47 protein-coding genes (2 of these 47 running past the window's edge) are annotated in these 57671 nt (G+C 39.3%); 11 read left to right on the top strand and 36 right to left on the bottom strand.

The genetic code is table 11. The features are described 5' to 3' along the window. The 4 genes from C1A09_RS04995 to uvrA all read right to left on the bottom strand — a co-directional run. Window positions 1–654 carry the beginning of a RagB/SusD family nutrient uptake outer membrane protein gene (locus tag C1A09_RS04995; RefSeq protein WP_101542636.1) on the bottom strand. 837 nt of this gene lie to the left of the window's left edge, so the window shows 654 of its 1491 coding nt (coding positions 1–654); it begins with the start codon at window positions 652–654; its stop codon lies off the left edge, out of view. Between the two features lie 46 nt (window positions 655–700). Further along, window positions 701–3829, bottom strand: a complete 3129-nt coding sequence (locus C1A09_RS04990; RefSeq protein ID WP_101542635.1) for a SusC/RagA family TonB-linked outer membrane protein — start codon at window positions 3827–3829, stop codon at window positions 701–703. Between the two features lie 207 nt (window positions 3830–4036). Next, window positions 4037–4516 carry a Cys-tRNA(Pro) deacylase gene (ybaK, locus tag C1A09_RS04985; protein WP_101542634.1) on the bottom strand — a complete coding sequence of 160 codons (480 nt, stop codon included), beginning with the start codon at window positions 4514–4516 and terminating at the stop codon, window positions 4037–4039. Window positions 4517–4573: 57 nt separating this feature from the next. Further along, window positions 4574–7405 carry an excinuclease ABC subunit UvrA gene (gene uvrA / locus C1A09_RS04980; RefSeq protein ID WP_101542633.1) on the bottom strand — a complete coding sequence of 944 codons (2832 nt, stop codon included), beginning with the start codon at window positions 7403–7405 and terminating at the stop codon, window positions 4574–4576. Between the two features lie 293 nt (window positions 7406–7698). Here uvrA and C1A09_RS04970 point away from each other — a divergent pair, with 293 nt between their 5' ends. Then, the gene (locus tag C1A09_RS04970; RefSeq protein ID WP_101542632.1) at window positions 7699–9492 is read left to right on the top strand and encodes a PBP1 and LysM peptidoglycan-binding domain-containing protein; all 1794 of its coding nucleotides are present in this window, start codon (window positions 7699–7701) and stop codon (window positions 9490–9492) included. Window positions 9493–9514: 22 nt separating this feature from the next. Next, on the top strand, window positions 9515–10201 hold the full coding sequence (locus C1A09_RS04965) for a porin family protein (protein ID WP_101542631.1): 687 nt from the start codon (window positions 9515–9517) through the stop codon (window positions 10199–10201). A gap of 78 nt (window positions 10202–10279) precedes the next feature. On the opposite strand, the gene C1A09_RS04960 is transcribed toward C1A09_RS04965, so the two are convergent. The 5 genes from C1A09_RS04960 to C1A09_RS04940 all read right to left on the bottom strand — a co-directional run bounded on the left by C1A09_RS04960 (window position 10280) and on the right by C1A09_RS04940 (window position 13779). Continuing rightward, window positions 10280–10738 (bottom strand): DUF4293 domain-containing protein, encoded by a 459-nt coding sequence (locus C1A09_RS04960; RefSeq protein WP_101542630.1) that lies wholly within the window; start codon window positions 10736–10738, stop codon window positions 10280–10282. Continuing rightward, window positions 10738–11073, bottom strand: a complete 336-nt coding sequence (locus C1A09_RS04955; protein WP_101542629.1) for a DNA-directed RNA polymerase subunit omega — start codon at window positions 11071–11073, stop codon at window positions 10738–10740. The genes C1A09_RS04960 and C1A09_RS04955 overlap by 1 nt, the downstream gene beginning before the upstream one ends. 47 nt (window positions 11074–11120) lie before the next feature. Further along, a complete protein-coding gene (locus C1A09_RS04950) occupies window positions 11121–11924 on the bottom strand; it encodes an outer membrane protein assembly factor BamD (protein WP_101542628.1) in 804 nt (267 codons plus the stop codon). A 114-nt stretch (window positions 11925–12038) separates the two neighbouring features. Continuing rightward, window positions 12039–12464, bottom strand: coding sequence for an ACT domain-containing protein (locus C1A09_RS04945; RefSeq protein ID WP_101542627.1), 426 nt, complete (start codon window positions 12462–12464; stop codon window positions 12039–12041). Window positions 12465–12480: 16 nt separating this feature from the next. After that, window positions 12481–13779: a phenylacetate--CoA ligase family protein gene (locus tag C1A09_RS04940; protein WP_101542626.1), complete on the bottom strand. Its 1299-nt coding sequence runs from the start codon at window positions 13777–13779 to the stop codon at window positions 12481–12483. Between the two features lie 126 nt (window positions 13780–13905). On the opposite strand from C1A09_RS04940, the gene uvrB reads away from it, so the two are divergent. Together uvrB and C1A09_RS04925 are read left to right on the top strand one after the other, a co-directional pair. Then, entirely contained in the window at window positions 13906–15966 is a 2061-nt protein-coding gene (gene uvrB / locus C1A09_RS04930) for an excinuclease ABC subunit UvrB (protein ID WP_101542625.1), read from the top strand. Window positions 15967–16057: 91 nt separating this feature from the next. After that, a complete protein-coding gene (locus C1A09_RS04925) occupies window positions 16058–17116 on the top strand; it encodes a linear amide C-N hydrolase (protein ID WP_101542624.1) in 1059 nt (352 codons plus the stop codon). Window positions 17117–17359: 243 nt separating this feature from the next. Here the strand turns inward: C1A09_RS04925 and C1A09_RS04920 are convergent, their stop codons facing one another. From C1A09_RS04920 to C1A09_RS04835, 18 genes are all read right to left on the bottom strand, one after another. After that, window positions 17360–17596: a hypothetical protein gene (locus C1A09_RS04920; RefSeq protein WP_101542623.1), complete on the bottom strand. Its 237-nt coding sequence runs from the start codon at window positions 17594–17596 to the stop codon at window positions 17360–17362. 1 nt (window position 17597) lies between these two features. Beyond that, window positions 17598–18680 (bottom strand): GDP-mannose 4,6-dehydratase, encoded by a 1083-nt coding sequence (gene gmd, locus C1A09_RS04915; RefSeq protein ID WP_101542622.1) that lies wholly within the window; start codon window positions 18678–18680, stop codon window positions 17598–17600. Between the two features lie 5 nt (window positions 18681–18685). Beyond that, complete coding sequence (locus C1A09_RS04910) at window positions 18686–19441, bottom strand: glycosyltransferase family 2 protein (protein WP_101542974.1); 756 nt, start codon at window positions 19439–19441, stop codon at window positions 18686–18688. 3 nt (window positions 19442–19444) lie between these two features. Further along, window positions 19445–20404 carry an NAD-dependent epimerase/dehydratase family protein gene (locus C1A09_RS04905; protein ID WP_101542621.1) on the bottom strand — a complete coding sequence of 320 codons (960 nt, stop codon included), beginning with the start codon at window positions 20402–20404 and terminating at the stop codon, window positions 19445–19447. Window positions 20405–20526: 122 nt separating this feature from the next. After that, window positions 20527–21561: a glycosyltransferase family 4 protein gene (locus C1A09_RS04900; protein ID WP_101542620.1), complete on the bottom strand. Its 1035-nt coding sequence runs from the start codon at window positions 21559–21561 to the stop codon at window positions 20527–20529. A gap of 19 nt (window positions 21562–21580) precedes the next feature. Then, complete coding sequence (locus C1A09_RS04895; RefSeq protein ID WP_145998971.1) at window positions 21581–22105, bottom strand: hypothetical protein; 525 nt, start codon at window positions 22103–22105, stop codon at window positions 21581–21583. A 535-nt stretch (window positions 22106–22640) separates the two neighbouring features. Further along, entirely contained in the window at window positions 22641–23684 is a 1044-nt protein-coding gene (locus C1A09_RS04890; protein ID WP_180949178.1) for a glycosyltransferase, read from the bottom strand. Next, window positions 23681–24661, bottom strand: coding sequence for a glycosyltransferase family 2 protein (locus tag C1A09_RS04885; RefSeq protein WP_101542617.1), 981 nt, complete (start codon window positions 24659–24661; stop codon window positions 23681–23683). Before C1A09_RS04885 ends, C1A09_RS04890 begins: the two co-directional genes overlap by 4 nt. Window positions 24662–24681: 20 nt before the next feature. Continuing rightward, the gene (locus tag C1A09_RS04880) at window positions 24682–25980 is read right to left on the bottom strand and encodes an O-antigen translocase (protein ID WP_101542616.1); all 1299 of its coding nucleotides are present in this window, start codon (window positions 25978–25980) and stop codon (window positions 24682–24684) included. Further along, entirely contained in the window at window positions 25968–27071 is a 1104-nt protein-coding gene (locus tag C1A09_RS04875) for a DegT/DnrJ/EryC1/StrS family aminotransferase (RefSeq protein ID WP_101542615.1), read from the bottom strand. The genes C1A09_RS04880 and C1A09_RS04875 overlap by 13 nt, the downstream gene beginning before the upstream one ends. Window positions 27072–27073: 2 nt before the next feature. Beyond that, the gene (locus tag C1A09_RS04870) at window positions 27074–28201 is read right to left on the bottom strand and encodes a biotin/lipoyl-containing protein (RefSeq protein ID WP_101542614.1); all 1128 of its coding nucleotides are present in this window, start codon (window positions 28199–28201) and stop codon (window positions 27074–27076) included. Beyond that, window positions 28198–30144: a dehydrogenase E1 component subunit alpha/beta gene (locus C1A09_RS04865; protein WP_101542613.1), complete on the bottom strand. Its 1947-nt coding sequence runs from the start codon at window positions 30142–30144 to the stop codon at window positions 28198–28200. The genes C1A09_RS04870 and C1A09_RS04865 overlap by 4 nt, the downstream gene beginning before the upstream one ends. After that, the gene (locus C1A09_RS04860) at window positions 30134–30559 is read right to left on the bottom strand and encodes a sugar 3,4-ketoisomerase (RefSeq protein WP_101542612.1); all 426 of its coding nucleotides are present in this window, start codon (window positions 30557–30559) and stop codon (window positions 30134–30136) included. The genes C1A09_RS04865 and C1A09_RS04860 overlap by 11 nt, the downstream gene beginning before the upstream one ends. Beyond that, complete coding sequence (locus C1A09_RS04855; protein ID WP_101542611.1) at window positions 30556–31023, bottom strand: sugar 3,4-ketoisomerase; 468 nt, start codon at window positions 31021–31023, stop codon at window positions 30556–30558. Before C1A09_RS04855 ends, C1A09_RS04860 begins: the two co-directional genes overlap by 4 nt. Continuing rightward, on the bottom strand, window positions 31016–31423 hold the full coding sequence (locus tag C1A09_RS04850) for a sugar 3,4-ketoisomerase (RefSeq protein ID WP_101542610.1): 408 nt from the start codon (window positions 31421–31423) through the stop codon (window positions 31016–31018). The genes C1A09_RS04855 and C1A09_RS04850 overlap by 8 nt, the downstream gene beginning before the upstream one ends. Window positions 31424–32157: 734 nt before the next feature. Then, entirely contained in the window at window positions 32158–33261 is a 1104-nt protein-coding gene (locus C1A09_RS04845) for an MraY family glycosyltransferase (RefSeq protein ID WP_101542609.1), read from the bottom strand. Window positions 33262–33289: 28 nt separating this feature from the next. After that, a complete protein-coding gene (locus tag C1A09_RS04840; RefSeq protein ID WP_101542608.1) occupies window positions 33290–33775 on the bottom strand; it encodes a UpxZ family transcription anti-terminator antagonist in 486 nt (161 codons plus the stop codon). Between the two features lie 28 nt (window positions 33776–33803). Beyond that, the gene (locus C1A09_RS04835; protein ID WP_101542973.1) at window positions 33804–34337 is read right to left on the bottom strand and encodes a UpxY family transcription antiterminator; all 534 of its coding nucleotides are present in this window, start codon (window positions 34335–34337) and stop codon (window positions 33804–33806) included. A 535-nt stretch (window positions 34338–34872) separates the two neighbouring features. Between C1A09_RS04835 and C1A09_RS04825 the strand changes: the two genes are divergently transcribed. Together C1A09_RS04825 and C1A09_RS04820 are read left to right on the top strand one after the other, a co-directional pair. Continuing rightward, window positions 34873–38229, top strand: coding sequence for a UvrD-helicase domain-containing protein (locus C1A09_RS04825; RefSeq protein ID WP_101542606.1), 3357 nt, complete (start codon window positions 34873–34875; stop codon window positions 38227–38229). 40 nt (window positions 38230–38269) lie between these two features. Then, window positions 38270–41188, top strand: a complete 2919-nt coding sequence (locus tag C1A09_RS04820) for a PD-(D/E)XK nuclease family protein (protein WP_101542605.1) — start codon at window positions 38270–38272, stop codon at window positions 41186–41188. Between the two features lie 110 nt (window positions 41189–41298). Here C1A09_RS04820 and C1A09_RS04815 read toward each other — a convergent pair whose 3' ends face one another. The 5 genes from C1A09_RS04815 to C1A09_RS04795 form a co-directional block, all read right to left on the bottom strand. Then, a complete protein-coding gene (locus tag C1A09_RS04815; RefSeq protein ID WP_101542604.1) occupies window positions 41299–42429 on the bottom strand; it encodes a hybrid sensor histidine kinase/response regulator in 1131 nt (376 codons plus the stop codon). A gap of 36 nt (window positions 42430–42465) precedes the next feature. Continuing rightward, a complete protein-coding gene (locus C1A09_RS04810; RefSeq protein WP_101542603.1) occupies window positions 42466–43401 on the bottom strand; it encodes a UDP-glucuronic acid decarboxylase family protein in 936 nt (311 codons plus the stop codon). Window positions 43402–43515: 114 nt separating this feature from the next. Then, window positions 43516–44043 carry an IbrB-like domain-containing protein gene (locus tag C1A09_RS04805; protein WP_101542602.1) on the bottom strand — a complete coding sequence of 176 codons (528 nt, stop codon included), beginning with the start codon at window positions 44041–44043 and terminating at the stop codon, window positions 43516–43518. Beyond that, the gene (locus tag C1A09_RS04800) at window positions 44040–45329 is read right to left on the bottom strand and encodes a DUF3440 domain-containing protein (RefSeq protein WP_101542972.1); all 1290 of its coding nucleotides are present in this window, start codon (window positions 45327–45329) and stop codon (window positions 44040–44042) included. Before C1A09_RS04800 ends, C1A09_RS04805 begins: the two co-directional genes overlap by 4 nt. A 2-nt stretch (window positions 45330–45331) precedes the next feature. After that, entirely contained in the window at window positions 45332–45727 is a 396-nt protein-coding gene (locus C1A09_RS04795) for a hypothetical protein (RefSeq protein ID WP_101542601.1), read from the bottom strand. 347 nt (window positions 45728–46074) lie between these two features. Between C1A09_RS04795 and C1A09_RS04790 the strand changes: the two genes are divergently transcribed. From C1A09_RS04790 to C1A09_RS04770, 5 genes are all read left to right on the top strand, one after another. After that, a complete protein-coding gene (locus C1A09_RS04790) occupies window positions 46075–49014 on the top strand; it encodes a hypothetical protein (RefSeq protein ID WP_145998968.1) in 2940 nt (979 codons plus the stop codon). A gap of 20 nt (window positions 49015–49034) precedes the next feature. Continuing rightward, complete coding sequence (locus C1A09_RS04785; protein ID WP_245874959.1) at window positions 49035–50543, top strand: DUF5723 family protein; 1509 nt, start codon at window positions 49035–49037, stop codon at window positions 50541–50543. A 29-nt stretch (window positions 50544–50572) separates the two neighbouring features. Next, window positions 50573–52006: a DUF3868 domain-containing protein gene (locus C1A09_RS04780; RefSeq protein WP_101542599.1), complete on the top strand. Its 1434-nt coding sequence runs from the start codon at window positions 50573–50575 to the stop codon at window positions 52004–52006. An 85-nt stretch (window positions 52007–52091) separates the two neighbouring features. Further along, a complete protein-coding gene (locus tag C1A09_RS04775) occupies window positions 52092–52646 on the top strand; it encodes a chromate transporter (protein WP_101542598.1) in 555 nt (184 codons plus the stop codon). Continuing rightward, window positions 52643–53167 (top strand): chromate transporter, encoded by a 525-nt coding sequence (locus C1A09_RS04770; protein ID WP_101542597.1) that lies wholly within the window; start codon window positions 52643–52645, stop codon window positions 53165–53167. The genes C1A09_RS04775 and C1A09_RS04770 overlap by 4 nt, the downstream gene beginning before the upstream one ends. A gap of 8 nt (window positions 53168–53175) precedes the next feature. On the opposite strand, the gene C1A09_RS04765 is transcribed toward C1A09_RS04770, so the two are convergent. From C1A09_RS04765 to C1A09_RS04750, 4 genes are all read right to left on the bottom strand, one after another. Beyond that, complete coding sequence (locus tag C1A09_RS04765) at window positions 53176–54213, bottom strand: TQO small subunit DoxD (protein WP_101542596.1); 1038 nt, start codon at window positions 54211–54213, stop codon at window positions 53176–53178. An 85-nt stretch (window positions 54214–54298) separates the two neighbouring features. After that, entirely contained in the window at window positions 54299–55501 is a 1203-nt protein-coding gene (locus C1A09_RS04760; protein WP_101542595.1) for a sugar MFS transporter, read from the bottom strand. Window positions 55502–55748: 247 nt separating this feature from the next. Further along, window positions 55749–57008, bottom strand: a complete 1260-nt coding sequence (locus C1A09_RS04755; protein ID WP_101542594.1) for a hypothetical protein — start codon at window positions 57006–57008, stop codon at window positions 55749–55751. Window positions 57009–57098: 90 nt separating this feature from the next. After that, window positions 57099–57671, bottom strand: partial view of a DUF2971 domain-containing protein gene (locus C1A09_RS04750; protein ID WP_101542593.1) — the 3' portion only. Its footprint extends 528 nt past the window's final position; 573 of the gene's 1101 nt are visible here — the last part of the coding sequence; its start codon lies off the right edge, out of view; its stop codon occupies window positions 57099–57101.

Raw genomic sequence — 57671 nt, 5'->3', positions numbered from 1 at the left:
GTCATCAGAGCGCACATAACCATCGAGCAAGGTCTGTGCCTGTTTCAGATCTTTGAATATCTGAGTATAAAGTTCTTCAAGAGTGGCTTTTCCCTTGGGTTGCGTACCCGGACCGGTCGGTTCGGTATAGAGAGGTACGGCAGGCGCCGTCTTGTCCTTCAAATAAGTAAATTGGTAATGCTGCGCTAAATGTAAATAGCAGAATGCACGCAAAGCATACGCCTGTCCTTGAGCATGACGAAAATCAGAGGTATCATCATCACCAGTGGCCTGAATGGAAATAACCGTGTTGCAGTTGTCGATGGTTTTATACATCAGATACCAGGCAAAAGCGGTTCGATTGTTGGAAGGTATTGCCACATCATCGAACTGATAAGAAGAATTGAAACCGTACATGGGACGAGAAACAACATCGTTCGCCATCATATCGTCTTGTAACATCAAGGCACGATAGCCGATATTGGCATACGTACTGCTATATTCAAATAAATTATACCAAGCACCGTTGAAGATACGCCCGGCATTGGAGGGTATGGGGACGAGTCCGGCATCTACCGCATCGGTAGGCTTATGGTCGAGAAAATCGCCACTACAAGAAGAAATGACGAACAGTCCGGTAACCCAAATTACTATATTTTTAATTGAAGTTTTCATAATGAGTAGAAATTTAAAATAAGTTTGATATATGGGATGGAGATTATCAGAATGAGACATTAACCCCTCCCGAAATAGATCGCATGGCAGGATAACGGTAATAAGTCAATCCTGTAATTCCCTGTTCTGGATCAAGTCCTTGATTACCGGAAATCGTGAGCAGGTTGTCTGCCTTGACAAACAGTTGCAAGCTACTCAAACTGATTTTCTTTATCATAGGTTGCGGGAAATTATAGGATAAGGTGATATTCTTCATCCTCAAGTACGAATTATTGAACAGGTTACGGGTGGAATTTGCATTCCAGTTATTAGAAACGGTCTTCAGTGCCGGGACATCCGTATAACGATTTTCCGGCGTCCAACGTTTCAGCATTTCCGTAGACCAAGCACGTCCCGTACTGCTTCCATTGCTCCACAGCATCGTGACGTCACGGTCTACAATGTATCCACCGATACTATAAGCAAAGATTGCGGACAACTCAAATCCTTTGTAAGTGAAAGCGGTATTGAAACCTCCATACACTTTCGGTAAGGAAGATTTATTGACATAATAGTAATCGGCTTTGGCATAGTCATTGGTAGTGGTACGGCCGATAACATTGTTCTGCGTATCCTTTACATCTTTATACCACAACGGGTCACCATTTTCCGGATTTACCCCGGCCCACTCACGCAGATAGAAATCATAGACCGAACGGCCTACCTTCAAACGGGTGACTCCCGTAATCGGCATATCTTTCAACGGAAGATCGGTTACTACGTTCTTATAATGAGTCAGGTTCACGCCCAGACGCCATGCGAAGTCACGCGTATGGATGAGTGTACCTTTCAAGTCTATTTCAAATCCGGTATTCTTCAATGCACCGATATTCTCGTCTACCGAAGTATAGCCCAACGAAGTGGCAAGCGGACGGGAATAGAGCAGGTCTTTGGAACGACGCTGGAAGAAATCGAATGAACCGGAGAAACGGTTATTGAACAATGAGAAATCAATTCCGACATTAAAGTTCAGGTTAGTTTCCCATTTCAATCCCGGTGTAGCCAGACGATCGGATACCAAAGCGTTCTCACCGGCTTGGGAAACGATGGAATAGAGTCCGCTACTGGCATAATATGTACCCAGATTGTCGTTACCCTGTGCGCCATAACTCGCCTTCAACGTCAAGGCCGAAAGCCAATCGGCGGTGGAAAGCATAAACTCTTCACGGTCGATACGCCAAGACGCACCTACCGACCAAAAGTTACCCCAGCGGGTGGAAGGAGCAAAACGGGAAGAACCGTCACGACGATAAGAGGCCGAAAAGAAGTACCTTCCCTGATAATCGTACTGTGTACTCAGGAGATATCCCAACAAGGAATAATCGATACGGTATCCGGAACCGGCGGTCACCAGTGAACCGACAGCCAACTCAGGCATATCGGGCACAGCCATATTTGAACGTGCGGCCTGAAGTACATCATAACGATATGAATAGGCTTCTTCTCCGGCAAGGATATTGAAGTGATGCTTACCAATGGTTTTATCATACGTCACAATATTGTTCCATGTCCACGAGAAAGTACGCGTATATTCACGGCTCGCACCGCCTCCGGTATTTACTGCAGGACCGATTTTGGGATTGGTATAATCAAGTGCGTTATAATTGACTAAATCGAAGTTGAAGCTGGTTTTGAATTTCAATCCTTCGATAATAGTTGCTTCGAGGTATGTCCGTCCCGAAAACTCATCCTTCATACGTTCCGCTTTGTCATTCGGCAACGTGGCGGGTAAGTTCCAGTTCGCCATAGAACCGGACGGACGATAAGATCCGAAATCGTAAATACGGTTTCCTTCGGAATCATATTTGTACGTACCGTCGGAGTTCATTTCATAGATAGGATAAAAGTCAGCCATCAGTCGTCCGGCGTTGATGACATTGCTCGTTTTCGTATCCGAGGATACAGGATAATTTTGCATAGAATGAGCAAAACTCATATTGACACTGCCACGCAGCCATTTATTTATCTGACTGGTGATATTGGAACGCAGGTTGAAACGTTGGTAACCGGACTCAAGGGCAATACCTTTATCATTCAAATAGCCTGCCGAGAAGAAATACTGATTTGTTTTTCCTCCTCCCGATACGTTCAGCCCTAACTCCGTACGCAAAGCCTGTTGCTCCATGGCATCCTGCCAATCTACATTCCAGAGGGGAACAGCTCCTGCAACCAATTTCCCGTCCGTGCCTACCGGTTGGGAATAGTTGGGGCCATAGGGGTTAGGACCTCCTCCCATCAATTTGCCTACAAGGTCTTTGGAAGCCTGAATGGCGGCGGTTTGGGGAGTATACTTATCCGTATTCAAGGCATATTGGTTCCGTAAAGCTTCCCAATAGAGTTCAAAATATTGATTGGTACCGATTCGGTCATAATCGCGTACGGCACGGTTGGATCCCCCGAAACTGGCTTTTACACTGACTGTAGTTTTAGAGTCAGTCTGCCCCTGTTTAGTAGTGATGATGATCACGCCATTGGCACCACGAGAGCCGTAAAGTGCGGCTGATGCAGCATCTTTCAGTACCGTAATAGAAGCAATATCTTCCGGATTGATAGAGTTGATGCTGCCATCAAAAGGTAAACCATCCACCACATAAAGCGGTGCGCTGGATGCATTGATAGAACCGATACCACGAATACGAATTTCGGCATCGGTACCCGGTTGCCCGCTGGCGGCACTTGCTTGAAGTCCGGGAACAGTGCCCTCAAGGGCACGCGACACATTTGAAGTCTGCATGCGGGCTATCTCATCCCCTTTCACAGTAGAAGCCGCTCCGGTAAAGCTGTATTTCTTGGCGGTGGCATAAGCTACTACCATTACTTCATCCAGTACTTCACTATCAGTCTGCAAATCCACGTTAATTACCGTACGGCCATTGATTTTCTGTTCCTGGCTTTTAAGGCCTATAAAGCTAAATACCAATATGCCGTCTGAAGGGGCTTTAATGGAATAATGACCATCAATATCGGTCACCGTACCATTATGCGTTCCTTTTATCAATACCGATACTCCCGGTAAGGGGTCTCCTTCTGACACAACGGTACCTGTGACCTGTATATCGTTCGCCGTTGCCGCATGGAGAACGGCTGTACAAAGCAGGACGAACGATGCTAAAAATAGACGTAGTTTCATATTCATCTCTTAAAAATTAGTTAGGTTAGTTAACTATTAAGAGACGACTTTGGTTCATTGAAAAAGAACAATTTTCACCACAAAAGAAAAGTTCAATTACTTTAGAACTTACATTTACATCCGCTAAAGGTCATATTTACAATCCTAAACATCATGTTTATAGCCATAAAGTTGATGTTTAACTTCGTAAGGATCATGTTTACATCTCCCGCTTCATTCATTGAAAAGAGTACATACTTCAGCGCGAACCTCCTTTATAAGATCTTTTGGATCAAGTTTAAGTTGAAGTCCCCGTTGCCCGGCACTGATATATATATAAGGAAATTGCAGACAGGTGTCATGGATATAGGTAGGAAAAGCTTTCTTCATACCTATGGGAGAACAACCGCCACGAATATAACCGGTAAGCGGAAGAAGTTCTTTCATTGGGATAAGGTCGCATTTTTTGTTACCGGAAACTTTGGCAGCCAGTTTCAAATCAACCTCATGTTCACCGGGAATAACACAAACAAAATAACCATTCTTATCTCCGTGAAGTATCAGAGTCTTAAATACTTGCTCGATATTTTCACCCAGACTGGCGGCAACATGTATGGCACTCAAATCGTTTTCGTCGACCTCATAAGGGATAAGGTCGTAAGAAATCCTGGCTTTATCAAGCAGACGAGCTGCATTGGTTTTATTAATTTTCATGAAGTTACGAATTATCAATTTATTTCACCACAGAAGATACAGAGGGCACAGAGATTATTATTTTAGATTTAATTCTTCTCTCAGGAATTTCGGCGTATACCCCTTCGTGCTTTTTGCCACTTCCTCGGGTGTTCCGAATGAAAGGAGTTCTCCCCCACCCTTACCACCTTCCGGCCCCATATCAATGATATAATCGGCCATTTTAATGACATCGAGATTATGTTCGATAATGATAACTGTATTTCCTTTATCAACTAACTTATTCAATACATTCATCAAAACACGAATGTCTTCAAAATGGAGTCCTGTCGTCGGTTCGTCAAGGATATATAGAGTTTTACCTGTATCTCGCTTAGAAAGTTCGGTAGCCAGTTTCACGCGCTGGCTCTCGCCGCCGGAAAGAGTTGTGGAAGATTGTCCCAACTTGATGTATCCTAAACCAACTTCCTGAATAACTTTGATTTTATTCAAAATCTGAGGAATATTCTCGAAGAACTCTACCGCACGATTGATCGTCATGTCCAGCACATCGGCAATGGATTTTCCTTTGAAACGAACTTCCAAGGTTTCACGATTATAACGCTTACCATGACAGACTTCACACGGGACATATACATCCGGCAAGAAATTCATTTCAATAGTCTTGTAACCATTACCCTGACAAGCTTCACAACGTCCACCGGTAACGTTGAAAGAGAAACGACCGGGTTTGTAACCACGTATCTTGGCCTCGGGCAAACCGACAAACAGATTACGGATATCGGAAAACACTCCCGTATAAGTGGCAGGATTGGAACGTGGTGTACGTCCTAAAGGAGATTGGTCTACATTTACCACTTTATCTATATATTCTATTCCTTCAATACAGTCGTATTCCAACGGATCTTGGAGCGAACGGTAGAACTTTTGGGACAAAATAGGTTGAAGTGTTTCATTTATTAACGTAGATTTACCACTACCCGATACTCCTGTAACACAAATCAACTTACCAAGCGGAAATTCAACGTCTACATTCTTCAGGTTATTCCCTTTTGCACCACGCAGCCAAAGACTATGCCCGTTACCCTCACGACGCCTGGCAGGTACTTCAATCTTACACTCTCCGTTCAGATACTGAGAAGTCAATGTATGAGTCTGCAACATTTGTTGGGGAGTACCCGCAAAGACTACTTCACCTCCCAGACGTCCGGCCTTCGGCCCCATGTCAATGACGTAATCGGCAGCAAGCATCATATCCTTGTCATGTTCTACAACAATGACGGAATTACCCATATCGCGCAGTTCCTTCAATGAATGGATAAGGCGCTGATTGTCCCGTTGATGCAAACCGATACTCGGTTCATCGAGAATATACAGTACATTCACCAGCTGCGAACCGATCTGTGTAGCCAAACGGATGCGCTGGCTCTCGCCACCGGATAGACTGACGGCACTACGGTCGAGAGACAGATAGTCCAATCCTACATCCAACAAGAATTTAAGACGCGTACGGATTTCTTTCAGAATTTCCACCGCAATCTGCTGCTGCTTATTGCTGAGATAAGGGTCTACCTTTAACAACCAGTCATATAGTTCGTTGATATCCATACTGGAAAGTTGGTAGATATTCTTGTCATGGATGCGATAGGACAAAGCTTCCTTATTCAGTTTGGCACCATGGCATTCCGGACAAACGGTAGTCTTGGCAAACTGTTCCGCCCATTTTTGAGCTGTAGCAGAAGCATCTTTCTCCTGTAACATCTGGATGTACTTCACCACTCCCTCAAAAGTCACAAAATAGTCGGAAGAAGTACCTATCAGTGTACTCTTTATCTTGATACGTTCGTCGGAACCATAAAGGATTTCATCGATGGCATCGTCCGGCAACTCCTTCACCGGAGTTTTTAATGTAGCTTCGTATCTCTCCAGCAATGCGGTTATCTGCCAGAATATCATGCTGTTCTTAGACTTTCCCAAAGGAATGATGGCACCTTCGGCAATAGAAAGGTTACGGTCAGGTATCACCTTATCTATATCTATCTGATTGACTACCCCCAATCCCTTACACTTGGGGCACGCCCCCTGCGGAGAGTTGAAAGAGAAATTATGAGGAGCCGGTTCCCGATAAGATAATCCGGTGACAGGACACATCAGACGTTTACTGTAGTGACGCACCACATCCGCCTGTACATCGAGCACCATCAACAAACCGTCTCCTTGCCGCATAGCAGTGGTAACACTATTTTTCAGACGGGTATCGTCTTTGTCGGTCACTATTAATTTATCAATTACCACTTCTACATCGTGATTTTTATAACGGTCTAGCTTCATACCCGGTAAAGCTTCACGCACTTCACCATCTACACGAACATTTAAATATCCTTTTTTACGTATCTGTTCGAACAGTTCTTTATAATGCCCCTTACGGCTACGAACCAACGGAGCAAGGATATAAATCCGTTTACCTTTATAATCTTTCAGGATAAGATCGATAATTTGCTCCTCTGTGTACTTCACCATTTTCTCACCGGAAAGGTAAGAGTATGCTTCACCCGCACGGGCATATAACAGACGAAGGTAGTCGTACACTTCCGTCGTAGTACCTACCGTAGAACGGGGATTTTTGTTCGTCGTTTTCTGTTCGATGGAGATAACCGGACTCAGTCCTGTAATCTTATCTACATCGGGACGCTCCAGGTTCCCCAGAAAATTACGGGCATAAGCGGAAAAGGTTTCAATATAGCGACGTTGACCTTCAGCAAAAATTGTATCGAACGCCAAGGATGACTTACCGCTACCACTCAGTCCGGTGATGACCGTCAAGCTGTTGCGGGGTATCTCTGCATCAATATCTTTCAGATTGTGTACACGGGCACCGTATACGTTGATATATTCTGTCTCTTCTTGCATACTGCTATTTATGTTCATTAAAATGTGTCAAATGATAAAGGAAAATTTCTTTCACTACAGAAAAACACGGAACGGAAAATTATCACCTATCATTTCAATATTCAACCCAAACTGTCTTTTTATAATCGGGCAAAAGTAACTTTTTTCCTTCTAATATCAGCTGAAATAAAGTATTTTTCAGTTTTGAAATGCACAATATTATTTCTTAACGCATTCCTTTGGTTAAAATGGGACAATATTGTTAACTTTGCAGCTACTTTGGGAAATTGTAAACATAAACCAACGATTACTGAATGAAAACGATTAACCGCATTATCTGCTCCTTACTGCTTGCCGGCGCATGTAGTTTCGGGGTAAACGCACAAGAAAACCAGTCTTATTTTCTACATACCATCGAGAAAGGGCAAAGCCTATATTCTATAGCCAGCATGTACGGTGTAAGCCAGACTGACATCGTGAAATTGAATCCCGGAAGTGATGAGAAAATCTATGTGGGACGTGCTCTACGTATCCCTAAAGCTATAGCCAATCCTCAGAAGGAGACATTCCATACCATCGAAGCCGGTGAAACGCTCTATCGGCTTACCGTAAGATATAACATATCCGCCAAAGCCATCTGTGACGCCAATCCCGGACTGAGTGCCGAGAATTTCCGTATCGGGCAGGTGATCCGTATCCCTTCTGCAACGGAAGCAGGTGTTACTACTAATACAACTGTAAATACTTCTGAACCTACTGAAAGCAGTGATATACAAAAACCAGTACAATCACGTTGCCGTGACATGCACAAAGTGAAACGGAAAGAAACCGTATTCAGCATCAGTCGTGAATATGGTATTACAGAAGCTGAACTGATAGCTGCCAATCCCGAACTGAAAGGTGAAAACAAAATAAAAAAAGGATCGTTCCTCTGTATTCCTTATCCTTCCGTACAGACCCAACAGAATACCCGACCGCAAACTGTACCTTCGAATAGTGAACTATTCAATGAAAACAAAAAAACAGGTGAACGTATCAGTACCATTAAGGCTGCTGTCATTCTTCCCTTCCTGCCGGATGGAGCTACCCGGAGCGAAGCGACAAAAATGGTGGAATATTATGAAGGTTTTTTGATGGCAGTGGATAGTTTGAAGCGTACAGGTATTTCCATTGATCTCTATACATACAGTTCAGGATCGGAAACTGCTTCCCTGAGCTCCATACTCGGCAAGAGCGAAATGAAAGATATGGATATTATCTTCGGGCCATTGCATCAACAGCACATCAAGCCTTTGGCAAACTTTGCCAATAAAAACGGAATACGTCTCGTGATACCGTTTACTTCCAAAGACAATACGGTATTCCGCAATCCTGCCATATATCAAATCAATACGCCACAGTCGTATTTATACTCCGAAGTTTATGACCATTTTGTACGCCAGTTTCCCAATGCAAATGTCATATTCCTTGAAGCAAGTCAAGGAACAAAGGATAAAGCTGATTTCATAAAAGGGCTAAGAGAGGAATTGCGTAACCGTGCCATCCCGGTGAAGACACTGAAAGAGGATGCCAATGTAGAATCACTGAAAGCGGTATTGATGAATGATCGTGAAAACATCTTCATCCCCACTTCGGGCGATAACGTCACGTTGATAAAAACTCTTCCGCAACTCACCATGCTAGTTCGCGAGATGCCCGACAGCCGTATCCATCTTTTCGGATATCCGGAATGGCAAACGTACACCAAAGATCATCTTGAAGCGTTCTTTGAGCTGGATACATATTTCTATTCTTCATTCTATACTAATAACTTATTGCCCGCTGCTGTCAGTTTCACGAAGAATTATCGCAGATGGTATGGTAAGGATATGGACGAACGTTATCCGAAGTTTGGTATGTTGGGATTTGATACAGGCTATTTTTTCCTGAAGGGTTTGTCCCAATATGGTTCAGAACTCGAAAAGAACTTGCAACGGATGGATTTAGTTCCTATCCAAACCGGATTTAAATTCCAACGTGTGAATAATTGGGGAGGATTTATCAACCGAAAAGTATTCTTTGTGCATTTTACCAAGAATTTTGAACTGATAAAACTGGACTTTGATTAATTAGTAACTTGTAATTAAATCGATGAAGCTGAAAACAATTATAGGAACAGTACTATTACTGGGTATCATTGCCCTACCTACAAGTGCACAGATAGGTGAACAACGGCATAATTTCTCTGTAGGTATTAATGGGGGTATTAACCTGAATAGTGTAACCTTCTCACCAAAAGTACGCCAGAAAAATCTGATGGGTATCAATAGCGGTATAACTGCACGTTATATTTCTGAGAAATATTTCAGCATGATTTGTGGTGCGCAAGTGGAATTTAACCTTTCTCAACACGGCTGGGACGAATTTTATGAAGATTTCCCGACTTTACAATATACCCGCAAAATGAACTACCTGGAAATTCCTTTCTTAGCACATTTGGCATTCGGAAAAGACAGGGGTTTACAGTTCTTCATTCATGCCGGTCCGCAAATCGGCTTCTTCTTGAGTGACAGCCGAACGATAAGCGGTAATTGGAAAGATCACCCAAGTATCATAATAGAACAGCACGACAAAGCTGTAGATAATAGATTTGACTATGGTATTACCGGAGGAGCCGGTGTGGAGCTTCGTACTAAAGCCGGTAATTTTCTTGTAGAAGGAAGATATTACTATGCACTTTCCGATTTCTACAATAGCACCAAGAAAGATTATTTCTCACGTTCTGCACATGGAGTAATTACTGCAAAGATTACATATCTGTTCGACCTAAGAAAATAATACACATACCTATAAATAAAAAACAGATGGTGTGTCGAATATTGACCACCATCTGTTTTTTTTATAACGCATCATCTATTATCTCAATCTATCCGCAGCTTTCACCATCAATTCATCCCGATAGATAGCACGGAATGCCAAATAATTCAAAATAATACATATAACGGGAAGACACAAGGCCCAACCCAACTGAAAATTCATCGCATCCAAGTCATTCTTCAACATAAACATGAACACGAAGAAAGCAATGTAATAACCTATCAGCAAAAGACTACTGAATATAGTCATACGCACCTGCAACATGCGATTACGGAACAGAAAAATAGTGCAGAAAGCAATAATTGCACTCAACAAAAGTATACCGAACAACCCCCATGTAGACTGAAAAGTACCATTAGCTAACGTTACGCCCAACGGCTTGAATATATGGGTTGTCACTCCGTCCGTACCGATATACTGTCCTACCGGCAGACAAATTGCCACTACCAGCAGAATAGTTACCAACAATAAATAAACGGATTGAATACGTTGTATCATTACTGCAATTTTTCTTTTTCCTTTGCAGGATTACGATAATATACCTTACCTTCTATATATTCTTGTGTAGCAATCAAAGTCGGTTTCGGCAATTTTTCATAATAGCGTGAAATCTCAATTTGTTCACGGTTCTCGAATACTTCTTCCAGATTGTCATTGTAAGAAGCAAACTCCGCCAATTTCTTAGAAAGATCGTTCTTGATTTCAACACTAATCTGATTGGCGCGTTTACCAATAATAGCTACGGTTTCGTATACATTACCGGTATCCTCACACAACTCCATCATATCACGAGTAACCGTAGTAGAAGGAGCATTTGTCTTTCTGTAATCCATAAATTTCTATCTAATTTAATTTACTATCAATTATATTTTCTCTATTCTCAGTCTTTCAAAATCTTTTGCGCTTCCTTGAAAATGCGATCGGCATCTTTCATGTATTTACTCTCGGGAAATTCATTTTTAAAAGCATAATATTCGTCCACCGTTTCGCGATAACGTTCAGCCTTCTTATCTTCTACACTATATACTGCCATTTCATATTTGGCACGCAGAATAAGGATAGACAAATCTTCACGCAGATTGGTATAAGGATAATCCTTCAATGCATTTTGCGCAGTTATAACACATGATTCGTAGTTATTACCCAAATAATTCCCTAAATTATAATATAACTTAGCCGAAAGGTATTCTTTCATCACCAACTTGTCTTGAAGAGCGAATACCATGGTTTGAGCTTCCTCTTTCTTAGTACTTTGAGGAAAATATTCAAGAAACATCTGTAACTGCTGAATGGCACTGTAAGTGCCCGATTGGTCGAGACGAGGTTCCGGGGTATCCAAATACAAAGCTTTTCCGGCATGGAAACGTGCTAATTCAGCAAATGTACCACGAGGATAAACATTATAATATTGAATGAAAGTTTGAGCAGCGGTTTGATAATCTTTCTGGTTATAGTAACTCATACCCAACATATATAGAGATTCCTCTGCATTAAGGGTACCTTTTAGAATAGCAATCAATTCATTCAACAAGGTGGCAGCACGGTTGTACTGTCCTTTTGCAAAATAATTCTTTGCCGCTTCGTACTTGTATTCGTAATCGGTGCTTTTCAGCAACTTGTTGTATTCTCCACACGAGGAGAGCAGCAGTGCTGCAAGCAGAGTTATTAGGATGTTCTTTTTCATTACTTTTATTCAAATAATGTGCAAAGATAGAGGTTCGCATCGAATAAAGCAACGATACGAACCTTAATTTTTCAAAAAGCAGACAAACGGGGCAAGATTATCGACCAATAGAGATTATAATCTATACAAATCGCTTGCTGCAAGTAAATCCACTTTCTTTTCCGTTAACACACGAATACAGTTCTCCATGTCGTTAGGACGGATGATAACATTGGCAGTCTGACCGTTGGCAAAAGAATACATGTATTCAATGAATACTCCTTCATCAGACAGACAACGAAGTACTTTCGCCAACGAACCGGGAATATTGGGACAACTAATACCTACAACATCAGTAACATTGACTGCAAAATGATTATCTTTTAAAGCCTTATATGCTTTATCAGGTTCAGAAACAATACCACGAAGAATACCGAAATCAGCATTCTCAGCAATGCAAAGAGCAGAAAGGTTAACGCCTTCTCTAGCCAGAACTTCCGTTACTTCCGTAAGGCGACCGGACTTATTCTCCAGAAAAATAGAAAGTTGTTTTGCTACCATGGGATTAAGTTTTAAATTATAGTTTACGATTATCAATTACACGTTTGGCTTTACCTACGCTACGCTCTATGCTGCGAGGTTCCACCAACCGGACATCTACTCCCAGACCAAGTACGCTTTGCAGGCGTGCGGTTAGTTTCTTTTTCAACGCCAGCATCTTATTGATTTCGTCTGAATAGAATTCGGGACGGACTTCAACCTGTAACTCCATGGTATCAGTGTTATTTTTACGATCAACCAACAAAAGATAGTGCGGTTCAAATTCGGGCATTTCAAGAATTACAGATTCGATCTGCGTCGGGAATACATTAACGCCACGGATAATCAACATATCGTCGCTACGTCCAAGAATACGATCCATACGAACCAAAGTACGACCACAAGGACATGTGTCATAGTGCAATGCGGTTAAATCTTTAGTACGGTAGCGCAACAGGGGCATCCCTTCCTTGGTAAGATGGGTAAATACCAACTCCCCTGTTTCACCGGGAGCTACGGGTTCCAGCGTCTTCGGATCTACAATCTCAGGAAAATAATGGTCTTCGTTAAGATGTGTACCATTCTGGCACTCACACTCGTACCCCACACCCGGACCGGCTATTTCACTCAGTCCATAAATATCGTAAGCTTTAATACCCAATTTAGTTTCAATATCACGACGCATATTCTCCGTCCACGGTTCAGCACCAAAAGCACCAATTCGCAATTTAAATTCTTCACGGGGAAAACCGGAATCTTTTATAGCATCAGCCAGATAAAGAGCGTATGAAGGAGTACAACAGAGTACTGTCGAGCCGAAATCATGCATCAATGTAATCTGCTTTTCCGTATTTCCACTAGACATAGGAATAACGGAAGCACCTATATTTTCAGCACCGGCATGAGCTCCCAAACCTCCGGTAAAGAGTCCGTATCCGTAGGACACCTGAAAGAAATCCGAGCTATCTGCACCGTAAGCCGTAAAAGCACGGGAAAGACATTCGGACCAAGCCGAAAGGTCTTTACGGGTATATCCCACTACCGTAGGCTTTCCGGTAGTACCGGAAGAGGCATGGATACGTACAATTTGACTCATTGGAACAGCACATAGTCCGAAAGGATAATTATCCCGCAGATCATATTTAGTGGTAAAAGGAAGTTTTACGATATCATCAATGCTGTTGATATCATCAGGAGTAATACCTAATTCCTGCATTTTCTTACGATAGAAAGGAGTATCATGATATACACGCTCCACAGTCTTCTTGAGACGAATACCCTGAATTTTGCGAAGACTTTCGCGATCCATGCATTCGATATTTTCATTCCAAATCATGTTCTTCGTTGTATTACATTATATGGTTGTTATTAACTTAATTGCACTTTCTTTGCCGCAAAGTAAACAAATTATTTTGTTTATCTCAAAGATTTTACCGAATATTGCCGCTCCTAAAGAGAGAAAATGAATAAATTTGAATTAACATCTGCCTATAAGCCTACCGGCGATCAGCCGGAAGCCATCGCCCAACTGACCGAAGGTATACAGGAAGGAGTTCCTGCACAGACCTTACTGGGTGTTACAGGATCGGGAAAAACGTTTACTATCGCCAACGTCATTGCTAATGTCAATAAACCAACTTTGATATTAAGTCATAACAAAACTTTGGCAGCGCAACTTTACAGCGAATTCAAGGGATTTTTCCCCAATAATGCCGTAGAGTATTATGTATCTTATTATGATTACTACCAGCCCGAAGCTTATCTGCCGTCTTCGGATACCTATATAGAAAAAGATCTTGCCATCAACGATGAGATAGATAAACTCCGTCTTGCAGCTACCTCTGCCCTACTTTCCGGCCGGAAAGATGTAGTAGTGGTTTCTTCGGTATCATGCATCTACGGTATGGGAAATCCGGCAGATTTCTACAACAATGTAATTGAAGTGCAGCAGGGTAAAATGTTTAGCCGTAATGTATTTCTGAGACGTTTGGTAGACAGTCTCTATGTTCGTAACGACATTGACCTTAACCGTGGTAATTTCCGGGTAAAGGGTGATACGGTGGATATCTATCTGGCATATGCCGACAACTTACTACGCATTGTTTTCTGGGGAGACGAAATAGACAGTATCGAAGAAGTAGATCCGATAAGCGGGGTGACCCTGGCCCAATTCGATGCTTACAAAATCTATCCCGCCAACCTCTTTATGACAACAAAAGAGGCTACTCTGCGAGCCATTCATCAGATAGAAGACGATCTGCACAAGCAAGTGCAATGGTTTGAGAATGAAGGACGTCCGTTCGAAGCCAAACGTCTGCAGGAACGTGTGACATATGACATGGAAATGATACGCGAATTAGGTCACTGTTCAGGCATCGAAAACTATTCGCGATATTTTGACGGCCGTGATGCGGGTACTCGCCCTTACTGTCTGCTTGATTTCTTCCCTGATGATTTTCTGATTGTCATTGATGAAAGTCACGTCAGTGTGCCGCAGATACGTGCCATGTACGGTGGTGACCGTGCCCGTAAAACCAATCTTGTGGAATATGGTTTTCGCTTGCCTGCCGCTATGGATAACCGTCCGTTAAAATTCGATGAATTCGAGTCAATGGCAAAGCAGGTAATCTATGTCAGCGCTACTCCTGCCGACTATGAGTTGATACAGTCGGAAGGTGTTGTTGTGGAGCAGGTCATCCGCCCCACAGGATTGCTCGACCCGATTATTGAAGTTCGTCCCAGCCACAACCAGATAGATGACTTGATGGAAGAGATCCAACTGCGCATCGAACGGAATGAGCGTACCCTTGTCACCACGTTGACCAAACGTATGGCAGAGGAATTGACGGAATATCTACTGAATAACAACGTAAAGTGTAACTATATCCACAGTGATGTAGATACACTGGAACGTGTAAAGATTATGAGTGATTTACGTGAGGGTGAATACGACGTACTTGTCGGCGTGAACCTATTGCGTGAAGGTCTTGATTTACCGGAAGTGTCTCTCGTCGCTATTTTGGATGCAGACAAGGAAGGTTTCTTGCGTTCCCACCGTTCACTGACACAGACTGCCGGACGTGCTGCCCGTAATGTAAACGGCATGGTCATCATGTACGCCGACAAAATAACGGAAAGTATGCAACTGACTATTGACGAGACGAACCGCCGCCGTGAAAAACAGTTGAAGTATAACGAGGAACACGGCATCACACCTCAACAAATCAAGAAAGCGAAAAATCTCAATGTATTTGCTACAGCAGAAGGATCAGCAGAAACAGTTTCAGGTAAAGACAAACCTTCAGGTAGTGTTCCACGCCCATACATTGAACAGGAAGAAGCTACTGCTGTTGCTGCCGATCCGATAGTCCAATACATGAGTCGTTCCCAATTGGAAAAAAGTATCGAACGTACCAAAAAACTTATGCAGGAAGCAGCCAAGAAACTCGATTTCATCCAAGCAGCGCAATATCGCGACGAGGTGCTGAAAATGGAGGAGTTATTAAAAGAAAAAGTAGAGTAACACCCCTAATAACATACTTGCCACAAAACAGATTTCCAAGATGTTTGTTATATCTTCATTTAGAATATTAACCCTTTAAATTAATAAGATAATGAAGGTAAAATTAGGAATGGTAGCAACAACCGCATTAGCTGCGCTACTTTCAACAAACGTACAACAGGTTGAAGCATGTACCCGTGCTACATACATCGGTCCGGACAATATGGTTATTACCGGTCGCACCATGGACTGGAAAGAAGATATCATGAGTAATATCTATGTATTTCCGCGAGGTATACAAAGAACCGGATATAACAAGGGGAAAACAGTAAATTGGACTTCCCAATATGGTAGTGTCATTGCTACAGGTTACGACATAGGCACTTGCGACGGCATGAACGAAAAAGGGCTGGTTGCCAGTCTGCTATTCTTGCCAGAATCTATTTATGACTGTCCCGGAGATACTCGCCCGATAATGGGTATCAGTATCTGGACGCAATATGTTCTTGATAACTTTGCCACCGTGCGCGAAGCTGTGGACGAATTGAAAAAAGAATCCTTTCGCATCGATGCACCCATGATGCCTAATGGCTCCGCTTCTACCCTGCACATGGCAATCACAGATGCTACCGGAAATACTGCCGTCCTGGAATATCTGAATGGTAAATTGGATATTCACGAAGGTAAAGAATATCAGGTAATGACAAATTCCCCCAGATACGAACTGCAATTAGCCGTCAACAACTATTGGAAAGAAGTGGGTGGATTGAACATGCTTCCGGGCACCAACCGCTCAAGCGACCGTTTTGTACGCGCCTCTTTCTATATACACGCCATTCCGCAGACCAATGATGCCAAGATTGCCGTTCCCAGTGTGCTGAGCGTCATGCGCAATGTATCCGTACCTTATGGGATTACTACCCCGGACAAACCTTACATTTCATCTACCCGTTGGCGTTCCGTCTCCGACCAAAAGAATAAGGTTTATTACTTCGAGTCCACCTTAACTCCCAACCTCTTTTGGCTCGACCTGAACAAGATTGATTTCAGCCCGAAAGCCGGCATCAAGAAATTAGCCCTCACCGGTGGAGAAATTTACGCAGGCGACGCGGTGAAGGATTTAAAGGATAGCAAATCATTTACGTTCTTGTTTCAGACACCTATAATGTAGACTAATGCGTACTTATAACCAAGTCCTCTCATGGCATAGTATATATGGTTCCGCAAAAGTGGTTTCACAATTAATATGTAGCCTCCGTTAATAATGAAAAAAGGTATATTTTAGTTAATGCTTACTGAGATATGATGAGGTAAGATAAACTAAATAAAGCAGCCGGAATTACTCAAACTGAGCAATCCCGGCTGCTGCCTAAAACAAAATAACCGCTGTTACCTGTCGTTTATTATAAAAATGTCACTCTAAATTTGTAGAAGAAACTCTTTGTTTACATATCACTTTTGGTGCACCTAGTTCTTCTCGCTCTAATACTTCAATAAATCCCTCCTGTTCCAACTCGAAGAGTGCGGGATATACCCGCAGTTTGTCAGCACCGGAATTTTGAATGATATCCTCTACCCTAATCTCTCCTAAAAAAGAATTTATGTAGTCTATGACTTTCTGAGTATCAATAAGTTTATAATTTACATCCATATCATCTCAACATTTGGTTCTTGATATATAGTTTCTGCACGAATCCCATATCATGTTCTACCATAATTTTCACTAACTCTGGAAAACTTGTTTTTGTAGGATTCCAACCAAGTAAAGTTCTAGCTTTTGTCGGATCACCCAATAATTGTTCAACTTCACAAGGACGAAAATATTTAGGATCAACTTCTACTATAATTTTACCAGATTTGGTATCAATTCCTTTTTCATTTATACCCTCACCTTCCCAACGAAGTTCAATGCCAACCTCCTTGAAAGCCAAAGATGCAAACTCACGAACCGTATGCATTTCACCTGTGGCAATCACAAAATCTTCAGGAACACTATGTTGAAGAATTAACCACATACATTCCACATAATCCTTTGCATATCCCCAGTCACGAAGCGAATTCAAATTACCCAGATATAATTTATCTTGAAATCCTTGGACAATACGTGCAGCAGCAAGGGTTATTTTTCTTGTAACAAAAGTCTCACCTCTACGTTCACTTTCATGATTGAACAAAATGCCATTTACAGCAAACATATCATAACTTTCACGATAATTCTTCGTTATCCAAAAACCATATTGTTTCGCTACTCCATAAGGACTACGGGGATAGAAAGGAGTTGTTTCCTTCTGAGGAACTTCCTGAACCTTACCAAACAGTTCAGACGTAGAAGCCTGATAAATCTTTGTTTTTTTCTCTAAACCAAGAATACGGACAGCTTCCAACATACGAAGCGTACCAACAGCATCGGATTCAGCTGTATATTCGGGAACATCAAATGATACTTTTACGTGGCTTTGTGCAGCCAAATTATAGATTTCATCAGGTTGTACCAATTGAATAATACGAATTAACGAACTGCTATCAGTCATATCTCCATAATGAAGGCTTATAAGACGGGTTTTCTTCATATCACGCACCCACTCATCAAGATATAAATGCTCTATACGTCCTGTATTAAAAGAAGAAGAACGGCGAAGAATGCCATGAACTTCATATCCTTTATCTATTAAAAACTCAGCCAGGAATGAACCATCCTGACCAGTAATGCCTGTTATTAAAGCAACTTTTTTCATATATTTTATTTTCTGATAAATTCCGTCAATTTATATAAATATCTCAAGGATAATAAAAAACGATTACTTTTCACTCCATTTTCTTGGAATGAACGGATATGTTCGTTCATTATATGCAGAAGACTCTGAAGCCCATTTGTACTAGCTCCACCCAACCTCATTGTTACCATGTCAATCGGTAAGTATTTAATAGGGATATGCTCCACATAAATAAAACGAAGTAACAAATCGAAATCTGCTGCAATCTTATAATCTGTTTTGTATACTCCATATACTTCAAAACAACTTTTACGACAATAAAATGAAGGATGAGCCGGCATAAATCCCAGTTTCATTAATGATCGTCTAAAGACCTTAGATGAATAATAGCGTACAGATTTATTTAGGTTAGATGAATTTACAAAGTGGACATCTCCATAAATTGCGTCTATTTCATTGTTAAAACTATCTGCTACATTTTTTATCACACTATTTGAAGTGAAGAAATCATCAGAATTTAGTATTCCTATAACATCTCCTGTAGCCATTCTTATACCTTTATTCATGGCATCATATAAGCCTTTATCTTTCTCGCTAAGCCATAAGAGTCTTCCATTAAATTTAGGTTCGTACTCTTTCACAATATCCATAGTATTATCTTTTGACAATCCGTCCACAATTATATACTCAATATTATGATAGGTTTGTGATAAAACAGATTCAATAGTATCACGGAAGGTTGAACCACTATTATATGTAACAGTGATTAGAGAGATTTTCATCATTTACATCTTTTTAGAACGTATCCATTCTAATGTCTTGTGAATTCCCTCGGCACGAGAGTATGGTGGATTTGGAGCAATATCATAAGTATTGGTCAAGTCTATTATATTGTTTTTTGTCATATTTTTTAACCTAAACGAAGTCATAGGAAAGGAAACTCCTACTAGTTTTAATAAATCACCACCCCATGCTGCTAAACGTAAAAGGCACCAAGGCATTCTTTTTATTTTATAACCCAATTCATTGGCAATTTCATTAGCCCATTCTTCAATATTAGTAGGAGGATTATCTCCTATATAAAATACTTTTTTACTTTCATCTTGTGTATTACTAAATAAAATCTGTTCTATTTGATAGATAGAATTACCTATATATCCATAGGTTTTAGTGCATCCTTTTTTCCCAATATGGAAATACTGATGTGCTATTACTCTATCAAAAAAAGATCGATAAGGGATTCCAAACCACGGCCCCCAAATAGATGTTGGACGTATGATCGCCCAGTCACAATGGGGTTTGTTATTCCATACTATTTCTTCTGTTTTCACTTTACTTTTACCATATAAAGTCGAAGGAGAATAGTCAAATTGATTTTTAGGATAATAACCTACACGACAAACAAGCATGGAGGATGTTATTATAATTTTTTTTAAATTAGTCAATAAGGGTAAAATTCTCATCAAATTCTCCACACCCAAAATATTGGCAGAGTAATCATTTAAAAAAGAGCCATCAAGATCTGTACGAGCTGCCAAATGAATGATGTAATCAGGATTAAAACTTAGCACAACAGTTTTAAGAGCATTAAAATCTGTAATATCAACTTTTACCCAAAATTCATTTAAAAGTTTATTTTTAGGCGGTTGCTGATCAATACATAATATATTATATCGTTCTTTAAAAGCTAATGTAATATTTGTACCAATAAAGCCAGAACTACCAGTAAGTAAAATTTTTATCATTATTCGAAATTATGATTTTATATTAGTTGATTTAAAATAGCTATCAATAAGAAACTATGCTATATGAGATCAAGAGGTGATTTTTAGAGATGATGATTTCCAAATTTAGGTAAGAAGGCTGATTATATGTCAAAATTGGATGCCAACAAATTATCTAATAATCTGTATATATTACTAACACTATATTTTTTAAAGAAATTATTTTCTTCAATAAATGTTTGCTTTTGAGCTATTTGGATTGCTTCAACTAATTGTTGCCGATTTGTTAGAGCAAAGAATAAGATATTCCTACTTTCAAATTCCAAAAAAGCAGGAATCTTAGATGCAATGACTAATGTATTTGAATGTAAAGCTTCCAATATAGGAAGCCCAAATCCTTCATATTTAGAAGGAAAAATAAAAGCTATTGAGGATTTATACAAAGCTTTTAATTCCTCTTCAGATACTACTCCTACAACTTTCACATTTGTACTAGGCATATGTCCTTTTCCTGCTAATACAAGTGGTGGTAAATCAGGTAAAGCATTAAAAATATCAATAACAAATTGCAAATTTTTATGAGGTCGATTATTTCCGCAATAAAAGAAAAATTGTTTATCGCTTAATTCAAATCTTTTCAATATTGAATCATTAGAATTTATGTTTATAGCAGAAAACTCTGGGATATGAATAGAATCCATTTGAAATTGATTGTATAAATCCTTTTTAGTTGTTTCGGAAATAGTCACTACTACATCAGCAGTCATGATAGTTCTTCCTACTATAAAGTCAAAGTATTTTCTTTTTGCAAAATTCAGTAATTTATTTTTTCCAAAGAAATCACTTACTAATCTGTACATTAAATCATGTACTGTTACAATAATTTTTATACCTGGTAATTGAGTTGCAATTCCTGAATAGAAAGGTATATGCAATAGATCAAAACTTAATTTTGATAATGTCTTTCGATATAGTAAGAAATGGACTATATTAAATGGACGCAATTTAGTATATATCATTTTACAATTCCCAATATGCAAAGAATTATTATTAGTTATAATAGATATATTCTCTTCTCCATATTTTGTTACATAATATTCTATTAAGAAATCTGTGTATCGAGAAATACCTGTATTTTGATGCCTATTTATTAGACGACCATCAATTCCTATTTTCATTTATAATTGAAACTTATAATTAATATTCTAAAAACTTATGCTTATTATTTTTGTAATTTTGAAAAATGCAAAGAATAATAATCAAAAAAGATAGATGAGTTATAGATTTTAATAAAAACAAATCTGGGCCATGTCTCATGAAATGCAAATAATCATACATGAACACTAGTAAAGCATATCTTCCTATTATCATAGATGATATACCATAAAGAACTGCAATAAATACAAAAAACAGAACAGAAATAAATAAATATTTATTCCCAAAATTACCTATAAAATATGCTACTGGACTAAGGGCTAATCCATGACCAACATCTGCGATATAAAAGTCTTGTAGAATTGTATCGAAATTAGTTAGAGCCATTGGACTATTCGCCATATTATATTCATACCCCCAACCAATAGTTGCATTAACTCCCATAAATTCAGAAAAGATAGAATATACATCAACAAGAAAAAAACCACCGCTAGACAATGCTCTTAATGTGAATATTGTAAATATAAAAGAAAAACCTAATAGTCCAATAAGTAATAACTTTCTCATTGACATCTTTATCCTCAGATTGTCTAAATAAAACATTAATAACATTATCAAATAACTAGAAAATATTTTACCTTGATATATTATATCTAAGCATAAACAGCATAACGCAAAAATTATAATGTATTTCTGATTTTTGAGACATAGTAATGAAATACAAGCCAATAATAATACATATCCATATCCTGTTATTAACTGAGAACTAATACTCATCAATAATTCCTCGCGACTAGCTCCAGCCAACTTTAATGGAATTCCATGAAGTATCATTTTAATAAAGTATAAAATGTTTAACCAGTAGAAAAATTTTAAACTAGTTTTATCAGGTAAAGGACAAGAAACATATGCATGTTTACTTATACAATGAGACAGATTACATATCAATAACACAACTCCTACAAAAAATAGGAGAGAATAACATGTAACTTTATATTGATAATAAGAATATATATAGAAATTTTCTCCTACTATAGGTTGTATAAAAAGAGGAAAAACTAAATATAAAAAAGAAAAGACTATTAATATAGTCCTACTATAATTACAAAAATAATTGTCTGACTGTTTTTTCACGTAAAACATCAATTTCTTCTATTGATTGATTTTCAAACACTTTTAATTTATTTGCATTTGCAAGACTTAAGCAGTGTAATAATTCTTGTTTATTACGAAAACGATTTTTTCTATGTGTACAACCTTTATGTCCAACAATATCTTTTGCAATAACAACTGAACCTCTTCGGTTTGCCTCTCTTATCGCTAAAGGTTCTCCCTCAAATGAACTATTTGTGATATATATATCTCTTGACGAAAATTCTTTTTCCTGTTCGCTATAAGATAACCAACCTTTAAAAGTTACACGTAAATATTTCAATTGGGTTACATGTTTTTCTAGAAAAGGCTTTTCACTTCCATCTCCTACTATTACAAACTCATGAAATGGATTTTGAGATGTATCAAGCCAGTTTATTAAAGTATAAAGTCCTTTTATTGCTTCAATTCTACCAACAAAGTACAATCTACGATTTGTAGGACTCTTTATTTGAATTAATTCTTGTTCGTCAAAAATACGGTTTGGAACCACTACAATAAATTTGTATTTAGAAAACAGTTTCCCTTGTATTCGATTTATTGTAATGATCTTCTTATATGGATAAACAAAGATACCAGTTAACAGATTATAGAGACATCCTATTCTTCCCCATAAGATAATACGATCAATATACATAGGTACATATAGGAAAGAAACTTTATTTCTCAATATATATCCTAAACTTATTCCTGCTTCTACCGTACCTGCACATACAATAATATGAGTGTATCCATTAAATAACTTTCTTATCTTCTTGCCATATTTTACCGAATAATAAAACTGACTGAGAAAATTTCCACTTTTAAAAAGAGGTAGTTCCGGTTTTATATAATGAAGATGTTTATCTTTAAATAAAGAAACATCCAATGAGTGATTAACAAATAGAGTCGCATCAAAATATTTACAAACTTCTTTAAACAACTCTATTGATTGAAATTCGTGTCCACCAAATATTTTACTACTTAGTATAACTGCAACCTTATATTGCTTCATTGTTTTTTCAGAATAATTTTTAATTGACGCCAAGATAAGATGCCATATATTCCACCTAGTATATAGACTTTTTCTCTTAGATTTGTTGTTGAATATTGATGTAAAAAACATTTTAACCTTTTCCAAATAGAAAATTTTTCGATATTACTGAAGAAATCATAAAGTTCTATTTTTGACTGAATTAAATTTTTGAGACAGATATACTCATTTTCTCCTTTCTGCACAGCCTTTAGCCAAAGTTCCATATGCTTTTTTCTTATTGGCATATCTTCAATAAAACGTTTCAAGAATTCTCGTCCTGATTGTTTATTTCTTATCCAAGAACTTGCAGATAGAGAATGTACACGATATTTCATTATCATTTCGCTACTACAGAAAATCCCCCCACTAATTAATCCCCAAAAAGTTATTTGATCATCCTCATTCGGAACAGAAGTAGGTAAATCACCAAACCTGTCAAAAAGAGTTTTGCGTATAGCTTGTCCAACAGGAAAAACTTTTGGCATACCATTTTTTATTGTTGTAATGACATCATTATACAGTATATCATCATAGACAATATTCCCTATGATTTTACCTTGAGCATCTATTTTAGTTATACTACCAGTTATGATATACAAGTTGGGATGTTGTTCGAATAATTTAATGGCATGTTGACAACGATTTGGTAAAGAAATATCGTCTCCTGCATTTAATAACAAAATATCTCCAGTAGAGGCTTTTATGGCTTTCTTTAAATTACACGTAATACCTTCATTTTTATGACTGAGAATAAGTTTCCATTTTTCTTGAAGTAGATTTTCATTCACGAAATTTTTAATCAAAAGAGGAGTTTGATCTGTAGAACCATCATCTGCAATGATAACCTCATCTGGTAATACTGTTTGACTTAATATACCATTAAGTGTTTCCAATATATAGTCTTCTTGATTATAAGAAATTACAATACACGTAATTTTCATTTGTTTTTTATTCATAGTATTCAGATATGTACATATTAAATAAATATTAATTTACGGAAGATAAACAACATCGCAAGCATATAAAATATATAATTTACTAGATATCCCTGCGTAATTCCTATCACTCCATTCCAATTCATGAAAAGAAATCCTAAGCCAACAAAGGATAAGCAAAAGAATATTTCAGTAGTAACAAAAGCTTTTGTCATTGATTTGGCAACCATCAAGAAAGACAGTACCCAACTACATATCTTGAAAAAGTCTCCTATCAACTGCCAAATAAAAAGACTTTCCATCGGAAGAAATTCAGAAGTAAACAATAATTCGATAACAAAATGTCTAAGTAGATAAACCAATATAAAACCTGCTAGAAGCATAGGAATAATTATTTTATAACTATTGAATATCTCATGACGTAACTCTCTAAAATCAGTTAATTCACTAAGTCTGGGAAGATAATATACGCTAAACGAGGAAGTGATAATCATCAAGTACATATTGGATATGCGATTCATCCCTTCCCACCAACCGGCCTCAATTGGAGATATATCTGATATTACATACCCACGCAGTAACATTTGGGCTATTGGCAAGGTGGATGTTGTTGCTATTGCCATTATAGTATATTGTAAATACTTCTTTGAAATTGTACTATTCAATTTTTCTTTGAAATATTTCCATTTAAACCAAGCCAACTTACGAAGCATCCATATTGTTACAATTAACATTACACTCTGATAGGTTACCACACTTATTAGTGCACCTTTTAACCCTAAAGTTAAAACAAAAACAAGTGTAAAAAGTAAACCTAAAATGCTATTGGCAATATTAATATATACGTATCGTTTAAATTCTTTAAAACCATTGACAATAGAAATAAGCATCATATTGATTGCATAAAGCAACACTGTGAAACCAAAAATAATAAATACATAGCCGTATTCTGATGATAACATAATATATTCACTTAGATAATTGTGAAATAATATCATCAATATACCAACCATAATAGAGCAAATAACAGTAATACGTAATGCGGTAGAAAGATAACTACACACAACATCTTTGTCTTCTTTATACTCAGCAATATATTTGGTTATACCACTATTGATACCTCCACTACTAACAGTCATTGCAATAGAAGTAAAGTTATTTAACTGCCCTACTAAAGCTACTCCGGCAGGTCCGATTATAGATGCTACTACCTTTACACTGATTAATCCGGTCAACATTTTTACCAAAGTAGCCACGGCAGTGAAAGAGAATACTCTCACAATATCCATTTTGGTAGAACGTTTGTACAAAGAAATGAATTTTCTAATTAGTTTTTCCATCCATTTAACAAGTCAACTACCACTTTTATTTCCTCTTTAGTCATCACCGGGCTCATAGGAAGACTTAGTTCCTCATTGTGGATCTGTTCTGTAACTGGAAATGATAGACTGTTCCATTCTTTATAACATTCCTGTTTATGGGGAGGTATCGGATAATGGATGATAGTCTGTACTCCATTTTCCGATAAATATTTTTGTAACTCATCACGCTTCTTTGTGCGGATGGTAAATATATGGAACACATGGGCATCCCAATCTTTAATAGTCGGAATGATAATATTAGGGTTAGTTATATGTTCGATGTAATATTTAGCCACAGCTTTACGAAATGCTACATCTTCATCTAAATGTTTCAGTTTCACATCCAGCACGGCAGCCTGTATTTCATCCAAACGGCTGTTCCTGCCACAGTACTTGAATACATATTTCTTTTGCGAGCCATAATTCGCCACAGCGCGAACCACTTTTGCCAATTCCTCGTCATTAGTAGTCACCGCACCCGCATCGCCAAAGGCGCCTAAATTCTTGCCTGGATAAAAGCTATGACCCGCCGCATCTCCCAATGAACCCGTCTTCCTTCCGTTGAACTTGCACCCGTGTGCCTGTGCATTGTCTTCCACCAGCTTCAGACTATACTTCTTACAAAGTTTGCCTATCTTGTCGGTATAAGCACACTGCCCATAAAGATGAACAATCAAGATAGCTTTGGTACGTTCCGTAACAGCTTCTTCTATTTTAGAATCGTCAATCTGGTAGGTTTCAATGTCCGGTTCCACCAATACAGGTTTCAGCCCATTTTCCGAGATAGCAAGAATGGAAGCGATATAAGTATTTGCAGGAACAATTACCTCATCGCCCGGTTGCATCACGCCCATTTCTACATAGGCACGAAATATCCATATCAGGGCATCCAAGCCGTTGGCGCAACCTATCGCATATCTTGTTCCGATATATTGGGCATAATCCGCTTCGAACTTTTCATTTTCTTTTCCTTGCAGATACCAACCGGAGTCTACTACACGATTCACCGCTTCATGTATTTCATCAGAATACTTCTGGGTTATCTTTTGTAAATCTAAAAACTTTATCATTATTATCTTATTTTCTTTTTAACAATCTCTATCCCAGGATTATGCCGAACGATGGAATGCGCTGGGATTATCTGAGTTAAAACCGCACCGGAAGCTATCAAACAATCCTTACCTATTTCTACAAAAGGTTCTATATAGATACCTGTTCCAAAACGAGTTTCATCCCCTATCGTCACATGCCCAGAGGTCATGACACCTGGACCAAATGTACAATGGCTACCTAAGTGATTATGATGTTCTATTGATACCTTAGCCGTAATAAAATTATCATTACCAATAAAGGTATCTGCTCCAATATGTGTAAAAGGAAAGAGAATATTACCGGTACCCATTTGTACATTACTACCTATGACACAAGATTCATGTATCAAATTACAATATGGAATATCCAAAGTACTCAAGTGCTCATAACAACTTCTACGAAAAGGTATGGAAGTAGACACTGAATTGATAACACAATCAAATATTTTTTGAGTATATAAATCTTTTATACGGGAAAAGTCTACAGCACCATCGATATATACTCCATCCAGATTTTTACCTTTTTTCTCTGCCGTGTCGTCAAAAATAATAACAGGGACATAATCCTTTAGACTACGGATCAAATCTATGACTTGTACCGCTCCTGCACCAGCACCAATAATAGCAACTCTTTTACAGGATCGTTTATGGCCATAATTATATAAATCCTTTTGTTCACAAGCTTCAACTATATCATTTTTGCAAACAAAAGAATATTCTGAAAAATCAGAAACCTTTAATCCCGCTTTCTCCATTAATGGACGGGCTCCAGAAGTTACAATTAACCGTTTAGGTTCTTTTATTGCCTCTTCTACCTCTATGTCAGATATCTGTTCTTTATTATCTTCAACCGTTTCAAAAGGATTAACGGGCTTTTCTACTATTTTGCCTATTAAGAAACCGACAGGAAGTTCCATCCCTTCTTCCAAACCATCTACAAAATACAGATAACCTTCAGCAGGAGATTGGATTTCAATTGTTATTTTAGATGATTCAATGCTGAATATCGTATCGTCCTTTTTTACCAAAGAGCCGCTCTCTACAAATAACTCATTCAATAGATACATGTCATCACTGACATTTAACTTTTCTAAAACAATGTCTATCATAACATTTCTTTTATTACTTTGATTATAGAATCTTCGTTAGGTAATAATGCATTTTCAGCATCTAAAGCGCAAGGTATAACTGTGTTATTTCCCAATGTTCTGGTTGAATCGATATGAATACCCGACTTCAATAAATTAGATAGAATTTCAGAACCCAATGCAGCAAAATCGCTACCCTCTTCTGTTATTAGAATCTTCTTACTTTTCCTGACAGATTCAATTATAGGGTATATGTTGAGTGGGACTAATTGGGTTAAACATATTATTTCGCAAATTATATCATCATAAGCTAATTTTTCAACAACTGATTTTACGATTTCCAACATACCACCATAACATACAATTGTCAAATCTGTATTTTTTGTGTCAGGACGATATAAAGTTGTAGGAAATTTTTCGTCTGAAACCAATAGTTTGAACCCATCAAGAACTTTAAAACTGCTTCTTGTATATTGAATTTTGTTTTCTATAAGTAAAGTTGGAGTTGTCAAATTGGCAAATATGCGCTGGTATACAATTTCAGGTAACAAAGCACCGTTTATAGCTAGAACATTGATGTCCGAAATACCTAAAAAGAATTTTTCTATACTCTGAGAGTGAGTAGGCCCATATCCTCTACGTCCTCCCATAGGCGTACGAATCAATAATGGCAGATTTACTTTTCTTCCATACATGGAAGAAAATTTTGAAGCATGCTGTAAAAGTTGGTCTAATGTTAACGTCATAAAATCCCCAAACATAATTTCTACTAAAGCGGTATACCCCATTAACGCCAAACCTATACCCACCCCTGTAATCGAAGATTCACTGATTGGGGTATTTATTACCCGGCCAGGAAACAAATCACTTAAATCTTTACTAACCTTAAAAGCACCCCCATAAGGAACCGATGTGTAGGGAGACTGATATGCAATGTCTTCACCGATCATAACCGACTTGTCTGTGACTGAAAAGAAGTGTTTCAAAGCCTTGTAAGCGGATTCATTCCCACGCACTTTTTCATAACCTTCCGACTCTTTATACGAAACGGGAATATTCTGTACAAATTGGTTCGTTGTAACATTGACCAGTTTCGGTGCTTCTTCAGCAGTTTTTACTATTTGATCCAACAATTCATCAGCCTCTTTCGTATAGTTCGAATATAAATCAGGATATAACTGTTCAAAAACAGTCAATATGTCCTTTGTACGAAATCTTTCAATCTCTTCTTCATTACGATTGTCATCACCTTTGGAATGTGAATTTAGTCTATAACAATCTACTTCAACAAAAGCAGGATTACCGTTACGTACATTTTTTATTGCATTTTCAAAAGTAACATCCAACTGGTCTAAATCCCAAATATTCGTGCTATAATAATCCAAACCGAAACCTTCAATCCGCTTTCTTATATCACCGGAAAAGGTTTGCTGAGAAGATGTGGATTGTGCATAATGGTTATTTTCAAGGACATACAAAACTGGAAGTTTCCAGATACCACAAAGATTAAAGGATTCATAAATGATGCCCTCTCCTAAAGTTCCATCACCCAAGAAAGAAACCGCAATACGACCGGAATCAGACAGTTTCATTGCAAGTCCCATACCTGCAGCTATAGGAGTCATGCCACCTTGTACGCCATTAGAAATAAAGCCTTGGGTATATAAATGTTGGCTTCCACCGTAACCATGGGAAATGCCTGTAGTACGCCCCATCATTTCAGCCATCAGGTCAGTAACTTTACCTGTTTTTGCAATAAAATGTCCATGTCCACGATGGTTACTCAAAAACCAATCAGCATCAGACAAATATTTACTTATAAAAACTGGAGTTAACTCCTCGCCGACACAAGTATGTACCGTACCGTTTATTTTACCTTCTGAAAATAGACTTAATAAACGTGTTTCAAAACGTCTTATTAATATGGCTTTTTTAATTTCTGATTTATAATTATCAATACTCATTTTTATATTCTATAAAATCATTGTAATTTCTTATATAATCTCCTTCATCATATCCATGCGAAGCCAATACCAAGCACACCGCCCCCGAAGAAAAGTCATCCAATGTTCGCCAAATACCGGGTACTACATAAAGTCCCTGATAAGGGCGGTTCAGTACAAACGTCCGCTTCACGTTACCATCATCCAAGGTTACGGTAAAACTGCCGCTTGCGGCAATAATCAACTGGCTTAACTCTCTGTGTGCATGTCCGCCACGGCTTTCACCGCCGGGCACATCATACAGATAGTAGGTGCGCTTGATGTCGAAAGGAATGGTGTTGCTATTTGCTATCACAGAGATATTTCCTTTCCTGTCGCTATAATGCTTGTCCAGTTCTATAATGGTACAATCATACACAGAAGTTTTTCTCGTCATGCCACCCTCCTTTCTTCAAAAGGAGAGAGAATGATTTTAGATTTTACCCCCCCGTTGACATACGTTAAGAACTCATTGTTGTCACGTATGTAATCTTCCGCATTATAACTTTGGGAGGTCAGTACCAAGCAGATTGCCCCTGAAGAGAAACCTTGTTCGGCAGCCCAAATACCCAGAGGTATATGTAGCCCATAGAAAGGACGATTCAACAAAACCGTGCGTTTATTCACTCCGTCATCCAGCATTACTTCATAACTGCCACTGGCGGCAATCAAGAATTGATGACATTCTTTGTACGCATGGGCACCGCGAGACTCACCACCCGGAATGTCATACGAATAGAACACACGCCTGATTTCAAAAGGGACATTCAGGTTCCCATGAATAGGAGTTATGTTTCCGGATCGGTTTTCAATTTTAGGAAGTGCTATGACAGAACAGTCATAGACAGTCGGTTTATTCATTATTCAATTTAATAAATTTACTATAATCGTAAATGTAATCATCTGTGTCGTAGGGTGTGGAAGCCAGTACCAATGCCAGCGAATTAGTAGAGAAATTATTCATTTCCCGCCATAAACCTTTAGGCACATAAAGACCATAGTAGGAACGGTTTAAAGAAAATGTCTTCTTTTCTTTCCCGTCATCCAGTATCACGTCGAAACTGCCCGAAAGGGCCACTATGAATTCCTGGTTTTCCTTGTAGGCATGACCGCCGCGAGCTTCGCCGCCGGGCACGTCGTAAATCCAGTAGGTACGTTCTATCTTGAAGGGGATGTTCTTGAACTCTTCAATGATAGATAGGTTTCCCCGCTTATCTAAGAATTTAGGTAAGTTAATAATTTTTACATTGGTTAAATCCATAGTAAATGAAAGAATAAAGTGGAATACAAAAAAAACATGCAAGTAGTGACACCTTTGTCACCCTCTTTTATAACTTTTTATATGTATACGTAAAACGTTATATCAAGTACTGATTCATTAAATACATATATACTATAGAAAGTTGGAAAAACGTGTGCCAAAGGTGTCATCTGTTACATCATCAACGCGTTTTCCAATCCTGTTCCATACAATGTATAAAACTGCGTATCAGGCTGTTGTACTCATCGGAATGTACTATGTACACTCCCGTGTAGATGCGAAAAACAGCATAATACTGATTCAGGTTTAAACTGGAGCCCTTTTTACATGTTCGTAAGTCGAGACACTCATTGACGCACGGCGACACACTTCCCGGATGGGAAGACGTTTACCGTCCACAGGAATGCTGCAGCGCAGCGATTCCAGGAAATCACCCAACTCTACATGAAGGGAGATTTTCTTCTTTTGATCTTTCATTTAAATAAAAAATTTAGTAAATAAAAACCGCACGCGAGATGTTAAGATATACGAATATTGTTAAGATATCATATATACGTAACTCACATGTCAGTTATCTCTTTTTGGCGGTATGCCATCTATTCGTGAACTTCGCGGCATCATTTTTCACAGAAAATTCAATAATGGCTGTAGCACTAAAGATAATAACGGGCAACCTAAAGATGATGGTTAGTAACCTAAAGATGATGATGAGCGATCTAAACATCATCTTTAAGTCATGTCTTTTTCTTGTGTTTGTCCCTTATATAATCCCACCACAAGTTCAGTCCTACCCATACCATTATGTCCGCAACCAGCATCACCGTGTTATTGACATAGGGCATCAACAGGATGTTGACCGCACTGAACGCGCAGGACATGCACAGCAGTGCGAGCATGGCCTTCCGCGGGGACAGCCCGATGGCAAGGAGTTTATGGTGGATGTGGTTCTTGTCCGGTTCAAAAGGGTTCCTGCCTTCGCGTGCACGTACCATGACTACCCGGACAACATCGAAGGCGGGAATGATCAAGGTACTGAAGGCTATGACAAAAGCGCCTTCGGTATAAGAGGTGACATCCGGATTGACCTGGCTGTATTTGATGGCAAGGAAACTCAGCGTATAACCCAAGGTAAGGCTGCCGGTGTCCCCCATGAAAATCTTCCGGGAACGCTCGGCACTGCCGAACACGTTGTAATAGAAGAACGGGACAAGGACACCGAAAGTGGCGACGGAAAGCATGGCATAGCTCCACAGGCCCTTGTCGATGAAGAGAAAAGTGAAGATGAGCAGGGAAACGCTGCTCAAGCCGGAGGCAAGCCCGTCAATGCCGTCTATCAGGTTGATGGCATTGGTGATGAAAACTATGGAGAGGACGGTGAACGGCATGCCGATACAGGGGTCCAACGCATGGATGCCGAACAGGCCGTATAGATTGTTGAGCCACAAGCCGGAAAGCGGGAAGAAGGAGGCGCAGATAACCTGTATGGCCAGTTTCTGGCGATAACGCACGCCCACCAGGTCGTCGGCGATGCCGGTAAGGTAGAGCAAAGTCATCCCGCAGGCAAAGAGCAACAGTTCGGGAAGCAGGTGGCCGGCATATACGGAAGCCACCCCGTCGCCCTCCAGCAGCCTTACCGCGTAGATAAAGCAGAAGGTGAACAGCACCGTGGGGAAGAAAGAGACGCCGCCCAGCCGGGGGATGGCCTTGTTGTGGACCTTGCGGGAATCCGGGATGTCGAAAAGCTTCTTGCGCATCGAGATGAGCAGGATGCGCGGGATAAGCATGCGGGCGATGAATACCGATATGACAAAGGCAAGTATAAGATACAGTATGAACAACGGAACTTGGGGTTTAAAGGTTAATGGTTCACTCTTCGAGTATTTCAAAAGGATATTGGTTATCCTCGATATTCTGCAGCTCTTCAATGATCTCCCTCTGTGCGGGGGTAAGGGGGCTTCCCTGCCAGCTCCCTATGATTGAACGGGCTTCCAGGAGCATGGACTCCTCGTAAACCTCGCCGTAGCAGTAAGACAGCAGGCGTACTTTCAGCAAGGAAGGGGCAAGGGGGGCCAGGATATTGCAGATACGATCCAGGACAGCCTGCTTCTTCTCCTCCTTGTCGCCATAGTCGTAGATCGTGGCATTATAACCCATCAGGAGGGCCAGGCACAGGTCGGCCTCTTCGATAATATCAGAACCTTTTTCCGGGAAAAGGGAGTCGCAACGGACGAGGACTTCCTTATTCAAACGGCAAAAGTCGTCCGAATAGACGGGGGAGCCATCCATGCCAAGATACATCAGCTCATGGGCCAGCCGCTGGAGCTCATGAGTACGGGAAAGTAGATTATTCATTGAATGTGAATATGATAAGATTAAAATGTTACTCTATTATTTTCAGATAGGACCTGGGCACTTTGATGGTAGCGGTCAGGATACCCTTGATACGGATGACCACGTAAGTCTTGTTGGAACGGGTGGTGGTTTCCCCCTCAATACCGCAGAAGTCGCCCTTGACGACCCTGACCTTATGGCCCGCAGACAATGCTCCGTTGTCGAAGCTGACACCGTCGGGACTCAGGTCCATGACGAACATGAAGTCCTCCATCTGCTTCTCGGGGACGACCAGAAGGGAACGGGTGGAAAGGTCGCGCATATAGAAAAGGGGGACCCCGTAGACATTGGGTATGTCGCAGGCTGTCTTTTTGGTGGCACGGACAAATATCAAGTTCCGGACGACAGGGACCTCACTTCTCTTCCTGCGGTACTTCAGTTGGGTGACCACAGTCCTTGTGGGAAGATAGAATTCAATATCCATACCTTCTTCCGCTTTCAGGCTTTCCAGAATCCTGCGGACAGCGAATTCTTGCTTGTCACGTGTACGGGCGGCAAACCAATATCTTTGACTTTCAATCACTTGAGGAAGTGCTTTGGGAATGAAGACCTCAGGAACGGGTACGCTTCGCGGTTTGAAAGAGACAGTTTTATCTTTCAAACCGGAATGTTACTACATATACCGTATCTATCTGAAAACGAATGAATTGAATACAAACGGATGTTTTTTAAACGTTCGTATAAAAAACACTTTTTTAGCCTTGTATGTAAAACGAGGAAAAAGAATGAAAAGAAGGAATATTACTCTGAAATCAAATAAGACATGAGACTCTGAAAATGAAAGGATTAACTTCCATATCCTTGAAATACAAAAATATTTTTTATCAAACATTTTGCCAGTATAAAAATCACTCTTATCTTTGCGTACATCAAACGAACGTTTAAAAAACACCCTCAAGAATTAGACGTATACAACTTATTTTCAACTGATTACACAAATATTCTTTATTATTTATTCATATTTTAAATGAATGTATTTGATAAAATAAACACATTCATTTCATTCTATGTAAAGTTTACATTATCTTTGTTTCTTAAACACTGAATCCTTTTTCTACATGGAACTATTAATATATAAAGCCTCTGCCGGTTCGGGAAAAACTTTTACTTTGGCAGTGGAATATATCAAGCACTTAATACTCAATCCACATGCCTATCGACAGATACTTGCTGTAACCTTTACCAACAAGGCTACAGCAGAAATGAAAGAACGTATCCTGACACAACTTTACGGTATATGGAAGAAAGATCCGGCTTCGGAGGTATACTTGACGCGTATCAAAGAAGACCTGAGAAAAACAAACTACGAATTACGAATTACAAAGAAGGAGAATGGGGAAACACTTTCAGTAAATGAAAAAGCGCTTCCAGCAGATAAAGAAACGTTCTCAACAGGTAAAAAACTATTTTCGGACAACGAAGACGCAGAAATTCGCCGGCGAGCAGGAATGGCATTGCAATATATGCTACATGACTACAGCCGTTTCCGTATAGAAACGATCGACTCATTCTTCCAGTCCGTAATGCGTAACCTTGCCCGGGAACTGGAACTTAGTCCTAATCTAAATATTGAACTGAACAATACCGATGTGTTGAGCAATGCCGTAGACAGTCTCATAGAGAAGCTCTCTCCCACTTCACCCGTACTGGCATGGCTATTGGATTACATCAATGAACGTATAGCCGATGATAAACGGTGGAATGTTTCTAACGAAGTAAAAAACTTCGGACGGAATATCTTCGACGAGAGTTATATAGAGCGGGGCGAAGGATTGCGACAAAAACTTCGTAACCCCGAGACAATAAAACTTTATCGTGACGTGCTGCGTGAAATGGAAACTGAGGCATTGGAACAAATGAAAGGTTTCTATGACCAATTCGAAGGTGAACTTGAAAGTCATGCTCTCGTTCCGGAAGACTTGAAAGGAGGTTCACGAGGCATCGGCAGTTACTTCCGCAAATTGCGGGATGGCAGATTGACAGACAAGGATGTTATAAACGCTACCTTGCAAAGCTGCCTGGCAGATGCCAAAAACTGGACCACAAAAACCTCCGCACGCAAAAATGATATCATTCACCTGGCAGAAACCAGCCTGATACCCTTACTGCAAGATGCCGAACAATTGAGGTCACAGAAAAGTCGCACGATAAACAGTTGCCGCCTTTCCCTGCAACACCTCAACAAGTTGCAACTGCTCAACCATATTGATGAAGAAGTACGCACGCTGAACCGTGAGCATAACCGTTTTCTTTTATCCGATACAAATGCCCTCCTGCATAAACTGGTGCATGAAGGAGATTCTTCTTTTGTGTTTGAAAAGATAGGCGCCAACATACGGAATGTGATGATCGACGAATTTCAAGATACCAGCCGTATGCAATGGGACAATTTCCGTTTACTATTACTCGAAGGGCTTTCGCAAGGAGCCGACAGCTTGATTGTGGGGGATGTGAAACAGTCCATCTATCGTTGGCGAAATGGAGACTGGGGAATATTGAATGGTTTGGGCACAGCTTACCCGGCCGAGTCCTCTACTCCGTTTCCTTTCCCGGTACGTGTAGAAACTTTGAAAATCAACCGTCGAAGTGAAACAAATATTATCCGTTTCAACAACCGTTTTTTCACAGCAGCCGTAGATTATCTGAATTCCCTGTATCTGGAAGAATTGAAAGAGGAATGTTTCTCTTTGAAACAAGCTTATGCCGACGTCGCACAAGAATCGCCCAAAACAGAAACGAAAGGATATGTAAAAGCTGCATTCCTTGAACCGGACGACGAGCATAATTATACGGAAAAAACCTTGATAGCCTTAGGAGAAGAAGTCAGACAGCTGCTCAATGAAGGTGTCCAATTGAATGACATTACCATTCTTGTACGAAAAAACAAGAATATCCCAACGATTGCCGATTACTTCGACAAAGAACTGAACCTCCCGATAGTTTCCGACGAAGCTTTCCGTTTGGATGCATCACTTGCCATCTGTATGCTGATGGATGCACTGCGCTATCTGTCCAATCCGCAAGAGACTATCGCAAGGGCTTCGTTAATTACAAATTATCAATTACAAGTTACAAAGAAAGGAACAGAAAAAGAGGAATATGAGGAAAACATAGATTTGAATGGTCTGCTCATGGCTTCTCCTGAAACATTATTGCCTGAAGACTTCATTTCTCGTAAGGACGAGTTACGTTTGATGCCGCTATACGAGTTGCTGGAAGAATTGTTCAGCATTTTCAATATGGGTAATATTAAAAAGCAAGACGCTTATTTGTTTTCTTTCTTCGATGCCGTAACGGAATATCTGCAAAGTAATTCTTCCGACCTTGACGCCTTTATTCGCTTTTGGGATGAAACGCTCTGTTCCAAGACTATACCCAGTGGAGAAATGGACGGCATACGTATCTATTCCATCCACAAATCAAAAGGATTGGAATTTCATACTGTACTGATACCTTTTTGTGACTGGAAGTTAGAGAATGAAACCAATAACCAGCTCGTATGGTGTACGGCACCGGAAAAGCCTTACAATGCACTGGATATCGTTCCGATCAACTACTCCTCCACCATGGCCGAATCGGTATACCGGAAAGATTATTTGGACGAACGGTTGCAATTGTGGGTAGACAATCTGAATTTGCTCTACGTGGCTTTTACCCGTACCGGAAAGAATTTAATCCTATGGAGCAAAAAAAAGCAAAAAGGAACCATATCCGAGCTTCTTTCCGCCGCATTACCGCAAGTTGTCAAATCAGGCGAAGGAACATGGGATGAAGAAAGCATTTATGAATGTGGCAAAATATGTCCGTCAGACAAACCCGACCTTCTTGTCGATACTCCCGTAATCAATAAACTGGCACAGACTGCCGCAAAACTCCCCGTTCATATGGAAAGTATGCGCCATGACATCGAATTCCGACAGTCCAACCGTTCGGCAGACTTTATAGCCGGTGTGGATGAAGCTGAGTCTTGGCAACGTTTCATCAACCGGGGGCGTTTGCTGCATACTCTTTTCTCCGCCATCAAAACAGAAGCTGACATTGATGACGCTATCAACAGACTTGTATTTGAGGGAATAATCGGTCGCACGGAAACAGAAGAAGAAGTTCGTGACCTGACTCGACGTGCTTTTTCCATCCCACAAATCAAAGACTGGTACTCGGGTAGTTGGCAGTTATTCAATGAATGTGATATTATCTGGAGAGAGAACGGAGAATTGCATACCCGCCGCCCTGACAGGGTAATGATGCGAAATGGCGAAATAGTGGTTATTGACTTCAAATTCGGTAAACCGAATAAAAAATACAATAGACAGGTACAAGGTTATATGCAATTACTGGTTCGCATGGGATATGACGCAAACAGTATCAACGGATATCTGTGGTATGTGGAAGAAGGAAATATAGAAAAAGTATAATAATGTCCAGTCATACTGGCAAACAGGATATAGACATTACATGGAAACATTTCTTCAATTGGTCGCTCACGACCTTCATTCAAAAATAGGAGACGATTTGTCGCGTACGGCTATCGTATTTCCCAATAAACGTGCCGGCTTGTTCTTCAACGAGTATCTGGCAGCAGAAAGCGACAAGCCCATCTGGTCACCTGCCTACGTAAATATCAGTGAACTGTTCCGGCAACTTTCTACGTTGAAGCCGGGTGATCCTATCCGGATGGTATGTGAACTTTATAAAGTATTCTGTGAAGAAACTCACAGTGAAGAACCATTGGATGATTTTTATTTCTGGGGAGAATTACTCATCAGTGATTTTGATGATGTGGATAAAAATCTGGTAGACGCCGATCGTCTTTTCACCAATTTACAGGATTTGAAGAACATCATGGATAACTATGACTTCCTTGACAAAGAACAGGAAGAGGCCATACAACAATTTTTTCAAAATTTCTCTATAGAAAAACGTACACAACTCAAAGAGAAGTTTATATCTCTTTGGGATAAATTAGGTGATATCTACCGCCATTATCGTACCAATCTGACCCATTTGGGCATTGCGTACGAAGGCATGATGTATCGCAACGTCATAGAACAACTTGATGCCGACCGTCTGCATTATGACCGCTACGTATTTGTAGGTTTCAATGTGTTGAATAAAGTAGAGACTGAGTTTTTCCTCCGATTACAGAATGCAGGGAAAGCTATGTTCTATTGGGACTATGATATATTTTATACCCGTTTGCCCCACGAACAAAAACCTCCTTATGTCCACGAAGCCGGAGAATTCATTCTTCGTAATCTGAAGGTATTTCCAAATGAATTACCGGAAAGTGCGTTCGATACATTACGCAAGCCCAAACAAATACATTTCATCTCTGCACCAACAGAAAATGCACAGGCACGTTATATTCCGGAATGGATTAGAGGGATCAAAAATTATAAATTACAAACTACAAACCATAAGGAAGAAGGTTGGGAAACATCTGAGAAAGAAAATGCGGTGGTACTCTGTAACGAGGCCTTGTTGCTGCCCGTACTCCACTCCATTCCTTCCGAAGTGAAGAATGTCAATATCACCATGGGATTTCCTTTGGCACAAACGCCCGTATACAGTTATATCAACGCTCTACTGGAAATGCAGACTACCGGTTATCGTACCGATACGGGACGATATACCTACGAAAGTGTACTTTCTGTGTTGAAGCATTCCTATACACGTCAACTCTCACCATTTGCGGAAGACTTGGAGGAGCAGTTAACGAGAGACAACCGTTTCTATCCTCTCCCTTCCGAACTAAAGAAAGACGACTTTCTTGAACAGGTATTTACCCCTCAAAACGGTATTGCCTCACTATGCCGTTACATTACCGACTTGTTGCGTGAAGTAGCCGTCATCTATCGTCAAGAGAAGGATGCGGAAGACATTTTCAACCAACTTTACCGAGAATCCCTGTTCAAGAGTTATACCCTCGTCAACCGTCTGTTAAACCTGATTGAAACCGACGGGCTGAGTTTGCAGACAGACACATTCAAACGATTATTGAACCGTCTACTCACTTCTACCAACATCCCGTTTCATGGGGAACCCGCCATTGGTATGCAGGTAATGGGAGTGCTCGAGACACGTAATCTCGATTTCCGTAATCTTATCATGCTATCCCTCAATGAAGGACAACTTCCCAAAGCAAACGGAGATTCTTCGTTTATCCCTTACAATCTGCGTAAAGCATTCGGTATGACTACCATTGAACATAAGAATTCTGTATATGCCTATTATTTTTATCGTCTGATACAACGTGCCGAGAATATCACTTTATTATATAATACTGCGTCAGACGGATTGAACCGTGGAGAAATGTCACGTTTCATGCTTCAGTTCCTGATAGAGTCACCGCATGACATCTCCCGAAAATATCTTGAAGCGGAACAATCTCCACAGCATAGCCGCGATATCCAAATAAAAAAGACATCCGAAGTGCTGAAGCGGATGTATGACTCATATGATGTCCGTCGTCACCCTAAGGCTTTCTTCTCGCCATCGGCACTCAACGAATACCTGGATTGCAGATTGAAGTTTTACTATCATCGTGTCGCCGGGCTGAAAACGCCGGATGAAGTCAGTGCCGAAATAGACTCTGCCCTGTTCGGAACCATTTTCCACCGTTCTTCCGAACTGGTATACAATGACCTCATAACCAACGGTAAAGAAATACGAAAAGAGGATTTAGAGCAATTATTACGAAATGATGTGAAACTACAGTCTTACGTAGACTGTGCTTTTAAGGAAAAATTCTTCCACGTATCAGAAGAAGAACAACCGGAATATAACGGTACACAGCTTATTCACTCCAAAGTCATCACTTCCTACCTACGACAACTTTTACGTAACGATTTGCAATATGCCCCATTCTGTATGGAAGGTATGGAGCAAGAAATCAGGGAAACGATGGAAGTTGATACCCCTTTAGGAAAACTGCCCTTACAGATAGGCGGTACCATAGACAGACTGGATAGCAAGAATGATACTTTACGTATTGTTGATTACAAAACCGGAGGTACCCCAAAAACTCCGGAAAGTATAGAACAATTGTTTATTCCTGCCGAAGGACGTCCGAACTATATTTTCCAGACATTCTTATATGCCTGTATCATGTGCCGTAAACAACCATTGAAAGTAGCTCCCTCCCTGTTGTATATTCACCGGGCAGCATCGGAAAGTTACTCACCAGTCATAGAAATGGGGGCACCCCGCCAGCCCAAGATACCGGTAAACAATTTCGCTTTTTTTGAAGATGATTTTAGAGACCGCCTAAAGGCATTATTACAAGAAATATACAATCCTGATGAACCTTTTACTCAAACGAAAGACAGTAAAAAGTGTGAATACTGCGATTATAGAAAACTATGTAAGAGATAAAAAATATAAAGGCATGAAAAAGGAGATTGTCTAAAATTGTTACATCATATAAGGATATGTAAATTCCTGGACAATCTCCTTTCCATTGATATAATACCTACCATTTTTCCTTATCCTTTCTTCAAAGGAACTGAGAAGCTAAATACCGACCCCTCTCCTTGTTTGGAAGTGAACCACAGTTTACCGCCATTCTTGTTTACGAAATCCAGGCAAAGCAGCAATCCTAAACCGGAACCTTCTTCATTATTAGTGCCAAATGTACTGAAATGCGTGTCGGTATGCAACAACTTCTTCTGCCCCTCTTCATCGATTCCACAACCATGATCATGGACACTGACTACCGCCATGCCATCCTTCTCTTCCATCTTGACCAGTACCTCGGAACCTTCATTGCTGAATTTAATGGCATTACTTACCAAATTGCGTACCACTGTCTTCAACATATCTATATCTGCACTTACAGGTAGCTTATCAACCTTTTCTTCACGAATAGTAATCTTCTTCAATCCGGCTACCATATTGAATACATCTATTACACTATCCACAACCTCTACCACATCAATATCCTGATATACAACATTCAGGCTACCAATCTGGCTTTTGGTCCACTTCAACAGATTATCCAACAAAGAAAATACATCCTCAGTAGTCTGATTAGCCATAGTCAACAACTCATACATCTCGTCACCAATTTTTTCTACAGGCAAATTCAAGATGAGCATATTCAGCACCATCTTAATAGACCCCATTGGAGACCGTAAGTCGTGGGCGATAACAGAATACAATTTATCACGACCGGCAATGGTTCGTTGAAGTTCTTCTGTCTTCTTCAGAATAAGACGTTTGGCTGCTACCAATGAAATCTGATGAGTAACTCGGATTATCAATTCTTCCTTATTGAAAGGTTTGGATATAAAGTCATTAGCCCCAACCTGGAAACCTTTCACAATATCTGTAGTACTATTCAAAGCTGTCAAAAAGATGATTGGAATATCAGCTGTATTTGCATTAGCTTTCAAATGCTGCGCGACTTCAAAACCACTCATATCAGGCATCATTACGTCTAGCAACACTAAGTCGGGATGTTCTTTATCCACTTGCTCCAAAGCTTGCCGGCCATTACTTGCCGTAGCGATTGCAAATTTCTCATTTGTCAAGAGTACTTTCAACAATAACACATTTGACATCACATCATCTACGATGAGGATCTTGTACTCAGAATGGTTTATTTCCATATTCATCTTTTTATGTATTTTTCCGTTTCCGATATTATAAGGTTAAGAACGGTAGTCCTTAAAGTATTCTATCATGTAGCGTAAGCCTTCCTCCAATTCAATGGTAGGTTGCCACCCCAATTTATTTTTAGCCAACGTAATATCCGGTTGGCGCTGTTTAGGATCATCATGTGGCAAGGGCTTGAAAATCAGCTTCGACTTGGCTCCTGTTAATTTGATAATTTTCTCAGCCAGCTCCAAAATGGAAAATTCATTCGGATTTCCCAAATTTATCGGCCCGGTAAAATCATCTTCCGTATTCATCATCCGCACCATTCCTTCAATCAAATCATCTACATACTGAAAACTACGTGATTGATGACCTGTACCATAAATCGTAATATCCTCATTCTGCAACGCTTGAACTACAAAATTGGATACCACCCGCCCATCGTCAGGCAACATACGCGGACCATACGTATTGAATATACGTATTATTTTAATACGTATACCATTCTGGCGATGATAATCCATAAACAAAGTTTCGGCACAACGTTTACCTTCATCATAACAAGAACGAATACCTATCGGATTTACATTTCCCCAATAACTTTCCATTTGGGGATGCACTACCGGATCACCGTATATCTCGCTGGTAGAAGCCTGCATAATCTTTGCATTCACTTTCTTTGCCAGTCCCAACATATTGATGGCTCCCAAAACAGAGGTTTTTATAGTCTTAATGGCATCATATTGGTAGTGGATTGGAGAAGCGGGGCAAGCTAAGTTGTATATTTCGTCAACTTCCGCATCAAACGGAAACTCTACATCATGATGCACAAACTCAAAATGAGGATTGTTTTTCAAGTGAGTTATATTATCCTCTGAACCGGTGAAAAGATTATCAAGGCATATTACATGATGTCCGTCATTAATCAACCGTGTACACAGATGAGAGCCAATAAAACCAGCACCACCGCTTACCAAAATTTTCTTCATGCAACTATTTTCTAATGTCCGAAGACTTATGAAACCTGTTCGTTTTGTTTATGCTGACAAATGTAGGCGATTTGGTTAACTTATGCAAGTTTTGTAAAAGAATAATTTTATTTGTTAAGGAATATATTCTTGCTTGGCATCTGGAATACTGAAATCATTATTCGCAAACAAATCCGCCAATCCAGAAATCTGTTTTAAACGCAACAGTTCATCACGATCCATACCGATGTTTTTCATTATCCACTGATCGGACATTCCGGCACGATCTAATTCTGCTACAATGTTGCACATCAATTCAATGTTATGTGCTCCACGTGCACGATTATGACGAATGGTAGATGCCATACGGTTGGATAAATCCTTATCAATAACAACAACTGGCAGTAATCCGTTTTCGCGTTCATAAATTCGTTTGGAAGTCTTCATCACTTGATAACGGTGATAACCATCGACTAAAATATACTGATCCGTATTCTCGTCATAATAGCAAACACAAGGCATAGTAAAGCCATCTTCCCAAATAGAAAGTTCCAAAAGCTTCATTTCGGGAGGTGCCACTACATTAGGGTTGTAATCATTAGCCTGTATTTTGTCTACAGGAATTGCTTTTACACCATACACCGGACTTTTATCTACACTCATAACATCATATTTTTGAATTGTTCCATAATTTTGTCTCGTTTATAAATCTCTTCTTTATTCAGGGCAAACCCCATATACTTACAAGCATGGTCATTTTTCAGAATACAGATACACATACGTTTGTAAGTAGGTATTTCCCTGAACTCAGCAATATCGATATCGTCCAGATAGTCCATACGCACAGGCTTCTTATTAGTCTTGTAATTCGTATAGTTTATCACTTCAATAGGAATATTGGCATCCATCAACTTCCGAATGGTATCTTCACTGAGACACCCTCCTTTGGTTCGCCAGAACTCAATACTCACAGTCAGCTTTCTCAGATAGTTACGCCGAGTTTCCTCGGGTAAGGTAGAGAGTAGAAACTGCATAAAACCTTTCCAGGTATATCCTTTGGGCAATCGGACCGTTTGCCACCCCATTGCATGTGTCCCTCCATATATCCCGGTAAAGTTTACACCATTAACACGTCCGATCATTTTTCCCCAAGTATTGGGATCAATTACTTTGTAGAGCGACAGGCTCTCCTGAGCTTCGCACAAGAAAGGACTTGCTACACGTTGCCGTTCAATATTGACCCCTGCTTTATAATACAGATCGTACAAATGATTATAATCATAACCAAACTTACCATTTGCAATCCAGACATCCGTAGTTTTCCAATCATAAATAGGATAAGCATTGTAGATGTCATTACCAATTTTCGAAGTCCACTTATAATTATGATACATCTGATATTTCCTGCTCAAATGAATAGCACGCCAACGGTTGAAACTTTCTTGTGTACGGATACCGATGAGGAAACAGGTGCGTACCGCATCTTTTCGCAAATGTAGCCATTTGGCAAAATGCATCTGAAATTCATAATCCCACATATTCTCCGTATAGTACGGAAAATCATCTTTAGTATAACAATTCGGCGGCATTTGCCGTACCCAAATGTCTTTCATGCTATCATCCCACGGACGCCAGAAACTCTGATACATAGAAGTACAGGTAGTGACACGAAAAGGTACACATACCCTATAAACCTCCAGAATATCCGCATTAGCTTTTAAGATACGGTCTACATAATCAATAGTATATGTATACTGTATCTCATAATCCATGTGAAATACACATAGTTTCCGCTTCAAGTTATTCCGACGGACATAATCTATGCATAAGTTCAACAATACACCACTATCTTTTCCTCCGGAGAAAGAGACGCAAACGGTGTCAAATTCTTTAAATATTAAGCTAATACGTTCTTGTGCAAGTTCATATACATTTTTAGATGGCACCATATTCATCTGTCTTTTTTCATTTTCACATAACGGGTCCAAACCTTTTCCTCTGAAAAGCCGAGTTCCTTAAACACCTGTCTATGTTCAATAAAAGTGACCGAAGTAAGATTTACATCTGCGTTCGTTTCAGATATAACCTTTTCCAAGAGTAATTTCAGAGTTTCCTCCTTATTGTCCTTCACATAATAGTTATTGATTATATATTCCTTTTTTTTATGTTCTACAGGAATAAAACCAATAACATTTTTCTTTTCCATCCCAATGAACCATGCGAAATTTTCGGTAGTACGGAAGGGATAATTGTGATTTTGTCTGAGTACCTCAGGATTCATCACCAGAGGAGCTACAAGCTCATAAAGCCTTTTGTCGTTTCCTTGCAATTGAATTACTTGCATAATATTAATAAATACTGGTATATTTTTTTTCAGGTGTTAAATATAAGTATTAAACTCTACCATATAAATAAGTTTTAAATAGATTTAAGAATAAAACGACCAAAAACAAATAATAATTTAATCTTTTAGAAACAAATTATATAAATTTATACAATTCTTGTATGCTACACAGACATTTACATAAAAGAAAATGTTAGATTTTATTGTTTTCTCATTACCTAATTAAAGATTTTTCATATCTTTGCACCGCATTTAAAAAGTATTCTATAATACCTTTTAATTAATCTGTATTTCTGATTTTTAACTCATGTTGTGTAAACAACAGCAAACAAACTATAAACAATAAGATTATGATGTTTAAAGCTACAAGAAAACCGTTCGTCAATGCGGTTATGTTACTAACCTCCTTAGGAATAACTACATCGTGTATCGACAATGGTTACGACCTCAACAAGGACATTGACATGAATATCTCCGTAGGTGGAGATGCTTTTACCATCCCATTGGGATATTCTGAACAAACCACGTTGGACAAGCTCATTGACGAATCGGAAACGTTGAAGAAAATGGATGACCAAACGTATGCTATCAAGAAAAATGATGGAATTGATGACGTAAGTATCAAGGTAGATCCGGTAAATATAAAGATAGACGAACCCAGTTTTAGTGGAACAACTGTAGATTTCGAAGCCGGCTTGGATGACTTCAACGTTGCAGACAAAAAAAGCTCGTCCAAACTGGATGCGCCAAGCATTGTCGTGGACGTAAAACTGCCAGAAGACATAAGCATGGATACCGGAATGAGACCGATTGTTACCGGCGGAGGTACAATCAATGACCAGGAAAGCCCTTTTGAATTTACCTATAAAAAGGAATGGCCGAAAGAAGTAAAGACCATACATGAAGTTGTATTGCAAGATCAAAGCGGCAACAAGAAATATGGACAGAAAATAGCATTCAACGTTATAGCTCCTGCCGGAATGATAAATATCACGGACTTTACCGTCAAGTTCCCTGTAAATTTCATTTTGTACAATGCAAACGGGGAAAAGCAACCAGGCAACAGCATTCAATTGGCCAGAGGATTACAAACTGAATCCAAAGCAACTTATGAGTTTTATGTATATGGACAGAAACTGAATGCAAGCCTTCCGACAGGTATCGAAATCCATGATAAAATCACGTACAATTTCACATATACCACGGAAAAAGCCCCAACCTCAACCGACATGCTCAGTGTTCAGATGGAAAAAACCGATTTCATCTTCGACCATGCATTGGTGACCACCAATGATATTGAAGCGAATATGAAACGCGGTACCGTAGAAATGAATACTACCATTGACGGACTGGAAGACGTGAACGAAGTCCACTCTGTTGATTTCAAGGATAATTCCATTTTAGCAATGGATATCGCCAAAGGTTTGGAATTGCCTGTAGACTTCAAAAGTGGTGATCTGGTTATAGAATTCCCTTCTTATTATAAAATGGAATTAAAAGAAGCTGATAATGGCATTACATATACAGGAAATGAACTGACAATACCGGCAACCGCATTGCCCGACGCAAAAGTCGCCCTTCTTCTGAAACAAGTAAACTTTACCGGTACGGATAAAGGCAAGCCGGTCATGGAAAACGGAAAGCCTATTATCAAATTAACCGATCCCGTGACGTATTATCTGAAAGATAATGCACCTATGATACTCCAAAAAGACAATATCAGTTCTACAGATGTTGCCGACCTGGACAAAAAAGAAATGGACGTATTTGTAAACGGTGGGAAAATGGAAATTACAAATGCTTTTGTAGATGCTAAATCTTATACTGCAGAAGTAAAAGACAATACTTCTTTTGAAGTCAAGGAAGACGTAGACGAAGCACTGAAAATTCTAAAAACGGTTGCTTGGAAAACAGGTAGTACTCCTAAAATGACATTACATATCAATTTCTCTGACAACTTCCCCAAAGAAGAAATTTCAGAACTGGAATTCAGTGATTTGAAAATTCAATTACCTAAGTTTGTTAAATTTGCGGCAGGTATTGAAGGAATGGACTATGATAAAAATGTATTGACCCTGAATGATAAATTCAAAGTACTGGAAGGCTACACCAAACCTTTGGAAACCACCGGTATGGATTTCAGTTACATGAACAACGGCACAGGCCTGAAAACTACAGTGGAGAACGGAAAGACATGGCTGAAAATAACCGATGAAAATGAAACCAAGGTAGACATTCTGGGTGATGTTAAAACTTTGGGAGGTGACAACATCAACACAGATAGATTAAAAGGTATCACAGTCACTCCAACCGTCACCATCGACGAAATGCCGGTAGGTTTAGTGACAGGTGAAGTAGATCCGGTGATAGACGATGTGGATGAGAACGTTGAACTCGACCTCGGCGATGATCTTGACTTCCTGAAAGATGAAGGAAATGAACTCGACATCAAAAACCCACAAATTAAGTTGACACTTAACAATACGGTAGGTGTACCGGTAGACATGAATTTGACGATTTATGGTGTAGACGAAAATGATAAGGAAATAGAAAACTCACGAGTGGAAGGCATTAAATTCCAATTGCAACCAACAAATGTGGGTCAAGAAACAAAGACAAGTGTGTTCATGCTTTCACGTGAAGCCATGAATATGCCTGAAAATGACGCGACCCATCATTACGAAAATGTAGTAGTGTCTAATTTAAACAAAGTAATGACCCGCGTTCCCGATAGAGTGAAGTTCCATATGAATGCCAAAGCAAATAACGGTACAGAACATCATGTAGACATTTCCAAGGATATGACTATCACCGGTGAATATGATGTAACCGTTCCTTTGCAATTCGAGGATTTAAATATCAACTATATTGATGTTATTGATGACCTGCACAGCGACTTGGAAGACGTACTTGACAAAACAACTTCCGCAACATTGGAAATATTGGCAGATGCACTGAATAACGTCCCTCTGGATTTGAACTTAAGTGCCAAGGCACAAGATACTGACGGTAACGAACTGACAACCATTGAGGCAACCGTATATGCCAATGATATAAAAGACGGGAAAATAGGTGGAGCCATCACTGAAGACAGTGCAGTTAAGACTCCTATCTTAATTCGCCTGGTAGCAACCTCCAGTGCCGATCTAAAGAAATTGGACAAGCTGGAACTAACCATTCACGCCAAAGCAAATGAAACCACGGCAGGCTTACCGCTGAAAGCAACCCAATGGGTCAAGATTGAGAATGCCAAAGTAAAGATAAAAAAAGCAAACTTTGATTTGAATTAATTTAAAGCAGAATTACTATTATGAAATTATATAAAAAAATAATGGTGGCAGTCCTTACGACTGCCGCTACAAGCGGAATGATGGCACAACAAACCTCACGTTCGGCATATTTCTTAGAAGGTGCTACCTACCGCCATTTACTAAATCCGGCTTTCATGGGCGAACGCGGATACGTCAGTATGCCAGGACTGGGTAATCTCTATGTAGGCGCACGTTCCACAGCTGGTGTAGGAACTTTTATCTATAAAACACAAGATGGAGGACTGACTACTTTCATGAATGAAAGCGTAAGTACCAAAGAATTCCTCAATAAACTCCCCAATCGTGTTAAGGTAGGTGTAGACCTCAACGAACAAATTCTTGGAATAGGTTTCCATGCTTGGGGAGGGTTTAACACTTTAGGTATCAGTGTACGTTCCGATGTCAATTTCTCTATGCCTAATGAGCTGTTCAAGTTTATGAAAGAATCTAACGACAGTCATTATAAACTAAAGAACATCAATATCACGAGTACCAACTTTGCCGAGATTGCTTTTGGTCATGCCCGCGAAATCAATGATAATTTGACTGTAGGTGCCAAACTAAAAGCTTTGGTAGGACTTGCAAAAGCTACCGTACGCATTGACCAAATGGATCTTCATGTATCGGGTGACAGATGGAGTATTACTCCCCAAGGCGCTGAAGCATACGTATCGGCAAAAGGATTGATAATACCTACCAAGGGAGAAACACGTAACTATCAAAAAGATGACTACGAACTGGATCTTGACGGTAATCGTACAGATGTCTTGAAAGAAGGTACCAATGACCAGATTGATTATGACGGAGTGGATTTCGATGACAACAACATTGGCCCCACAGGCTTTGGTATGGCAATTGATTTGGGTGCAACCTATCGCTTGAACGACGAGTGGAGCTTCTCTGCATCTATCATTGACCTTGGTTTTATTTCATGGAAAAATACCGTTAAAGGTACCATGACCAAGACATTTGAGTTCGATGGTTTCAAAGATGTTCCTTTCGAAGATACCGACGATAATAAAGAAAATAAATTGGATAACCAGGTCGACAAAATAGTAGATGACCTTGCCGACATGGCTAAGTTCGACAAAGCAGGCGAAGGCATGAAACGTACTACAGCTCTGGCAGCTACCCTGCATTTAGGCGCGCAGTACACTCTTCCCGCTTATGATCGCTTGAACTTCGGTTTTCTGTCCACTACCCGTATTCAAGGAGTAAATACTTGGACAGAAGCCCGTATATCTGCTAATGTTGCCCCTATCTCATGGTTTGAAGCATCACTGAACTATGCTCTGTCCAATTTCGGTTCAACAGCCGGACTAATGTTGAACTTCCACCCACGTGGTTTCAACTTCTTTCTTGCTGCAGATATGCCAATGTGCAAATATGAGCCTGCCTACTTCGCTCCTATCAGCCGTGCGCAAGTTAACGTAAACATGGGTATCAACTTTACCTTCGGACCAAAGCACAAACGTAAATACAAAGTAACAGAAGTGCAGTCACTCTAAAACACCTATTCATTAAAATATAGAAGAATATGAAAAAAATATATTGTCTACTATTTGCAATATTGCCTTTAACGGCATTTGCAGGTGAGGTTAAAGTAACCAAACCGACATTGACACTAGAAAATGATACACTTACACTGGATTTTGACTTCAATGTGGAAGAAGTAAAAGTCAACAGTACGCAGTCTTATGCCTTTACTCCTGTACTGTTTTATGGAAAGAGTTATCAAACTCTCCCTCCGGTAGTGGTAAGTGGCAAGAAACACTTCAAGATGCGTCGTAAAGATCGCCGTATCGCCAAGAAAGGTGATTATACCCAACCGTATACCATTGTTAAAGGCAAGTCTGCTGACCGTCAAGACCGTATAGACTATAAAATCTCCATTCCTTATCAGGAATGGATGAGTAAGGCCGATATGTGGATACTTCAAGAAGGCAAGAAAGACTGCCTTATCGACTTACCCGAAATTCAGATAATAGAACCGGAAATTGTGGAAGAAGCTCCCGCCCTACCGCAAAAAGGCGCAATTTGTGAACCTTGTATGAACATGGTATCTTACCTTACTCCAACTGAGCAACCACTAAAAATACGTTCAGAACAAAACACCTTATATATAGAGTACGCAGTAGGTGGTACTGAATTTAAAGCTGACTACAAGAATAATTCCGCTGAATTGCAGAAGCTGAAAGAAACGCTAAATCCTCTGACTGAAGGTGACCTTATCACTTTTAAGGCTATCAACATATGTGGTTATGCATCACCCGACGGTTCTGCCAAGACGAATGATCGCGTAGCTACCAAACGCGCAGATTCTTTCGCACTCTATCTGAAGGGAAGTTATAACTTCCAAGATAGTATTCTGAAGGTTACATCAGCCGGTGAAGACTGGAACAGTCTCATCGAAATGCTCAAAGAAGAGAAACCGGCTTATGCAGAAAAGGCATTGGAAATCATAGCAAAATATCCGAACCTGGATGTACGTGAAGCAAGACTAAAATCCGGTTTGGGAACTTCTTACCGCACAATGGTTAATGACTACTTCTCACGTCTACGCCGTTTGTCTATCTCTGTTGAATACGAAATTAGAGAAGTACGTAACTCGGAAGCCGCAGAACTCATCTATACTAATCCGAAAATGCTGAACCTGCAAGAAATGTATGGGGTAGCAAAGAAATACCAGCCGGGCACAAAGGAATACAAGGAAGTATATGAGATTGCCGCCACCAACTATCCGCAGGATGTTGTGGCAAATATCAATGCAGCATCCGCTAATATTGTTTATGGTGACTTTGACCGTGCAAAACAGTATATGGAAAGAGTCAAAGATGATCCGCGCGCATGGAACAACATGGGGGTACTGGCATGGTTGTCAGGTGACTCTGAAATAGCACAAGAATGGTTTACCAAAGCATTGACCGTAGAACCGGAAAAAGCACAAGAAAATTTGAATAAAATGAAGTAATAACATCATCTTATTCCTCTTGAAAAGGTTGCAATACTGGAGTTTTTATTCTATATTGCAACCTTTTAAGTATAGAACCTGAAACATGATAAAATACCTGATTTTATTCTTTACTTTTGCCAAAATAGGCATGTTTACCATCGGTGGTGGTTATGCCATGATACCTCTCATTGAACGTGAAATCATTAAAAAAAAATGGATGAACAAAGAGGATTTTATGGAAATGTTTGCACTCACCCAATCTCTGCCTGGTGTATTTGCGGTAAACATATCTATCTTTGTAGGTTACAAGCTACATAAAGTAAAAGGTAGTTTAGTGTGCGGACTAGCAACCATCCTTCCTTCTTTCACCATTATGATGTTGATAGCCATGTTTTTCGCCCACTTCCAAGACAACCAAGTCATGATACGCATCTTCAATGGTATCCGCCCAGCAGTAGTTGCCCTCATCCTCTTTCCCTGTATCTCTGCGGTGAAAGCGTTGAAACTAAGATATTGGCAGCTGATACTCCCAGCCATCGCCACAGTACTAATCTGGCAGTTTGGACTGTCTCCTGTCTACATTGTCTTGGCTGGTATTGCGGGAGGAATGATATACACATTATGGTTAAAAGATAAACTGACAAAATTACAAATATGATATACTGGCAACTCATTTTAGTATACTTAAAGATTGGCATGTTTGGATTTGGCGGTGGATACGCAATGTTATCCCTGATACAATATGAGGTAGTAGACCATCATCACTGGCTCACTTTACAACAGTTTACCGATGTGGTAGCCATTTCACAGATGACACCTGGTCCGATAGGTATCAACAGTGCCACCTATGTAGGTTATTCCGTCACACAAAGTGTATGGGGAGCCGTGGTTGCTACGGTTGCCGTCTGTCTACCTTCCTTCCTGCTAGTACTCCTCATCTCCTACTTCTTCGTGAAGTGCAAGAATAATAAATATATCAAGGCAGCAATGTCCGGATTACTGCCTATGTCTGTTTCATTAATAGCCGCTGCTGCCCTACTACTGATGAACAAAGAAAATTTCATTGATTATAAAAGTCTGCTCATCTTTGTAGGAGCTTTTGGCGTGACATGGAAATGGAATTTACATCCCATCTTATTGATAATATTCTCGGGTGTTGCCGGATATCTCCTGTATTAAGTTCTTCGTCAGGAATAACCTTTAATTATCTCCTGTTCCCAAGTCATTCCGCTGATATCAGTCAATATCAGGTTATAATTTCCCGGAGAAAGGTTTATTAAGCCGGCGCTTTCAATGTTGAGCGTTGCCTTGGCTCCGAGTGGAATAATCATACTGTGTCTGCCCGGTTTCACCTTTGCTACATACTTATTATGTATATTTCCAGTGGGAAAATGAGCCAAGTCTTCCATATTCAAATTAAGAATTTTATTACCCTCCATATCTTCCAGGGCAATACCAATAAGGAAAGAACCATAAACATCAATACCCTCAACCCTCGACATGGTAAACTGAAGTCTTCTATCCTGCAGATTTGCATCTGTAATCTCTATTTTGGGTTTTACCGACATATTGTGTAGTTCTCCAAATACCCCTCCATGAAACATCTGATTGGTAAATAACGTCAAGAACAAAATTACTCCGCTACCTATAAGTACCAACTTTTTCAAAGATTCCCCTTGTAACGGAAATTCTCCGGAAGCAACCCAAGAATACCATTTCCATTCACTAAATCCAGGATTTTTAGAAATCCATAGATTATCCATAGAATAATGACCTCCTCCTGCTAAAAAAATTGTGAAGCCGGTAGCTATCCCCAGTACTCCGATTTGCCATTCGTCCAAACAAACAGAACCTATCCATCCAGATCCCAACAAAATACCACCTGCCAAAATAATTACCCCAATACTTGCCAAACGGGTAAAACACCCCAACATGAACAATAAACCGACTATCCCCTCAATGATAGTAAAAATAAGCATCGACCACCATAAAATATCGGGTGTAGCCACCAAATATTCTATCACGGGTCTAATTCCCAATGCATTTGGAAGAAAATGATTAAATTGTTCTCCGATATATCCCGGAGAATCTTCTACTAATCTATTCTCCAATACAATACGTCTCCAAAATACAGAAAAGTACGTCCAGCCTACTACCAGACGAAGAGTAAGTGTAAACATTCCCGAGAGATTGTATACACGACTTGTAGTAAAATCCTGTTTCATCGTTATCTATTCAATTTTTATCGTAGATAAATAACAATATAAAGACTCTTTTTGTTTCTTATAGAAAAAATATTTTACTAAAAAATCAAGAAACATAAACTACTTTACGCGCATAACACCACACTACACTATATGCCACCAAAGGAACAGTGAATGCCATCACCATTGTACTATGATCAGCAACCAATCCCATCAGTAGAGGCCCCACTACCCCCCCTACCGGAGACATCATCAAGAAAGAAGAAGCACGTTTGGTATGATTACCCAGTCCTCTGAGCGACAGGGCAAATATAGTTGGAAACATTATCGCTTCAAAGGCATATCCACATAGAAGTGCCACCAATGAGACCATCCCTACATCCAATAGTACCACCAAAGTGGTCAGCACTGTTCCCGTAGCGCATATCAGCAACATTTTCTCTGCACAGACACGCCCCATTATCCAACTACCAATAAATCGTCCCAGCATAAACAGTCCCAACCCTCCGAAAGAGAGTATCAATGAAGCATCACGAGCATTCATCCAACCTTGCTCTACCACATAATTGATAAAGAAACTATTAATAGAGATTTCTCCTACCTCATAGGCAAACAATGCGATAAGCCCAAAAATGAAAAGACGGTGTGACCATAGTTTCACTTGGTTACCGTCTTTATCTACTTCTACACAATGTTCTATCTCCGGTAACTTGATTTTCGTAAATACCACAGTAACCAATAACACTATCACTCCCATACAGACATAGGGTAAAGCCACATTTCCCGAACCACCTGTACTATCTTCCGGAAACAAGAGTAATCCCGTCAACACAGGTGCACAAATACAACCTAATCCATTGAAAGATTGCGCAAAATTTAATCTGCTGGCAGCTGTCTCTTTTGCTCCCAATTCAGTGGCATATGGATTTGCAGCAGTTTCCAGAAACGTCAATCCACAACCAATGACAAACAAAGCAAATAGAAAAAGATTAAATGACAAATAAAACTGTCCCGGAATAAAAAGTAGCGAACCTATTCCATAGAGTAATAACCCGAAAACGACTCCTCTACGATAACCAAAACGGCTGATAAATAACCCTGCAGGAATAGCCATCACAAAATACCCCATATACATCGTCACTTGTATGAAGGCCGAATGTGCTTTCGAAATGTTCAGCAATTCCTGAAAATGCTTATTCAGTACATCCAGAATAGCGTGCGCAAATCCCCACAAGAAAAAAAGCGAGGTAATCAAAATAAAAGGAACAAGATATTGTTCTCCTACTAATGGTATACGTTTCTGTTTCATAAGTAAGATTATCGCGGAAATCCTTATCCGTTATAAATGTGGTTGCAAAGATAAACATAAGAATTCAAATTCGTTCTTCATAGCAGAAAGTTATATAAATTCCAGCCGGCTACTTAGAAAAGCATCAAATCCTTTCAATATGACCTGAAAATAATATAGAGATAACATATTGTATATCACCCAATTTTTGCTATACAGATCTTTCAAATCTTACAATAGTTACATCGTAAGACTTGAAAATCCTTCTTTAAAAATGAGGATGGCTATCCATGTCTAACAAATATGTTCTAATGTCGCTCTCAGAATATCCCAGTTCCCTATAATGTTGTATCAGTTCATAATTACGATCAACAATCTCATATATACTATCAAATCCTATGATAGGACTATCCATTTCAACATCAAAGTCTTCTAAATGAACATTTGCAATTAATTTCTCTGTAAATATCTCCCGAAATATCCCCCATGAAGCATACGCTATTATTGTCTCATTTTGTTCATCCATTTCTCTTATAAGAATATCCCAAGTCATAGCATGTTCAATATTCGGACTACATATATCTTTTGCAATATTCCGTACAAATGTATATAAACAATCAACAGATTGACCTTGTGAATATGGATCATACTCATTAATAATATGTTGGTATTTCTCCATCATATTACTATTAGGAACAGCATGTGAAGAATGGTTATCTATCAAAGAAAAAGAGGAAATGTCGACTATCGTGATTACATATGGAGCAGACGATTGTTCCACTGAATTTTTCCATAGAAAAGCAAAACCATGCCCATGTAACCTCTCCCCCTTATCAGCCATTAACTGAAGTATGTTCCGAAGTAATTTCTCTTTTGTACGTAAGTCATGTTTATGATCATATAAACCAACATGATAACCTCCCAAATGCTTTTCCCCAATCAATATATCATATTTCTTTGCATAGATTTCCGATAAATCCAGAATTCTTAGTCTTTCATTCTCTTCATCATCAATTGTTGGTTCCAAACAAATAATATGCCTATTCAACCAAATTATTTCATTTACTACATAATGTTTTAACAATGTAGGCCATGATGTTGAAATAATGACAAAAACAATTTCACCTTCAGAAAAGAAAGGTAATTGAGAACGTATTTCTCCTATATACGCCCCCAATTCGGTTCCCACCTGACGAGTTGCATTTTTCTCGTTTTTCAACTCAATACAAACAAGTGAGGAGGTTTCTGGAGCAAACAATAAAAAATCAGGTTTTAGTATCTCTTGTTTCTCCAAAGATATATTTTCATTTTCTACAATAATTTCATTGGTATATAACGACTCTAGACACCACTTATAAGACTCTATTATTTTATTACTTTTCCAATCCAAACCGTCAAAAACCGTTTCACTACCATAATCAGCAGCATTCAATATCAAATCAGCTAGGGCAGTGTCTGTTTCCTTATGAAGGAGTCGGCTTAGCCATTGCTGCATTTCGGTTTCGGAACAAAATACCTTTTTTCTCATTGTCGAATTTTATGGAAAGTATAATAAAAAGAATGGAAAAGAATGAAACAAAAAAGACACTAATATACTAAATATTACTCGCATATCAAACTAATCATTTTCTATTTCTCTATAATTAAGTGAATATGAAGCCGTATTATTATTAACATACATTTCATATTCCTTAATACCTTTACTTCTTGCTATTAAACTCAATTTCTTTTTCTGTTCAAGAGGTAAATATGTACCATAATAGATTGCTGTGGGCTTCTTAACAGTTAACTCTATATGATTTTCTTGTACCCGATTTTCACAACAACACATAAATCTCCACTCCTTTTCGTAAACGTATGTCTCTTTATCTTTATATAAAAAGGCTTTTATCCAAAACAAAGTATCGGGAAATGGAATATTATTTTGAGATTTAGTTTGTTGTGACATATCCAGTGTAGAATAATAATGTACTATTTCTGTTGCATCATACCTACAATCAGAATAAATTATAGGAAACAAATATGGATGAACCCTGTCTAAACAATCTCTCTTATCACATTTAGCACAAAGACTAAATACATATTCCGAAAAATCATATTCTACAGCAAATCCTTTATAACCATCTGCATATCTATCCCACATAATTTTAGAACATACATCCTCTGTAAAACAAGCTATTTTAGTCATGGG

Origin of the sequence: Bacteroides cutis (assembly GCF_900241005.1) — a bacterium.
Lineage (GTDB): Bacteria > Bacteroidota > Bacteroidia > Bacteroidales > Bacteroidaceae > Bacteroides > Bacteroides cutis.
This window is presented reverse-complemented; position numbering and strand designations above follow the sequence as displayed.

Bases quoted from the DNA above. Each gene is read 5' to 3' on its own strand.
- C1A09_RS04990 (WP_101542635.1), bottom strand. From the start codon at position 3,829: ATGAATATGAAACTACGTCTATTTTTAGCATCGTTCGTCCTGCTTTGT.
- ybaK (WP_101542634.1), bottom strand. From the start codon at position 4,516: ATGAAAATTAATAAAACCAATGCAGCTCGTCTGCTTGATAAAGCCAGG.
- uvrA (WP_101542633.1), bottom strand. From the start codon at position 7,405: ATGCAAGAAGAGACAGAATATATCAACGTATACGGTGCCCGTGTACAC.
- C1A09_RS04970 (WP_101542632.1), top strand. From the start codon at position 7,699: ATGAAAACGATTAACCGCATTATCTGCTCCTTACTGCTTGCCGGCGCA.
- C1A09_RS04965 (WP_101542631.1), top strand. From the start codon at position 9,515: ATGAAGCTGAAAACAATTATAGGAACAGTACTATTACTGGGTATCATT.
- C1A09_RS04960 (WP_101542630.1), bottom strand. From the start codon at position 10,738: ATGATACAACGTATTCAATCCGTTTATTTATTGTTGGTAACTATTCTG.
- C1A09_RS04955 (WP_101542629.1), bottom strand. From the start codon at position 11,073: ATGGATTACAGAAAGACAAATGCTCCTTCTACTACGGTTACTCGTGAT.
- C1A09_RS04950 (WP_101542628.1), bottom strand. From the start codon at position 11,924: ATGAAAAAGAACATCCTAATAACTCTGCTTGCAGCACTGCTGCTCTCC.
- C1A09_RS04945 (WP_101542627.1), bottom strand. From the start codon at position 12,464: ATGGTAGCAAAACAACTTTCTATTTTTCTGGAGAATAAGTCCGGTCGC.
- C1A09_RS04940 (WP_101542626.1), bottom strand. From the start codon at position 13,779: ATGATTTGGAATGAAAATATCGAATGCATGGATCGCGAAAGTCTTCGC.
- uvrB (WP_101542625.1), top strand. From the start codon at position 13,906: ATGAATAAATTTGAATTAACATCTGCCTATAAGCCTACCGGCGATCAG.
- C1A09_RS04925 (WP_101542624.1), top strand. From the start codon at position 16,058: ATGAAGGTAAAATTAGGAATGGTAGCAACAACCGCATTAGCTGCGCTA.
- C1A09_RS04920 (WP_101542623.1), bottom strand. From the start codon at position 17,596: ATGGATGTAAATTATAAACTTATTGATACTCAGAAAGTCATAGACTAC.
- gmd (WP_101542622.1), bottom strand. From the start codon at position 18,680: ATGAAAAAAGTTGCTTTAATAACAGGCATTACTGGTCAGGATGGTTCA.
- C1A09_RS04910 (WP_101542974.1), bottom strand. From the start codon at position 19,441: ATGAAAATCTCTCTAATCACTGTTACATATAATAGTGGTTCAACCTTC.
- C1A09_RS04905 (WP_101542621.1), bottom strand. From the start codon at position 20,404: ATGATAAAAATTTTACTTACTGGTAGTTCTGGCTTTATTGGTACAAAT.
- C1A09_RS04900 (WP_101542620.1), bottom strand. From the start codon at position 21,561: ATGAAAATAGGAATTGATGGTCGTCTAATAAATAGGCATCAAAATACA.
- C1A09_RS04895 (WP_145998971.1), bottom strand. From the start codon at position 22,105: ATGAGAAAGTTATTACTTATTGGACTATTAGGTTTTTCTTTTATATTT.
- C1A09_RS04890 (WP_180949178.1), bottom strand. From the start codon at position 23,684: ATGAAGCAATATAAGGTTGCAGTTATACTAAGTAGTAAAATATTTGGT.
- C1A09_RS04885 (WP_101542617.1), bottom strand. From the start codon at position 24,661: ATGAATAAAAAACAAATGAAAATTACGTGTATTGTAATTTCTTATAAT.
- C1A09_RS04880 (WP_101542616.1), bottom strand. From the start codon at position 25,980: ATGGAAAAACTAATTAGAAAATTCATTTCTTTGTACAAACGTTCTACC.
- C1A09_RS04875 (WP_101542615.1), bottom strand. From the start codon at position 27,071: ATGATAAAGTTTTTAGATTTACAAAAGATAACCCAGAAGTATTCTGAT.
- C1A09_RS04870 (WP_101542614.1), bottom strand. From the start codon at position 28,201: ATGATAGACATTGTTTTAGAAAAGTTAAATGTCAGTGATGACATGTAT.
- C1A09_RS04865 (WP_101542613.1), bottom strand. From the start codon at position 30,144: ATGAGTATTGATAATTATAAATCAGAAATTAAAAAAGCCATATTAATA.
- C1A09_RS04860 (WP_101542612.1), bottom strand. From the start codon at position 30,559: ATGACGAGAAAAACTTCTGTGTATGATTGTACCATTATAGAACTGGAC.
- C1A09_RS04855 (WP_101542611.1), bottom strand. From the start codon at position 31,023: ATGAATAAACCGACTGTCTATGACTGTTCTGTCATAGCACTTCCTAAA.
- C1A09_RS04850 (WP_101542610.1), bottom strand. From the start codon at position 31,423: ATGGATTTAACCAATGTAAAAATTATTAACTTACCTAAATTCTTAGAT.
- C1A09_RS04840 (WP_101542608.1), bottom strand. From the start codon at position 33,775: ATGAATAATCTACTTTCCCGTACTCATGAGCTCCAGCGGCTGGCCCAT.
- C1A09_RS04825 (WP_101542606.1), top strand. From the start codon at position 34,873: ATGGAACTATTAATATATAAAGCCTCTGCCGGTTCGGGAAAAACTTTT.
- C1A09_RS04820 (WP_101542605.1), top strand. From the start codon at position 38,270: ATGGAAACATTTCTTCAATTGGTCGCTCACGACCTTCATTCAAAAATA.
- C1A09_RS04815 (WP_101542604.1), bottom strand. From the start codon at position 42,429: ATGAATATGGAAATAAACCATTCTGAGTACAAGATCCTCATCGTAGAT.
- C1A09_RS04810 (WP_101542603.1), bottom strand. From the start codon at position 43,401: ATGAAGAAAATTTTGGTAAGCGGTGGTGCTGGTTTTATTGGCTCTCAT.
- C1A09_RS04805 (WP_101542602.1), bottom strand. From the start codon at position 44,043: ATGAGTGTAGATAAAAGTCCGGTGTATGGTGTAAAAGCAATTCCTGTA.
- C1A09_RS04800 (WP_101542972.1), bottom strand. From the start codon at position 45,329: ATGGTGCCATCTAAAAATGTATATGAACTTGCACAAGAACGTATTAGC.
- C1A09_RS04790 (WP_145998968.1), top strand. From the start codon at position 46,075: ATGATGTTTAAAGCTACAAGAAAACCGTTCGTCAATGCGGTTATGTTA.
- C1A09_RS04785 (WP_245874959.1), top strand. From the start codon at position 49,035: ATGAAATTATATAAAAAAATAATGGTGGCAGTCCTTACGACTGCCGCT.
- C1A09_RS04780 (WP_101542599.1), top strand. From the start codon at position 50,573: ATGAAAAAAATATATTGTCTACTATTTGCAATATTGCCTTTAACGGCA.
- C1A09_RS04775 (WP_101542598.1), top strand. From the start codon at position 52,092: ATGATAAAATACCTGATTTTATTCTTTACTTTTGCCAAAATAGGCATG.
- C1A09_RS04770 (WP_101542597.1), top strand. From the start codon at position 52,643: ATGATATACTGGCAACTCATTTTAGTATACTTAAAGATTGGCATGTTT.
- C1A09_RS04765 (WP_101542596.1), bottom strand. From the start codon at position 54,213: ATGAAACAGGATTTTACTACAAGTCGTGTATACAATCTCTCGGGAATG.
- C1A09_RS04760 (WP_101542595.1), bottom strand. From the start codon at position 55,501: ATGAAACAGAAACGTATACCATTAGTAGGAGAACAATATCTTGTTCCT.
- C1A09_RS04755 (WP_101542594.1), bottom strand. From the start codon at position 57,008: ATGAGAAAAAAGGTATTTTGTTCCGAAACCGAAATGCAGCAATGGCTA.